The sequence below is a fragment of the Bacillus sp. SSR7 genome, from assembly GCF_055902415.1.
Genome location: NZ_JBVVXV010000007.1, coordinates 57672 through 115342 on the forward strand (window position 1 = coordinate 57672; position 57671 = coordinate 115342).

The 57671-nt window shown below is 34.7% G+C and carries 51 protein-coding genes and 8 pseudogenes (2 of these 59 cut by a window edge); 45 read left to right on the plus strand and 14 right to left on the minus strand.

Annotated elements, in window-relative coordinates; all coding sequences use genetic code 11:
* The 9 genes and pseudogenes from AC0NJG_RS14755 to AC0NJG_RS14795 form a co-directional block, all read left to right on the plus strand.
* Positions 1–243, plus strand: the end of a protein-coding gene (locus AC0NJG_RS14755; protein ID WP_088328261.1) for a carbonic anhydrase. Its footprint begins 279 nt before the window's first position; only the last 243 of its 522 coding nucleotides appear in the window; the start codon falls outside the window, past its left edge; it ends in the stop codon at positions 241–243.
* A gap of 308 nt (positions 244–551) precedes the next feature.
* Positions 552–914 (plus strand): annotated as a pseudogene (locus tag AC0NJG_RS14760) (alpha/beta hydrolase); the annotation flags it as partial.
* A gap of 175 nt (positions 915–1089) precedes the next feature.
* Positions 1090–2307, plus strand: coding sequence for an NAD(P)/FAD-dependent oxidoreductase (locus AC0NJG_RS14765; RefSeq protein ID WP_474063184.1), 1218 nt, complete (start codon positions 1090–1092; stop codon positions 2305–2307).
* 215 nt (positions 2308–2522) lie between these two features.
* Complete coding sequence (locus AC0NJG_RS14770) at positions 2523–4046, plus strand: MDR family MFS transporter (RefSeq protein ID WP_474063185.1); 1524 nt, start codon at positions 2523–2525, stop codon at positions 4044–4046.
* 76 nt (positions 4047–4122) lie between these two features.
* Positions 4123–4704 (plus strand): PadR family transcriptional regulator, encoded by a 582-nt coding sequence (locus AC0NJG_RS14775; RefSeq protein ID WP_087953190.1) that lies wholly within the window; start codon positions 4123–4125, stop codon positions 4702–4704.
* Positions 4705–4814: 110 nt separating this feature from the next.
* A complete protein-coding gene (locus tag AC0NJG_RS14780; RefSeq protein WP_087953191.1) occupies positions 4815–6245 on the plus strand; it encodes a cryptochrome/photolyase family protein in 1431 nt (476 codons plus the stop codon).
* A 146-nt stretch (positions 6246–6391) separates the two neighbouring features.
* A complete protein-coding gene (locus AC0NJG_RS14785) occupies positions 6392–6847 on the plus strand; it encodes a TspO/MBR family protein (RefSeq protein WP_140421292.1) in 456 nt (151 codons plus the stop codon).
* A gap of 103 nt (positions 6848–6950) precedes the next feature.
* Positions 6951–7661: an alpha/beta hydrolase gene (locus tag AC0NJG_RS14790; protein WP_087997113.1), complete on the plus strand. Its 711-nt coding sequence runs from the start codon at positions 6951–6953 to the stop codon at positions 7659–7661.
* Between the two features lie 177 nt (positions 7662–7838).
* A complete protein-coding gene (locus AC0NJG_RS14795) occupies positions 7839–8276 on the plus strand; it encodes a hypothetical protein (protein WP_087997114.1) in 438 nt (145 codons plus the stop codon).
* A gap of 24 nt (positions 8277–8300) precedes the next feature.
* On the opposite strand, the gene AC0NJG_RS14800 is transcribed toward AC0NJG_RS14795, so the two are convergent.
* Entirely contained in the window at positions 8301–8666 is a 366-nt protein-coding gene (locus tag AC0NJG_RS14800; RefSeq protein ID WP_474063186.1) for a YxeA family protein, read from the minus strand.
* Positions 8667–8968: 302 nt separating this feature from the next.
* Here AC0NJG_RS14800 and AC0NJG_RS14805 point away from each other — a divergent pair, with 302 nt between their 5' ends.
* Both AC0NJG_RS14805 and AC0NJG_RS14810 read left to right on the plus strand, forming a co-directional pair.
* Positions 8969–9184, plus strand: a complete 216-nt coding sequence (locus AC0NJG_RS14805; protein WP_474063187.1) for a hypothetical protein — start codon at positions 8969–8971, stop codon at positions 9182–9184.
* Between the two features lie 13 nt (positions 9185–9197).
* Positions 9198–9299, plus strand: a pseudogene (locus AC0NJG_RS14810) (hydrolase); the annotation flags it as partial.
* A gap of 129 nt (positions 9300–9428) precedes the next feature.
* Here AC0NJG_RS14810 and AC0NJG_RS14815 read toward each other — a convergent pair.
* Positions 9429–9527 (minus strand): acyl dehydratase, encoded by a 99-nt coding sequence (locus AC0NJG_RS14815; RefSeq protein ID WP_254520543.1) that lies wholly within the window; start codon positions 9525–9527, stop codon positions 9429–9431.
* A 139-nt stretch (positions 9528–9666) separates the two neighbouring features.
* Between AC0NJG_RS14815 and AC0NJG_RS14820 the strand changes: the two genes are divergently transcribed.
* From AC0NJG_RS14820 to AC0NJG_RS14845, 6 genes and pseudogenes are all read left to right on the plus strand, one after another.
* A complete protein-coding gene (locus AC0NJG_RS14820) occupies positions 9667–10053 on the plus strand; it encodes a YflT domain-containing protein (protein WP_173601523.1) in 387 nt (128 codons plus the stop codon).
* An 85-nt stretch (positions 10054–10138) separates the two neighbouring features.
* The gene (locus tag AC0NJG_RS14825; protein ID WP_087997119.1) at positions 10139–10540 is read left to right on the plus strand and encodes a peptidase U61; all 402 of its coding nucleotides are present in this window, start codon (positions 10139–10141) and stop codon (positions 10538–10540) included.
* A gap of 35 nt (positions 10541–10575) precedes the next feature.
* Positions 10576–11601 carry a ParM/StbA family protein gene (locus AC0NJG_RS14830; protein ID WP_474063188.1) on the plus strand — a complete coding sequence of 342 codons (1026 nt, stop codon included), beginning with the start codon at positions 10576–10578 and terminating at the stop codon, positions 11599–11601.
* Positions 11602–12026: 425 nt separating this feature from the next.
* Positions 12027–12977, plus strand: coding sequence for a magnesium transporter CorA family protein (locus AC0NJG_RS14835; RefSeq protein ID WP_474063189.1), 951 nt, complete (start codon positions 12027–12029; stop codon positions 12975–12977).
* A 464-nt stretch (positions 12978–13441) separates the two neighbouring features.
* Positions 13442–13813, plus strand: a pseudogene (locus AC0NJG_RS14840) (MarR family transcriptional regulator).
* A gap of 225 nt (positions 13814–14038) precedes the next feature.
* Positions 14039–14917: a LysR family transcriptional regulator gene (locus AC0NJG_RS14845; protein ID WP_087953203.1), complete on the plus strand. Its 879-nt coding sequence runs from the start codon at positions 14039–14041 to the stop codon at positions 14915–14917.
* 428 nt (positions 14918–15345) lie between these two features.
* On the opposite strand, the gene AC0NJG_RS14850 is transcribed toward AC0NJG_RS14845, so the two are convergent.
* The 4 genes from AC0NJG_RS14850 to ycaC all read right to left on the minus strand — a co-directional run bounded on the left by AC0NJG_RS14850 (position 15346) and on the right by ycaC (position 19238).
* Complete coding sequence (locus AC0NJG_RS14850) at positions 15346–17181, minus strand: amidohydrolase (RefSeq protein WP_140421242.1); 1836 nt, start codon at positions 17179–17181, stop codon at positions 15346–15348.
* Between the two features lie 13 nt (positions 17182–17194).
* Entirely contained in the window at positions 17195–17788 is a 594-nt protein-coding gene (locus tag AC0NJG_RS14855) for an antibiotic biosynthesis monooxygenase (RefSeq protein ID WP_087953205.1), read from the minus strand.
* Positions 17785–18429, minus strand: a complete 645-nt coding sequence (locus AC0NJG_RS14860; RefSeq protein ID WP_000067162.1) for a hydrolase — start codon at positions 18427–18429, stop codon at positions 17785–17787. The genes AC0NJG_RS14855 and AC0NJG_RS14860 overlap by 4 nt, the downstream gene beginning before the upstream one ends.
* Before the next feature lie 164 nt (positions 18430–18593).
* Positions 18594–19238, minus strand: a complete 645-nt coding sequence (ycaC, locus tag AC0NJG_RS14865) for an isochorismate family cysteine hydrolase YcaC (protein WP_087953206.1) — start codon at positions 19236–19238, stop codon at positions 18594–18596.
* A 473-nt stretch (positions 19239–19711) separates the two neighbouring features.
* Between ycaC and AC0NJG_RS14870 the strand changes: the two genes are divergently transcribed.
* From AC0NJG_RS14870 to AC0NJG_RS14880, 3 genes and pseudogenes are all read left to right on the plus strand, one after another.
* Positions 19712–20548, plus strand: a complete 837-nt coding sequence (locus tag AC0NJG_RS14870) for an alpha/beta fold hydrolase (RefSeq protein ID WP_087953207.1) — start codon at positions 19712–19714, stop codon at positions 20546–20548.
* 601 nt (positions 20549–21149) lie between these two features.
* The gene (locus tag AC0NJG_RS14875; RefSeq protein WP_087953208.1) at positions 21150–22739 is read left to right on the plus strand and encodes a bifunctional metallophosphatase/5'-nucleotidase; all 1590 of its coding nucleotides are present in this window, start codon (positions 21150–21152) and stop codon (positions 22737–22739) included.
* Positions 22740–22869: 130 nt separating this feature from the next.
* A pseudogene (locus AC0NJG_RS14880) lies at positions 22870–23007 on the plus strand (D-alanyl-D-alanine carboxypeptidase family protein); the annotation flags it as partial.
* 205 nt (positions 23008–23212) lie between these two features.
* On the opposite strand, the gene AC0NJG_RS14885 reads toward AC0NJG_RS14880, so the two are convergent.
* Complete coding sequence (locus tag AC0NJG_RS14885; protein ID WP_071725910.1) at positions 23213–23632, minus strand: DUF1259 domain-containing protein; 420 nt, start codon at positions 23630–23632, stop codon at positions 23213–23215.
* Between the two features lie 827 nt (positions 23633–24459).
* Entirely contained in the window at positions 24460–25086 is a 627-nt protein-coding gene (locus tag AC0NJG_RS14890; protein ID WP_087953209.1) for a chloramphenicol phosphotransferase CPT family protein, read from the minus strand.
* A 506-nt stretch (positions 25087–25592) separates the two neighbouring features.
* Between AC0NJG_RS14890 and AC0NJG_RS14895 the strand changes: the two genes are divergently transcribed.
* Together AC0NJG_RS14895 and AC0NJG_RS14900 are read left to right on the plus strand one after the other, a co-directional pair.
* Positions 25593–26858: a Y-family DNA polymerase gene (locus AC0NJG_RS14895; RefSeq protein ID WP_087997123.1), complete on the plus strand. Its 1266-nt coding sequence runs from the start codon at positions 25593–25595 to the stop codon at positions 26856–26858.
* On the plus strand, positions 26855–27196 hold the full coding sequence (locus AC0NJG_RS14900; protein WP_143881275.1) for a YolD-like family protein: 342 nt from the start codon (positions 26855–26857) through the stop codon (positions 27194–27196). Before AC0NJG_RS14895 ends, AC0NJG_RS14900 begins: the two co-directional genes overlap by 4 nt.
* Positions 27197–27273: 77 nt before the next feature.
* Here the strand turns inward: AC0NJG_RS14900 and AC0NJG_RS14905 are convergent, their stop codons facing one another.
* The gene (locus tag AC0NJG_RS14905) at positions 27274–28407 is read right to left on the minus strand and encodes a zinc-dependent alcohol dehydrogenase (RefSeq protein WP_087997124.1); all 1134 of its coding nucleotides are present in this window, start codon (positions 28405–28407) and stop codon (positions 27274–27276) included.
* 366 nt (positions 28408–28773) lie between these two features.
* Here AC0NJG_RS14905 and sasP point away from each other — a divergent pair, with 366 nt between their 5' ends.
* Both sasP and AC0NJG_RS14915 read left to right on the plus strand, forming a co-directional pair.
* Positions 28774–28986, plus strand: a complete 213-nt coding sequence (gene sasP, locus AC0NJG_RS14910) for a small acid-soluble spore protein, SasP family (RefSeq protein ID WP_000002833.1) — start codon at positions 28774–28776, stop codon at positions 28984–28986.
* A 292-nt stretch (positions 28987–29278) separates the two neighbouring features.
* A complete protein-coding gene (locus AC0NJG_RS14915; protein ID WP_474063190.1) occupies positions 29279–29794 on the plus strand; it encodes a DUF3231 family protein in 516 nt (171 codons plus the stop codon).
* Positions 29795–29829: 35 nt separating this feature from the next.
* Here the strand turns inward: AC0NJG_RS14915 and AC0NJG_RS14920 are convergent, their stop codons facing one another.
* Together AC0NJG_RS14920 and AC0NJG_RS14925 are read right to left on the minus strand one after the other, a co-directional pair.
* Positions 29830–30306, minus strand: a complete 477-nt coding sequence (locus AC0NJG_RS14920) for a YndM family protein (RefSeq protein WP_000680658.1) — start codon at positions 30304–30306, stop codon at positions 29830–29832.
* Between the two features lie 305 nt (positions 30307–30611).
* Positions 30612–31469 (minus strand): MBL fold metallo-hydrolase, encoded by an 858-nt coding sequence (locus AC0NJG_RS14925; RefSeq protein ID WP_087953214.1) that lies wholly within the window; start codon positions 31467–31469, stop codon positions 30612–30614.
* 252 nt (positions 31470–31721) lie between these two features.
* Between AC0NJG_RS14925 and AC0NJG_RS14930 the strand changes: the two are divergent.
* The 3 genes and pseudogenes from AC0NJG_RS14930 (at position 31722) to AC0NJG_RS14940 (ending at position 38364) form a co-directional block, all read left to right on the plus strand.
* Positions 31722–32924 (plus strand): annotated as a pseudogene (locus AC0NJG_RS14930) (macrolide family glycosyltransferase).
* 151 nt (positions 32925–33075) lie between these two features.
* Entirely contained in the window at positions 33076–35682 is a 2607-nt protein-coding gene (ppsA, locus tag AC0NJG_RS14935; RefSeq protein WP_087953216.1) for a phosphoenolpyruvate synthase, read from the plus strand.
* A gap of 294 nt (positions 35683–35976) precedes the next feature.
* Positions 35977–38364 (plus strand): immune inhibitor A domain-containing protein, encoded by a 2388-nt coding sequence (locus tag AC0NJG_RS14940; protein WP_474063191.1) that lies wholly within the window; start codon positions 35977–35979, stop codon positions 38362–38364.
* Positions 38365–38468: 104 nt separating this feature from the next.
* Here AC0NJG_RS14940 and AC0NJG_RS14945 read toward each other — a convergent pair whose 3' ends face one another.
* Positions 38469–39086 (minus strand): TetR/AcrR family transcriptional regulator, encoded by a 618-nt coding sequence (locus tag AC0NJG_RS14945; protein ID WP_071725902.1) that lies wholly within the window; start codon positions 39084–39086, stop codon positions 38469–38471.
* Between the two features lie 171 nt (positions 39087–39257).
* Between AC0NJG_RS14945 and AC0NJG_RS14950 the strand changes: the two are divergent.
* The 5 genes and pseudogenes from AC0NJG_RS14950 (at position 39258) to AC0NJG_RS14970 (ending at position 42538) form a co-directional block, all read left to right on the plus strand.
* Positions 39258–40437: pseudogene (locus tag AC0NJG_RS14950) on the plus strand (YhgE/Pip domain-containing protein).
* 160 nt (positions 40438–40597) lie between these two features.
* Complete coding sequence (locus AC0NJG_RS14955) at positions 40598–41032, plus strand: ferritin-like domain-containing protein (RefSeq protein WP_087953220.1); 435 nt, start codon at positions 40598–40600, stop codon at positions 41030–41032.
* Between the two features lie 131 nt (positions 41033–41163).
* Positions 41164–41629 (plus strand): annotated as a pseudogene (locus AC0NJG_RS14960) (DUF2691 family protein).
* Between the two features lie 26 nt (positions 41630–41655).
* A complete protein-coding gene (locus AC0NJG_RS14965) occupies positions 41656–42174 on the plus strand; it encodes a GNAT family N-acetyltransferase (protein WP_087953221.1) in 519 nt (172 codons plus the stop codon).
* Positions 42175–42538, plus strand: a pseudogene (locus AC0NJG_RS14970) (hypothetical protein).
* A 51-nt stretch (positions 42539–42589) separates the two neighbouring features.
* Here the strand turns inward: AC0NJG_RS14970 and AC0NJG_RS14975 are convergent.
* Entirely contained in the window at positions 42590–44404 is a 1815-nt protein-coding gene (locus AC0NJG_RS14975) for an S-layer homology domain-containing protein (RefSeq protein WP_087953222.1), read from the minus strand.
* Between the two features lie 241 nt (positions 44405–44645).
* On the opposite strand from AC0NJG_RS14975, the gene AC0NJG_RS14980 reads away from it, so the two are divergent.
* From AC0NJG_RS14980 to lepB, 7 genes are all read left to right on the plus strand, one after another.
* A complete protein-coding gene (locus tag AC0NJG_RS14980) occupies positions 44646–45974 on the plus strand; it encodes a YjiH family protein (protein ID WP_087953223.1) in 1329 nt (442 codons plus the stop codon).
* A 733-nt stretch (positions 45975–46707) separates the two neighbouring features.
* Positions 46708–47295: a GNAT family N-acetyltransferase gene (locus tag AC0NJG_RS14985; protein ID WP_087953224.1), complete on the plus strand. Its 588-nt coding sequence runs from the start codon at positions 46708–46710 to the stop codon at positions 47293–47295.
* A gap of 330 nt (positions 47296–47625) precedes the next feature.
* Positions 47626–48258 carry a YdcF family protein gene (locus AC0NJG_RS14990; RefSeq protein WP_000662223.1) on the plus strand — a complete coding sequence of 211 codons (633 nt, stop codon included), beginning with the start codon at positions 47626–47628 and terminating at the stop codon, positions 48256–48258.
* Between the two features lie 152 nt (positions 48259–48410).
* Positions 48411–49559: an acyl-CoA dehydrogenase family protein gene (locus AC0NJG_RS14995; RefSeq protein WP_087953225.1), complete on the plus strand. Its 1149-nt coding sequence runs from the start codon at positions 48411–48413 to the stop codon at positions 49557–49559.
* Positions 49560–49727: 168 nt separating this feature from the next.
* A complete protein-coding gene (gene spoIIP / locus AC0NJG_RS15000) occupies positions 49728–50858 on the plus strand; it encodes a stage II sporulation protein P (RefSeq protein WP_087953226.1) in 1131 nt (376 codons plus the stop codon).
* 194 nt (positions 50859–51052) lie between these two features.
* The gene (locus AC0NJG_RS15005; protein ID WP_087953227.1) at positions 51053–51730 is read left to right on the plus strand and encodes a copper homeostasis protein CutC; all 678 of its coding nucleotides are present in this window, start codon (positions 51053–51055) and stop codon (positions 51728–51730) included.
* A 23-nt stretch (positions 51731–51753) separates the two neighbouring features.
* On the plus strand, positions 51754–52305 hold the full coding sequence (gene lepB / locus AC0NJG_RS15010) for a signal peptidase I (RefSeq protein WP_000662493.1): 552 nt from the start codon (positions 51754–51756) through the stop codon (positions 52303–52305).
* 50 nt (positions 52306–52355) lie between these two features.
* Here the strand turns inward: lepB and AC0NJG_RS15015 are convergent, their stop codons facing one another.
* Positions 52356–52766 (minus strand): hypothetical protein, encoded by a 411-nt coding sequence (locus tag AC0NJG_RS15015; RefSeq protein WP_087953228.1) that lies wholly within the window; start codon positions 52764–52766, stop codon positions 52356–52358.
* A gap of 254 nt (positions 52767–53020) precedes the next feature.
* On the opposite strand from AC0NJG_RS15015, the gene AC0NJG_RS15020 reads away from it, so the two are divergent.
* The 6 genes in view from AC0NJG_RS15020 to AC0NJG_RS15045 are tightly spaced (at most 23 nt apart) and all read left to right on the plus strand, a layout consistent with a single transcriptional unit that may run on beyond the window.
* On the plus strand, positions 53021–53773 hold the full coding sequence (locus AC0NJG_RS15020) for an IclR family transcriptional regulator (RefSeq protein ID WP_000026404.1): 753 nt from the start codon (positions 53021–53023) through the stop codon (positions 53771–53773).
* 14 nt (positions 53774–53787) lie between these two features.
* Positions 53788–54501 carry a 5-oxoprolinase subunit PxpB gene (pxpB, locus tag AC0NJG_RS15025; protein WP_087953229.1) on the plus strand — a complete coding sequence of 238 codons (714 nt, stop codon included), beginning with the start codon at positions 53788–53790 and terminating at the stop codon, positions 54499–54501.
* Entirely contained in the window at positions 54492–55481 is a 990-nt protein-coding gene (locus tag AC0NJG_RS15030) for a 5-oxoprolinase subunit C family protein (RefSeq protein WP_087953230.1), read from the plus strand. Before pxpB ends, AC0NJG_RS15030 begins: the two co-directional genes overlap by 10 nt.
* 18 nt (positions 55482–55499) lie before the next feature.
* Positions 55500–56261 (plus strand): 5-oxoprolinase subunit PxpA, encoded by a 762-nt coding sequence (pxpA, locus tag AC0NJG_RS15035; protein WP_088327552.1) that lies wholly within the window; start codon positions 55500–55502, stop codon positions 56259–56261.
* 23 nt (positions 56262–56284) lie between these two features.
* Positions 56285–56980 carry a DUF969 domain-containing protein gene (locus tag AC0NJG_RS15040; RefSeq protein WP_113742674.1) on the plus strand — a complete coding sequence of 232 codons (696 nt, stop codon included), beginning with the start codon at positions 56285–56287 and terminating at the stop codon, positions 56978–56980.
* 1 nt (position 56981) lies between these two features.
* Positions 56982–57671 carry the 5' portion of a DUF979 domain-containing protein gene (locus AC0NJG_RS15045; RefSeq protein ID WP_001021658.1) on the plus strand. It continues 273 nt past the right edge of the window, so only the first 690 of its 963 coding nucleotides appear in the window; its start codon is at positions 56982–56984; its stop codon lies beyond the right edge, outside the window.

Here is a 57671-nt window from a genome sequence, read left to right on the forward strand (position 1 = left end):
ATAGACTATCTCTTTAAAAATTGCATGCCTGAATTTTCAAGTGGTAGCCTTGAGGAATGGCTAAGTGGAAAAGAAAATGTTAGTGAAAATATTGAGAAGAGTATAGATATGATTCGTCATCATCCATTAGTACCTTCTCATGTTAAAGTTCATGGTTTCATGATTGATAAAACAGGTGGAAAAGAAACGGTTGTTAAAGTTCCTACTAATAAAGTAACGAAACAAATGCATTCTTATGTGTAAGTTATCGATAGATAAGCAACTTTTATTTGGACTTGTGTTCTTTGCAAAGAGCAAAAGAAATCTTCTATAAATGGGGATCTTTTGCTCTTTTTGTTTGAATTTTTAATGTGTTTTATAGGAGATATCTAATATGTACATAATAAAAATATATAACCTTTTGGATAAAATTTTAAGGACGGATTAGCAGGCGGGAAATAAAAATTTATGTTGTGATTTATTTTAAGATTATTATTAAAAAGAATGGAGATTCTTTAATTATGACAATAAAACAGTTAAAACCTAAAATAATATGGAAAAAAAGAATGCTGCTAACTATTCAAACATCTCCAGGTTATGCGAAATTAACCGGAATCGACGCTTAAAGGTATACTGCTATTTTGCGGTCCGTATAATATGCCTGCATTAGCTAAAATGGAAATCGCCTCTATTTATCAACACATTACAAAAGATTATCCACCAACGTTCATTACAGATGGAAATACTGCATCATTTGAAGAGCAAGCTAAAGCATTAGCTTCTACTTTACACATAAAGGAGTACCTGTAGATACACTTTTCTTCGATAAAAATATCTCTGGGAAGTTAGCGCATGAATTTCAATTTAAAATGAACACTCCAGCAGGTCAAGAAGCTTTTAACCAAGTTCTTAAATTTCTAAATGAAAATAAATAATATATATACTATTAACCTTTTATAAGCTTAGTTTAATACCAAATATGAGTGGACAAACATATTGTACTAATAATTTAATGATAGCAAGAATAATTTTGATAAGAAGTATATAGTAAGAATGATTTGGAGATACAGATGGGGATATAACTATTTTATTTAGGACGGTGCACTTTAAATGGATTTACAGACAGGGAAATTATATTGGAACACAACTTTTTCTAATACACCTTCTTACCCTCGGTTGGAAGAAGATATAAAATGTGACGTACTCATAATAGGAGCAGGGAGTTCCGGTGCTCAATCCGCATACTATTTAAGTGAATCAGATTTAAAGATTGTTGTCGTTGATAAAAGAAAGGTAGGACATGGAAGTAACCTTACAAATACAGCACTTATTCAATATTTAGGTGACAAGATGTTTTTTGAACTTGTAAATACATTTGGAGAAGAGTATGCAGTTAAGCATATGAAATTATGTGAACAAGCTATCAATGATATTGAATATGCTGATCAACATTTACCTTATTGCTCTGACTTTAAACGACGTGACAGTTTATATTATGCAAGTTATGAAGAGGATATAAAGAAATTAGAAAAAGAACTGTATTATTTACATAAACATGATTTTAAAGCGACTTGGCTATCAGAGGAACAAATTGGACAGAGATATCCATTTAAAAAACGTGCAGCTATTTATACGTATAACGATGGTGAAATAAACCCTTATAAATTTACACATAGTTTATTAAAACAAGCTTCTAATAAGGGAGTCCACATTTATGAAGATACGGAGATTGTTGGCAAAAAGTTAGCGGAAGAATGTGCTATCTTTTATACAAAGGGGGGCAATTCTATTACTGCCAATAAAGTAATTGTGGCTGCAGGATATGAAGGATTGGAATTTAAAAAGGAAAAGAATGCAACAATGATTAGCTCATATGCAATTGTTACTAATCCTGTGGAAGATTTATCTTCTTGGTATAAACGTACTCTCATTTGGGAAACTGCGAGACCATATATTTATATGAGAACTACTGCAGATAACAGGATTATTATAGGTGGGTTAGATGAAGATACAAACATTGCTCAAGAAAGAGATTCAAAATTAATCCATAAAAAAGAGAAATTAGTGAATGAATTTAATAAGCTCTTTCCAAATATTACGGTTGAACCTGAATTTTATTTAAGTGCTTTTTATGGTGGTACTCATGATGGTTTACCTATAATTGGAATGTATGAAGAGTTTCCAAATTGTCACTTTATCTATGCGTATGGAGATAATGGATTAGTATATAGTATGGCACTTTCTAAAATTGTTCGAGATGTAATTATTAGCGGTTCAAGTCCAGATTTGAATTTATATTTACAAACTAGACCAAAACTAAATGAATAAGCTGCATGTATGCAAAATCAAAGTAGTATAAAGAAGTGATCGTTTTAACGGTTTTAATTATTTTATATAGGAAGCAATTCTACATTTGTAATCTCTCCAATATATTTTGGGGGGATTTATTTTTTTATTGAAAAATAGTCTAATTAAACTATAATGGGTATATAGTTTAATTAGACTATTTATTCTGTTGGGTGTGAAAAAAGGAGGAAAGAGGTATGGTTGCAAAAGAGACCAACTTACGCTTAGTAATAGCTGGTTTAATGCTAGGCATTTTAATGGCTGCAATGGATAATACAATTGTTGCTACTTCAATTGGTACAATTGTCTCAGATTTGGGTGGATTGGATAAATTCGTCTGGGTTACTTCTGCTTATATGGTTGCAGTTATGGCTGGTATGCCTATTTTTGGGAAATTATCTGATATGTATGGTAGAAAGAGGTTCTATATTTTTGGTTTATTAATCTTCTTAATTGGTTCTGCATTATGTGGTACTGCGCAAAGCATTGTTCAGCTAAGTATTTATCGTGCAATTCAAGGTATAGGTGGGGGGGCACTTATGCCAATCGCTTTTACCATTGTATTTGATATTTTTCCTATTGAAAAAAGAGGAAAAATGACAGGATTATTAGGGGCCGTATTTGGTTCTTCAAGTGTATTAGGGCCTTTATTAGGCGCGTATATAACAGAAAATATTAATTGGCATTGGATTTTTTACGTCAATATTCCAATTGGTTTAATGTCATTAATTTTTATTTTAAAAGCTTATAAAGAAAATAATCCACCTACTAAGCAAAATATTGATTGGTGGGGGGCGATAACGCTCGTAATAGCAGTAATTAGCTTAATGTTCGCTTTAGAATTAGGAGGAAAAGAATTTAAGTGGGGTTCGATACAAATCATTGGGTTATTTACATCGTTTATTGTATTTTTTATTGGTTTCCTATTTGTAGAAAGAAAAGTGAAAGATCCGATCATATCATTTTGGATGTTTAAGCGTAAGGAGTTTGCAATATCTCAAATTATTACATTTTTCTATGGAGCAACATTTGTTATTTTAACAGTATTCATTCCTATTTTTGTTCAGGCTGTATATGGTGGAACAGCAACTAATGCTGGATTAATTTTAACACCAATGATGTTAGGTTCTGTCGTAGGTAGTGCCATTGGCGGAATATTTCAAACGAAAATTAGTTACCGCAACTTAATGTTATTATCTGTAATATCCTTTGGGATAGGTATGTATTTATTAGGAACGATGGATCCGCAAACAAGCCGTGCACTTTTAACGATATACATGATTATAACGGGATTTGGGGTTGGATTTTCGTTTTCTTTACTTCCTACAGTTTCTATTCATAATATGGAACCGAGATTCCGTGGTTCAGCTACTTCAACAAATTCATTCTTTCGTTCACTAGGTATGACAATTGGGGTAACGATTTTTGGCTCCATTCAAAATAGTACCTTTACAGCTAACTTAAAGGATGCTTTTAAGGGAATAGAACACGGTTCCAGCATGTTAAATAATCTAGGTGATCCAAGTGCAATATTTCGCTCAGATATAAGGGCTAGTATCCCTACTTTTATTCTTGAAAAAATTATAGCCGCTATGTCATCTTCGATTACTAGTGTATTTCTATTAGCTTTAATTCCAATTATCGTTTCGTTTATGGCAATATTATTTATGGGGAATGTCAAAGCTGGTACAAAGGATAATAAAGTGAATTTGAATTCATAAATTTTATAAAACAAAAAGATTCTTTGCTTATTTTTAGCTTATACTATTGGTATAGGTTATTAAGGAGTGGAGAGTTATGAATACAAAGCTTTTTATGCTGGGTCTTCTTATGGAGAAGAATAGGCATCCGTATGAAGTCCAGCAACTTTTAAAAAATAGTGAAATGAAATATTATATAAAAATTACAAAAGGCTCTTTATATTATACATTTGAGCAACTTGAAAAGAAGGGCTTTATAGAAGTTGTTGATATTATTCGTAATGAACAACGTCCTGAACGGACTATTTACGGTATTACTAAAAGTGGTAAACAAGAATTTGAGCATTTATTATTAGAGCAAATGATAAAGAAAGAGGATATGCATCGTCCTATATATGAAGCGTTACTTTTTGCACAATACGGGGAGGAACAATTAATTCTAGAACAGCTAAAAATTAAAATTTCTCAACTGACGTTATATCTTACTACTCTTCAAAAAGTATATGAAGAGAAGTGTGGAAAAGAGAGTTTAGCTAAGCTATATATATTATCTAGTGTCATTTTACATTTAAGAACAGAGTTAAAGATTTTACAGAGTTTATATAATAACGTAAAAAATGAAAAGATCGATAATATAGGAAATGATGTACTTAGAGAGATAGAAAATCAATGTTTATAATGAAGAAGATTATAAAATAGAAAGAACGATTGTTATAATCATTTAAAAATAACAGAAGTACTTGTTCGAATAAAGAATGAATTGTGCTTTAAGAATGGGAAAGGATAGCCATGCAAAATAAAATTATCGTTATGTTTCAAAAAGATTTTCGTTTATATGATAACCCAGCTCTATTTGAAGCTACTCAGTCTGGTGAGGTTCTTCCAGTATATGTACAAGATGAAGCTTTTTCAATGGGAAGTGCGTCAAAGTGGTGGTTGCACCATGCTGTAATAGATGTAAAGAAGCAACTTGAGGCATTGGGCTCTACTTTAATAATTCGTAAAGGAAGTACGGAGGAAGAAATACTTTCTCTCATAGAACAGTTAGGTATAACGGCTGTATATTGGAATATTTGTTATGATCCGGAGAGATTACAATCTAATCAAAAAATGAAAATGATGTTAGAAGATAAAGGTATTGCATGTAAGGAATTTAATTCGCATTTATTATTAGAGCCTTGGATGATTAAAAAGAAAGATAACACTGAATATAAGGTGTTTACGCCTTTTTATAATGCATTTCAAAAGCAGGTAATATCTAAACCTATTAGTAAAGTGCAGCGTATAAAATGGGGAAGTTCTTTACCAGCAAGTTTATCTGTATCAGAATTACACTTGCTGCCGACTATACCGTGGACATCTCATATGGAATCAATATGGGATCCGACAGAAGAAGGGGCATATAAAACATTCAAGAAATTTTTCTCTAGCAAACTGACCTCTTATAGTGAAGGAAGAGATTTTCCAGATCAAAATGTCCATTCGATGTTGGCACCGTATCTTTCATTTGGTCAAATATCAGTAAAGCTAATATATCATTACTTAATAAATAAAAGTAACGAAAAACAATGTAGTCTTTTTGAACAACAAGTGAATAGTTTTATACGTCAATTAATTTGGCGAGAGTTTTCTTATTACTTGCTATATCATTATCCATTTACAGTATATAAACCTCTTAATAAGAACTTTGAACATTTTCCGTGGGATAATGAAGAGCCGTTTTTAAGGATATGGCAGAAAGGTGAAACGGGGTACCCGTTTATTGATGCAGGAATGCGGGAACTATGGCAAACAGGTTTTATGCATAACCGAGCAAGAATGGCTGTAGCCTCTTTTCTTGTAAAGCATTTGTTAATTCCGTGGCAAGAAGGAGCAAAATGGTTTATGGATACACTATTAGATGCTGATATTGCAAATAATACAATGGGGTGGCAATGGGTTGCTGGAAGTGGGGCAGATGCATCACCGTATTTTCGTATTTTTAACCCGATCACACAAGGTGAAAAGTTCGATAAAGATGGGGAGTATATAAGAAAATGGGTACCAGAATTAAGAGATATGCCTAATAAATATATACATAAACCGTGGGAAGCACCTGAGCATATTTTACAAAAGGCCAATATAAAACTTGGTGATACATATCCTTTTCCGATTGTTGATCATAAGGCAGCACGAGAGAGAGCACTTTGTGCATATAAAAGTATGAAAGAATTTGTATAAAATAAACGAATCAATATGAATTTGAGACGTAAAGGTTATAATGAAAAGCATAAGAATGTCTATTTGCATATTAAAGTTGTATTCATTGAAAGAGCATACGAATCATATAGAGTTTCTAAAACCTTCTATTAAAAAGGAGAATGTTTATGAAAAAATCTAGTATTATAGTATTTTTACTAACATATGGTTTGTTTTATGTTTCTAGTATTGTATTTCCTATTGATCGCACTTGGTACGATGCGCTAGAAAAGCCGTCTTGGACGCCTTCTGGCATGACAATCGGAATGATATGGGCTGTATTATTTGGACTTATTGCATTATCAGTTGCAATTATTTACAACAACTATGGATGTAAGCCAAAAACATTTTGGTTTTTATTCCTTTTAAATTATATATTCAATCAAGCGTTCAGCTATTTTCAATTTAGCCAAAAGAATTTGTTTTTAGCAACAGTAGATTGTTTACTAGTCGCTATTACTACGTTACTTCTCATTATGTTTTCTTCCAATTTATCTAAAGTATCGGCATGGTTGCTAATCCCATATTTTTTATGGACTACATTTGCTACATATTTATCTTGGACCATTTATAGTATGAATTAAAGGCGTAAATGAAAACTTGAGCATAATAAAAATGCTCGAGTTTTTATGCTTATTAATGATAATCTAAAGTATAGAATATATACATCTTAGGGAGGCCATCTTTGTGAAGAAATGGATAAAAATTACGCTGTACTCTTTACTTGGTATTTTACTTATAGGAAGTATTACGTTTTTGACTTGGTCTCAGTTTACTTATAAACCGACGAAAGAGGCTTTGTCGTTAGTGGATGATAAAAAAGATGAAGATTATATAGCTTTTGGAGAGAAGGATGCTAAAATAGGGGTTATTTTTTATCAAGGAGCTAAAGTAGAAGCCGAGGCTTATAGTTACTTAGGGGAAGCACTTGCAAAAGATAGGTATTTTGTAGTAATGCCTAAGTTACCATTAAACTTAGCGATATTTGGAATCAATGAGGTAGACAGTGTAATTGAAAAGTATCCGGAAGTTCAAAAATGGTATGTTGCGGGGCATTCAATGGGCGGAGCTATGGTTTCTAAGTATGCCTCTCAGCATGAAGACAAGGTAGACGGAATCATTTTCTTAGGTTCTTATCCTGCAGATGACTTCTCTACGAAATCAATCCCGATGTTATCAATTTATGGGGAAGTAGATGCATTAGCAACTGTAGAAAAAATAGAGAACAATAAAAAGTTCATGTCAAAGAATACAACTATGCACATGATAAAAGGCGGAAACCATGCTCACTTTGGCATGTACGGTGAGCAAAAAGGTGATAATGCGAGCTTAATTACGCCGAAAGCACAACGAGATGAAACAGTGAAAGTAATGGAAGAATGGTTATTGAAACAATGATAATCAGTTTAATAAATCGATGGTGATTATAAAAAAAGATTCTTACTATGTAAGAGTCTTTTTTTAGTAATTGCTAGCACTTTTGATGTATATCCAGATTTTGAATGGATCAATTCGTATGAAATAACCTTATTTGGGTATAAATATTAAAAAATTGAAGGGGTTTAATATGAAAAAATGATAGCGGTTTTGTTTACTTGTAGCTTTCTTTTACTAGGTGTACAAGGGATGGCAAATGCAGAGGATTCTTTAAAAGAGATTTCCTATATAGAAAACAATGCAAGTAAAATCTTTGAAAATCCAAAAGTTTTTTATAGTAAAATTAAAAATCATACGTATCGTTCTTTCTATGTCCCTTTTCATGAAGCTGAAAATCATATACAGAAAACAGTTCTATATAAAGATTTACAATCGACTATGGAATCCGAAATAGGACCGTGGGTAAGTAAGACAGCGAGTACACAAGAAAATCCTAAAATTAATCCGAATAGACAAATTTACTTAATAGCATCATGGACAGAAACAGAAAAAATTTTCCGAGTAAAATATTTGATCGCTGATGCTGAAACAAAGACCACTCTTTGGACTGGAGAAAGTAAGGGAATGAAAAAATAAGCTGATAAAAAATCAGCTTATTTTTTATTTGTTTACTATCTTCAATTGTCCTCTTACTTTCTCCGGTATGTCCTTTTCAGAGATAACATCGTAAGAATACACATACTTTCCTTTTACTTGAATTTTCAAGTAAGTTTTTCTTATAAAATCATTAGGGGTGTTCGTTCCCACTTTATATTCTTTCTCATTGCTTAATTCATCGACACCTTTTAGTGAGTAAATAGCCCGGCCTTTATAATGATAATCTGGAATGCCATACCCCTGCGCAACGGCGTATACATTTTTTTCTTCAGCAATCGGATTAAATCTGTCTAAATCCCCGCGTAATATGAAAGGAAGTAAGTATATAGGAAGGCCTATTCCTATTATGCAAATTATAAATCTCATCATGGTCATTTCTCCTCTTGTTAAATTACTTATTTTTAAGTATAGGAAAAAATTCTTATGAATTTAGAAGTGAATTTCTTAAGTTTTTCTTAAATAGGTGTTTAAAGGAGAGATAACAGTGTATGGTTATTCTTTCGTGCAAATCGTATTATTTTTTATCCCGCGAAAATGTTTTTTTTCATTAGATAATTACTTTACCAATAATCGAGATGTTTGCGGATACATTTATTTTTGGGATACATAATTATATTTAGAGAATACCCAGTTACAGTATTTGAATTTTTAATAAGAAGGGGTGCGAAGGAATGAACTCACAGAGACAAGGCTATGCAGGCTGGTGGCAAGGCGGACACGGTGGTTGGCCGGGTGGACACGGCGGTTGGCAAGGTGGACACGGCGGTTGGCAAGGTGGACACGGCGGTTGGCAAGGTGGTTGGCCGGGCGGACATGGTGGCTGGCAAGGCGGACATGGTGGCTGGCAAGGTGGACACGGTGGTTGGCAAGGCGGACATGGATATTAAAAAGATACTATAAAATCATTTCTTTACAGAAGGTTATGGAGAAATAAGTAAACCGGATGAATATTATAATTCTGCTAATATCCCTAAGTATGTTATAAATGATATTGCTGCTTAGGTGCAAGAAAGATTGCAATTAAATTAGCAACCATATGTTTTAATAAATACTTTCTTTCTGCGACTAAAATAGAAACATTACTATTAGTTATATATTTTTTAAAAGCACTCTTTGAAAAGGAGTGTTTTTTTATTTTTCTAAATAGAAATTTTCTATAAAATAAGGGGCTTTCCTTTTAAACAAATCGTTATTTGTAACACTGCTATCAAAGGAAAGCGCTCGTGACATCTCTTTAATATTCAAAAACATTAATAATCTATCGTATGAAATTTTTGAAAATTTAGGTTTAACATCTTTAAAATAGGTGTATTACATATTACATAACAACTAAATAAGAAAATAAAAAATCTAAAGGAGGAAAAATACAATGCATAAGAATGAAAGAAAACCGGTGGTTCATGAATATGATAATGAACATGAAGTAGTTATGAAAGTAAAAGAGCTAGAATTACAAGGGATTCACCAAGATGACATTTACGTCTTAACACATGAAAAGCATCTAACAAAAAAGATTGCGGATGATACAAACATAAATACGATTGGAGTAAAAGAACAAGGATTAGGAACAAGTATTATCAACTTTTTCTCCAAAAAAGGGGACGAACTTCGAAATCAAATGGAAGAAATGGGGTTGTCGAAGGAGGAAGCTAACTTATATGAAGAAAAACTAGATCAAGGGAGAATTTTACTCCTAGTAACAGCTGAAGTACCAACGGCGAGTGATAGGCAGCCACAAAACTATCATTCTCTGTAATAGATTGCAACATCTGATAAATAGGTAAGGTAATGATTTTAGGTTGTAGCATGGAAAAAAATAAAAGTAGAGAAGGGTGAGAAAAATGAAACATACAATATTTAAATATGCTGTGATTGGGGTTACGACCGGAATCATGGTCTCCTTATTAAAAAAAGAAAATCGGAAAGCGATACAAACAACAGGAAAAAGCGTAAAAGACAAACTACAAGAAGGGAACATAAAGGAAACATTAGAGAAGGTAACTGAGACAAGTAAACAATTCTCTGTAAATGCAGCTAATGTTGCAAAACAAACATTACCACAACTGCTCACAGCCACACCAGTTGTCATTTCTACCATTAAAGACTTAGCAGAAAACGAAACGAACAAAAAGAAAACAGATGAAACGGATTACGAAATAAATGAAAATAGTAAGGAAATAGACGGGGAAAAAACGAAAAATGAAAAGAAATATGTGAAAGAAGGGAAAGAAGAGAGTGCCTAAATTTAACTCTAAAAATAGAAAGTGAGGAAAAAGGTATGAAATCTCTGTATGCAATTGACGTAGGAATTGGCTTTACTAAGCGGGCATACCGACAGGATGTAGATTCTGAGGTGACGATTAAGAGTGAGGCTTCTACACTAGCCCCTGTACCCAATCATGCTGAAAGTGAAGATTTAACAAAGGTAAGTTTTATAGACTTAGACTTTGCATACTACATGGGAGATGAAGCACATCAATCTGACGCTTCATTTCTTCCTCCATTTGGCGAAGAAATAGAAAATTATTATGAAAGCGAACGATTTAAACAACAAATATTTGGTTGCATTGCAAAGGATTATAAAGAAAATATCGTGTTGCCTTTAGTTGTTACCGGGCTTCCCGTTAGTTGTTTTGGTAGTCAGCATGAGCAATTACAACGTGCACTAAAAAAAGAAACTTCCGTGCAAATTGATGGAAAATTTATTACTATTACGGTGGAAAATGCTTTGATTCTTCAGCAACCTGTCGCTTTACATGCTTATTTCTTAAAAGAGGGAATCATTCAGGAACGAGATCGTATCTTAATTATTGATGGTGGATTTCGTACATTAGAAATGACAGATATGAAACAGAATGTCATTTTAAATCATTATGAGACAGAGCTAGGATGTAGCAAGCCTTTGAAAAATATTAAGAATATCGTGCAGAATCATGCGGGGGAAAGTAATCAATTGCATATTAACGACATGCCAAACATATTAGAAAAAGGATATGGGGGTCGAGAAGAAGATCCTCAAACAAGTCAGGTTGATACTTTGATTCAAAAAGAGTTGGATGCACACTTCCAAGATGTTATGCGTGTATTACAAGAACAATTTAAATTAGAACAGTACGATACTATTATTTGGACAGGAGGAATAGTAGATCTCCACAAAAAACGAATTGAAAAAATACAAGGTGAAATTTCTTCTTTCCGTATGGTAGACGCTTCGAAAGAGGCTGCACTTCATGGATATTATATGATTGGAAGTCAAGTATTTGACGACATAACCAATCAATCTGTATATGAATCTAAATTATAATAACGACCGAAATGGAGTTCGTTGAATAGACGTGCCAAATTATGTAGCTTCTTTTCCACATATAAAAAATGCTTTATAAGAAAAGATAAAAAGTGCTTATATAGAGGAAATGTTTAAAATTGCGAATAAAAATAACTAATATATAGGGGGTCTTCCTTTTAACAGAATAAGACCTCCTATGCCATTTATCCCGCTTTAATGGGCAGTAAGACCCCCACCTCAAAATTCAGCGAAAGCAAAGAATTTAGGTGGGGGTCGGGCTGCCCATAAAAGTCCGATTGGTGAGGGCTGATTAAAGTTTCACTTTATTTTGTAATTTAGTTGATCTAAAAACTTTTCCTCCAAGACATGAATACCTACATACAAATTTCATATTACGGATATGGCTCGATCAAACATAAAACTATTTAGAAAGGAAGAATAATATGGAATGCATAAAAATGACGAAATGGAGTTGGTATCATGTGAAAACTAGTGAGCTTGAAAAACTTTCTTCTATAATTCCTCGTGATGTAACATCTTATTTCTCTCAATTTATAAAGAAAATAAGTTCTCCTTGTGAAAATGGCTTATATGTTTATACGTTATCACCAAGTCAAACTTGTGTATATGGTTCGTTTTTATATGATCAAGATAAAAAGGACGCCAAAATTCAAAACTTTCTTCATTATTTCGTAGCTCATGGAATACTGATAACAGTTCAGGAAAAAGAGGAAGAGGATTTCCAAAAATTAATACATAATTGCCCTATCGGTACAAAAAATTGTAATAGTTCCGCTGAAGGATTATGTGCTATCTTATCAATGTTTATAGCTCACTACTTACGAAAGGTCGACTATTTCGAAAACAATTTTAGGAATGTATTATGGGATTTTTATCATCATAATAACATAGCAGTTTTAGAAAGAATTTATCATATTCGTCATGAACTATTTATGAACACACATGTGTTTCGCTTAATACAAGAAGTGTTACAAGGGCTGAAAGAAGCTTGGTTAGAAAACTTAACAAACACTCTTTGTTATAAACAAACAAACGTAAAATTAGAGCGTGGATTACAACTTGTTAAAGAGTACCAAGAAGAATTAGACACGATGATTCATTTACAAGAAGTTGTTTCTTCTCATCGTGGGAATGAAATTATGAAAGCTCTTACTGTATTAACTGCTGTAAGTACGCCTTTGACGGCCTTAGGAGCATTGTGGGGGATGAATTTTAAATATATGCCTGAACTAGAATGGAAATATAGCTATTTAATTGCTCTCTTATTTATTATTTTCACAACAGGAGGTATGTATATGTATATGCGATTCAAAGGATGGACAGGTGATTTATTACGAGTAAAGAAAAAGAAATCTTTTTTTAAATCCAATTAATCTTGTTTATAAAAAATATGATAGATATTAACCATACATATATGGCTAGTAATATTAATTGAGGTAGTATTATATCCCCATCAAGTTAAAGTTTTGATGCCCCCGTAATGATAAAAATGGTGAGTATTTATATGAAAGATTAGAGCTCTCCTTCTTGTAGGAGAGCTCTAATCTTTTTTAAAAACTATCTTATACATGTGTAGACTCACCGTGTAAAATTTGTCCGGATTCTATTTAGAATATGACAAAAGAGAACTTGCGTTAGAAAACAAGCTCTCTTTAAAAGAAATAACGTAATTGAGATACTTATATAGTAACAATTGTTTTCTTTTAATTCCATATTTCTTATGTTGAGAAATAAATTATAAGTGGCTTGATAAAGCTAAAATGAATGATTGACATAATATTTTGACGATAATATAATGAATCTCGAATTCAAGATAAGTTGTAAAGGATTGGTAATTGTGAGCGTGATTAACGATGAGAGCTTATCTTTAAAGTTATTTGTTATATTATCAAGGGAATTACAGCCAATCACTAAACATATTGAAAAGGATTAAAAAGATTTATGGACTTAATCCAACTGAATTTGCATTGCTTGAGCTACTATACAGTAAAGCTGATTAGCTTATAAAAAAATGGGGGACAAAATATTACTTGCAAGTTTTTGTATCACGTATGCATCAATTACTTCAGAAAGTACTGAATTGGTGATACTAATTTTTCCTCAGCATAAAGAGGGGATGCGGCAAATATTTGGTAGTTTGAACTATATTGAGAAAAAAATGATAATGAAACAGTTGAAAAAGTTAGGATATTACGCACAGAAATTGTAAGGTTTTAGAGGTTATTTCTGTTTAGTAATATCCTAATTAAATATAAATTAAATAAATAGGAGGGAAAATTAATAAATAGTAGTAAATGTATTGTAGTACAAAATAAAGAAATTATGTAATTGCAATTGATATAGTAGGAAAGATAGTTGTTATGCATAACGTATACATATTGTCCTTTTCATTATAAATCTTTCATAAAGCGGAGAGTGGGAGTGGGTATCAAGAATGGAATTACGTCATTTAGAGTATTTTATTCAAGTTTGTAATAATAATAGCTTTACTAAAGCTGCGGAAGTTCTAGGTATTTCACAGCCGACTTTAAGTCAACAAATCCGTGTGTTAGAAGGTGAACTTGATACACCTTTGTTTCATCGAGTTGGAAGAGGTATCAAAATGACAGAAGCGGGTAAGCTGCTATTTGATAAAGGAAAATTTATCATGCAACAATTTGATGACGTTTATAATGAAATTTTTGAATTAAAGGGTGTAAAAAGAGGTGTGATTACTATAGGAGGTTTATTAGAGGATCTCACTTATTTAACACCTTATATTATGAAGTTTCAACATCAGTATCCCAACATCGTTGTAAAAATTATAGAGTCCGAAGTTGCGGTAAATCAAATCGTTGACAAAAATATTGATATAGGCATCACGCGTAGTTCTCAAATTCCAGACACATTAACAAGTACCCTTTTGTATAGCGAAGAGCTCGTCCTTGTCATTCCAAAAAATCATCCTTTGAATGAAACATCGTTTGTTTCTTTTCGAGAATTAGTAGGACTGAGTAGAATAATGGTTGCATGTAGTTGTCGTGAATCTATTAAAATATATTGTGAGAGTTTAGGGTTATCTTTATCTGAAGCAAATATAGAAACAAAATCTTCTATTTCTCTATTGAGCCTTGTATATAATGGACATGGGGTTGCCATAATACCTCTTTCGCTGGTTGACTTCGTTAATAATGATACCTTGAGCATAGTTCGTATTATTGATCCGACACCAAGGCAAGATATTAATCTTATTCATTTTGATGATAAATTTTTAAGTTTTGCAGCACGTATCTTTATGCAGAAGTTAAATGAACCTGAAAAGGTATTAGTATAATAATGATTATAGTGTGAGAATTAAAAATGATACATAATTCTTAGAATAAGACCTAAATTACAGTCAAAGGGCAAGTAGATTTATCCCGCTTTAACAGGCAGTAAGACCTCCACCTCAAAATTCAGCGGAAGCAAAGAAGTTAGTTGGGGGATTAACTGTCCGTAAAAGTCCGATTGGTGAGGGCTGATTAAAGTTTCACTTTATATGTGTGGTGTAGTCGCTTCAAAAGGGAATACCATGGACTTTTATTTAAGGGAAAAGGGCAGACTTTGCAAGGAGAGAAGGCTGTTAAAAACAAGTCAAGTTAATCAATAATTTCTTCGGTCTCATCGCATAGTAATAGATTCTATTAGGGATATACTGCTATTTCTTTCTACATATCCTTATTGTATAAAGAAAACCACCGGCATTATACCGGTGGTTTTGACTTAGAAAGCAAAGCAAGTACAACCAATACCCCATTTAGTTCCATCTGTTCCTATTATGGTATGAGTGTGTTGATGGAGAGGGTTACTACAACTATGTAACTTGTTATCATGGGAATCGTGAGAAAGAATCGTGTGGGCTAGGTTAGCACCACCATAACCATAAACTCCTGTCGGTGACCAATCAGGTGATGCTGGCGGTAATTCAGGTGATAAATTTTTATATTCATCATCGCCATAAACAACCTGTCCACCCATAATGGTGAGTAATGATTCAAGGTCTTTAATTTCTTCTTCTGGCACAGTAAAGTAGTCAGAAGACAATACAGCAATATCAGCAAACTGACCTACTGCAAGAGTTCCCTTTTTACCTTCATCACCAGAGAACCACGCACTTCCTTTTGAATATAATTCCAGGGCTACTTTTCTATCAAGTTTATTTTTTTCATCGTATATGGAAAGCCCACCAATGGTTTTTCCGGCAACCATCCAGTAAAGAGCAACCCAAGGGTTATAGCTGGAAACTCTAGTTGCATCACTACCAGCGCCAACAGGTATACCTAGGTCTAACATACGGTAAATCGGGGGAGTACGCTTTGCAGCTTCTTTTCCGTATAAATCAACAAAGTATTCACCTTGAAAAGCCATGCGGTCTTGGATGGCAATACCGCCATTTAAAGCCTTAACACGTTCCATACTACGATCTGAGATTGTTTCTGCATGGTCAAACCACCATCGTAGACCATTAAAAGGAATTTCTTTGTTAACTTCTTCAAATACATTTAAGAAACGTGTTATTGATTCGTCATAAGTTGCATGTAAACGGAATGGCCAACGGTTTTCTACCAATAGAGAAATTACTTTCTTTAAGTCAGCTTCCATCATCGTAGCTAGTTCGGGCTGTGGCATTTGAAATTTTTCAAAATCAGCTGCAGAGAATACTAACATTTCTCCGGCACCATTCATTTTATACTTATCATTTCCTTGACCTGGAGAAACAATTTTTGTCCATGAAGCAAAGTCTTCATATTCATGATTAGGATTTTGCGTAAATAGATTATAAGCAATACGTAAAGTTAATTGTTCCTTCTCGGCTAAATGTTCAACAACTCTGTAGTCGTCAGGATAATTTTGGAAACCGCCACCTGCGTCAATGGCACTTGTAATACCTAATCGATTTAATTCGCGCATAAAATGGCGAGTTGAGTTAATCTGGTCGTCAAAATTAAGTATGGGAGCTTTACCCAAACTTGAATAAAGAATAGAAGCGTTAGGATTCGCAATTAAAAGGCCCGTTGGATTACCTCGTTTATCTCGCTCAATTAAACAACCTGGAGGGTCTGGAGTATCTTTTGTGTATCCCAGTGCACGAAGCCCTGCACGATTTACAAGTGCTCTATCGTAAAGATGTAGCACAAAGACAGGTGTGTCTTCGGAAACAGCATTAATCTCTTCCAAAGTTGGCATCCGTCTCTCTTTAAATTGAAATTCAGACCAACCTCCAACTACTCTTACCCACTGAGGAGCAGGAGTACGCCTTGCCTGTTCTTTGAGCATTTCAAGAGCAATGGCAATTGAAGGCACACCTTCCCAACGTAATTCCATATTATAATGAAGACCGCCACGAATAACGTGTATATGAGAGTCATTCAGGCCTGGAATAGCTCTTTTTCTTTTAAGGTCTATTTTTTTTGTTTTTTCTGTGGCACTATTAAGAAGCTCATCTCCACCTACTGCAGTTATTAAACCATCAGTTATGGCGATAGCAGATACCTCAGGTTGAGAGGGATCAAGGGTAGTAATTTTTCCGTTATATAAAATCATATCCGGTACATTCATATTCACACCTCGTCTACTTCTTATTATTTTGTAACCATGGATGAAATAATTTACCGAAAATCGGCATAACTACCCATGATAGCAAGGACACTATACATACAGAAACAAAAAAAGCCGACATAATAGGATTCATATGTTTTATAATAGGTCCTATCAATTTAGGAACTAACATGCTAAGAGGCCATACACCCAGAAGGGTAACGATAGACATTTTCCATTTTGGCGGTGGAACTGGTGTTTTCGGAGTAACAAACCAATAAGCCAAACTGCTTTCAGTTTTGTAAGTTGGATTAGTAGCTTGAAATTGTTCTGCTGTTTTTAACAAATCTCGGCGAACATCTGATTCTTGCCAAGCACGTAGATGCTCATACGTATCAAAGCGAAAAATAACAGTATACTCTCTGGATTCGTTATTGGGGACTATTAGGTTTACGCCTAAATGCCCTGGGAATTTAGTAGCGGCAGCTTCGATTTCATGTCTCCATGTTTCAAACTGTTTTTCTTTCCCTTGTTGAATTTCCCATGTAACAATCGTTGTTACTGGATTAGCAGCATCCATCGCGTTCCCTGTATAAGTCTCTTCGACAGCTACTCCTTCTTGTTTCATATTTTCCTGCTTGGAAGCGCGCCATGCACCATAGTATATGCGTATTCTACACCTTGACCATAAGCACCAGTGTGTTCCTTTACAATCTCCATTACAGCATCATAAGTGTCTTTATGTGCCCAGTCACGTTGGTATTCAAGTAAAACTTGAATGGCTGTCACTGGAATTGCACCAGCTTGCTCTACACGACGCATAGCAGCGTTATGTGCTGTCAAACTAGTACCACCTGAAGCATCATCAACTGCATACACCTCATAGCCAGCTTTAATTGCTTCAAGCACAGGGAATGCAAGGCAAACTTCAGTCCAAAGTGCTGCAAATATCAATTTCTTTCTACCTGTTGCTTTAACTGCCTCAACAAATTTTGGATCTTCCCAAGAGTTCATTGAACTGCGTTCTATAATTTCATGGTTTGGGAATATGTCAAGAATTTGTGGCCAAAAATAACCAGAAAAGCTACGTGTCTCAACTGTAGTAAGAATAGTAGGTACGTTAAAAGTTTTTGCTGATTTAGCAAGCAACATAACGTTATTAATCAATGTTTGTCTATCAATGCTTGCAACTCCAAAAGTCATTTGAGGTTGAAAATCAATTAAAATTAATGCACTGTTCTCCGGATTTAACAATTCTAAATTACTCATAATAAAACGCTCCTTTTTAAATTGTTTATTGAAAGTAATGTATCTTCTGTTAATTGAAGCTCTGCTATACTTTTTAATTTAAATTTAGTGCTGATTTAATCAGCACTAAACTTATACTATCTACTTTAAAAACAGTGATTTAAAGCTATTTCCTTGGAATACATTTATGCATTTTGTTTACTAAGATCTCGTTGAGCTCCCATATAGCTTCCAATTATATTTTGATAGCCTGGAAGATTGCTAGCAAGCAAATTGCCAAAACCTTCGACATCGTTGCGCCAATCGCGTTGTAATTCGCAAGCTACGCTAAACCAGTTCATAAGTTGCACACCACTATGTGCCATACGAGTATTTGCAGCATCTGCAACTTGTTTACTGAAAGTTCCTGAAGCATCAGTAACAGCAAATACTTCATATCCAGCTTTTATAGCGGAAAGTGCCGGAAAAGCAACACAAACGTCCGTAACTACGCCCGCGATGATAAGTTGCTTTTTTCCAGTTTCTTCGATTGCTTTTACAAAATCATCATTATCCCATGCGTTAATTTGTCCAGGTCGAGCTATTTTTTGTGCGTGAGGAAAGAGATCAATCAATTCTTGCATTAAAGGTCCGTTAGGTCCATTTTCAAAGCTTGTTGTTAAAATAACTGGTAAATCAAAAAACTTAGCAGTGTGAGCAAGAGCTAAAACATTGTTCTTGAATTCATCAACACCATAGTCACGTACTAGTCCGGACATAAGACCAGTTTGATGATCTACTAAAAGCACGACAGCATCATCTTTGTTAATACGAGAATAGAGATCAGTCATTATGTATTCCTCCTAAAAATTAAGTAATCGAAGAAAATTTAAATAGTCGAATACTATCATAAATTTCTTCGTTTATAACTAAGCTGACCAATAATATTGGTTATAGCAGCATTCACAGAACATGAAGCGCTATACAAATTTATAATATTTGAAAACTGATTCGTTAATCAATTCTAAATTATCTATAATTTGCATAGGTCGTAACTATAGTTGTTTCACTGTAAAATAGATTGATTTTACCTATACATTCTATAGATAGAACGATATTGATAGTCACCTATTTTTGTTATTAGAATTGAACAGGAGGGGTATTCAGCAAATACTTCGTGATGAAAAAGGTAGGAGATGGGGGTCCATAAACAGAAAATGAATTCATCGGAACAGTAGAGTTCACACTATAAATAAGCATAAATAGGTTATGAGATTTATCCGGATTATTGAAGAAAAGGATATATATTAAAGGAGGTAGGACAATGGCAAAAATTACTGTAGGAACCGAAAACCAAGCACCAATTGAGATATATTATGAGGATTATGGTATAGGAAAACCAGTTGTACTTATTCATGGTTGGCCGTTAAGTGGTCGATCTTGGGAATACCAAGTTCCCGCTCTTGTTGAGGCTGGATACAGAGTGATAACATATGATCGTCGAGGTTTTGGAAAATCATCTCAGCCGTGGGAAGGGTATGAATATGATACCTTTACTTCTGATTTACATCAACTATTAGAACAGCTAGAGCTTCAAAATGTCACACTTGTTGGTTTTTCTATGGGTGGAGGCGAAGTAGCCCGGTATATTGGGAAATATGGAACCAATAGAGTAGAGAAGGCTGTATTTGCAGGAGCTGTACCACCATACCTTTACAAGTCAGCAGATCATCCTGAGGGTGTATTAGATGATGTAGCAATTCAAGAATTTGAAAATGGAGTAAAAAGTGATCGCCTAGCATTCCTTGATGAGTTTACGAAAGGATTTTTTGCTGCTGGAGATCGAACTGACTTAGTTAGTGAACCATTTCGACTTTACAATAGGGATATCGCTGCGGGGGCATCACCTAAAGGAACGCTAGATTGTATCGCTGCTTTCAGCAAAACAGACTTCAGAGGCGATTTAGCCAAGATTAATATACCTACCCTTGTTATTCACGGTGATTCAGATGCAACTGTACCATATGAATATAGTGGGAAATTAACACATGAAGCAATTCCTAATTCTAAAGTAGCGTTAATAAAGGGTGGTCCACATGGGCTAAATGCAACACATCCTAAAGAATTTAATGAAGCACTCCTATTATTTTTAAAGGACTGATTACAACTATATAATTGTTAATTGATAAATTATAAACAAGTAAAAATAAAGCTTTATAAAAGATGCTCTTGGATAAATCCAGGAGCATCTTTTTGAATGCAGCGTAGTACACCACTGTAATCAATTTAAAGAATCAAAATCTTCTATAACGAAATTTATGTTCATTTTTAAATGGTGATATTGAGTTAGGTTTATAAATCTCCATTAGTTTCGGATTGAATATGCTTCTTAACAGCTAACATGTATGGATTAGAGTTTTTTAGTCTCTTAGAAGTATTGTTATATTACTATCAAGATAATATTTTGAATAATTCTCAAAACAAAGAAATGTACATGTTCTTGTTTGTGTAGTGAAGTTTCATAAGTTGAGAGAGGGTCTTTATATCCTAATCCAAAAGTGTAGACTACAGCCTACGAATAATCATCTCCTCTTAAAATTGTTGTTTTACATCTTCAAATTTTTGAAGAAGAAGTGTTTTGTTGGGAAATGATAAAATCTTATTAATTTTTATAATTAGTAGAATTTTTATAGAAATAATCCTCTTAATATATTAAAATAACATTGTATTATGTAAGATTTTAATTAGGGGAGAGAAATTTTATGTTGAAAAAAATCATTCCAGTTGCTTTAGCAATAAGTACAGTTACTTTTACTAGTGTATTCGCTGTGCCTTCAGCCCAAGCAAGTACAGAACCAAACCGCTACATAGATGTACAAATGCTCGGTATTAACGATTTTCATGGGCAACTAGACACAGTAAAAAAAATTAACAATAAAGATGCAGGGGGAATCGAGTACTTAGGGGCTTATTTACGTGATCGTGAAAAACAAAATCCGAATACATTAAAAGTACATGCTGGCGATGTTGTTGGAGCAAGTACTCCTGTTTCAGCATTATTACAAGACGAACCTACCATTGAATTTCTAAATGATTTGAAATTTGATGTTGGAACGATAGGAAATCATGAATTTGATGAAGGTGTTGAAGAAATGAACCGCCTTATTTATGGTGGATACCATGAGAAAACAGGGAAATTTAAAGGAGCAAAATTCCCATATGTTGCCGCAAATTTCTATAATAAATCCACTGGTCGTTTATTTTTACCACCATTCACTATAAAAAAGGTACAAGGAGTTCCTGTTGGATTTATCGGAGTCGTAACAACGGATGTGCCTAACCTTGTTATGCCTACTATGCTAAAGAATGTAGAAATTACAGATGAAGTTGAAGCTATTAACAAATCCGTAAAGCAATTAAAAAAACTAGGCGTTAAATCTATCGTTGTTCTTGCACATAACGGGGGGACAACAGATGGGAACGGCGTAACAAATGGTGATATCGTCCGATTAGCAAATGAGACTGATCCAGAAGTCGATGTTATTTTTGGTGGGCATAGCCACACTTATGTAAATGGAACTGTTAATAATAAACTTGTCGTACAAGCAAATTCTTACGGTATGGCTTTTGCTGATGTTGATGTAAAGATTGATCGTAAAACACAAGATATTGTTGAGAAAAAAGCAGAAATTGTTACAACTTACCATGAAGGCATGGAGCCTGATAAAAAAATAAAGAAGAAGATGGAGAAATATCAAGCAAAAATCGCACCTCTTGTTAATGAAGTTGTAGGTAAGTCTATTGCTCCACTAGATCGCAAACTAAATACGGCTGGTGAATCTACTCTTGGAAATTTAGTTGCTGATGCCCAGCGTGCAACAATGCAATCTCAAATTGCACTTATGAATCCTGGTGGTATTCGTAACGACTTAGATGCTGGTGATATTACATGGGGAGAGATATATGGTATTCAACCATTCGGAAATCAATTAATAAAAGTAAAATTAACGGGTCAAGATATTCGTGATATTTTAAATCAACAATGGCAAAAAGACATAACAAGAATGCTTCAAATTTCAGGAATCCAATACACTTGGGATGCAAACAAACCTAATGGAGAAAAAGTAACAAGTATCCGCTTAACAAATGGAGAAGAAATTATTCCTTCTAAAACTTACAGCGTCGTTGCGAACGCATTTCTAGCTTCAGGTGGAGATGGATTTGTATCCTTTAAAAACGGTAAAGATGCTGAAACAGGACCAACTGATTTTGAAGCATTAGTAGATTATATAAAAAAATCAAACGAACCAATTCAGTCTATTATTGATGGAAGAATTCAAAAAATAAATTAGTTTTTTATTAATCTCAAAAACAACTAGATTACCTGTGCGCTATACTTTTTCGTGTGCAGGTAATCTATTTTTTGTGGGTTTGAAATAAAGTCTTACTGTGGACAAGGGGGATACCGTCTAGATGCAGAGTGCAGGGTTTATCATTCGTTATCCAAAGGAAAAGGAAAATATAACTGGTTATGCGTATGAGCCTTAGCATATTCGCTGTGTAGGAGATATTGCAAAAATATATAAGGAAAAACTAACTTTAGAGGAAAATATGAGGTAAGAAAGCCAAAGTGAATTGGAAACCTGTATTTTTGTTTAGGTAATAGTATTTTATAAAATAGTAGGATACTTTAGTTTAATAGATTCAAAAACTACCTATCTAAAAATTTGATAGGCAGTTTTTTTCCTTTGGGCACAAAGTGAAATAATTTTATTATGTTTGTACATGTAGAAAATGTAATGTATAAATATATTCGAAACACTAATCATTGCTCTTCATTATTAGCGATAGGATAGCTACTTAAGGACAAGAAAGAATGGGCTAACTTTTGTGCAAAGTGTAATGGAGGCTCTACCGACTGGATATGAATATACATAATTAAGGGATTCATGTACAGCCAGTGATTATGTAAAGCACTTACAATGATTCCTTGTTGTACAATTGATTTCATAAATGCAGGAATCTCTTCTTGTAGAACAGCAATTTCGCCTAAATTTAATGCATTACCATTTGGATCCAACGATTCAAAACTTACTCCGACGGGCACTACAGAAGTACTTGGTTTTCCTTGAACAAGCACCCTAAAATCGCGGTGAAAAGACACCGAGCAACCACCTTGACTTCTTTTACTTTTCCCTTTAAGTATTGTAGCAAATTGTTCACAAAGGAAATTAAAATTTTGCATAAATTCAATCCCTTTCTCGTACAAATTATGTAATTAGAGGCTCGATTGAGGAGATATAGATAAAGTGAAACTTTAATCAGTGGGGGGGTTGTTCATCCCCCACTAATTATTAGTTGAACTAATCGGGCTTTTACGGGCAGTTGATCCCCCACATAACTTCTTTGCTTCCGCTAAATTTTGAGGTGGGGGTTTTACTGCGCGTTAATGCGGGATAAACAACCTTTCTTCAACATTCAAAAAACAGGCTGTGATTTTAATGTATCCAATGTTTATTTTAAAAGAAATACACGCGATATTACTTGGATATTTAGAATTTCATTGAAGATGATTCGTGTATCAGGGTTAATAAATTTATGATTCATGATAGTCCGTTCGAGATATTGTTATAAAAAATCGATAAAGTATGCAATGATACGCTTTTAGTTTATGTAGGCTAGATAAATATGTGTCTAAATTTGAATGATAAAACTAGAAAACAACGTTGAGAAAATAACCAATATTATTTTATTTTCTATAAACGAGTACTGCTAAATAGTAATCTTTTTCGAAATGAGTGTAAAAAGACAATAAAACTATTAAATTTTAAAGCCTAAAACAAGCATAACCCCGTTCTAAATTTAGGACGGGATTAAAATATAGTTGTTTAATTTTTGATATAAGATACTTCACTGTACTCAAAAATATAACAATAAAGTCGTTTGAAAATCTAAGGTTTCTTCAACAATAGCCCCTCTAATGGAAGATTGATCTACAATATCAGAGTGAAATAATCACCTGATTCATAGAAAAAACGCGGTTTATACTGTAATCCGTACCATAACAAAGCATTAGCCAGTTCCCATGTGTTCAATTAATTGAAATGCTGTCGGAGTTGGACCATTTTCGAGCCTCAAGCGAATTAAATTAGCACAATCTTCAGGGTTTAGTACTGAAGTATCGATTTCTAAGTCATAAATACCGAGCTCATGGACGGACTCTTGCCATAGTTTTACTGGTAATGGGATTGAACCATCTTCTGAGTAACCAACTTTCCATGTCTCTATCCGTCGTTTCATAATAATTTCAATTGGACAATGTACCCCCACAAACATAACTGGCAGTCCCTTTAGTATCCGTGCACATTCGGGCAAAATTCTCCGTGGGACGGAATAATTGTCATGATGACCAACATCAACTACGATGTTTATCCCTAAACGACTGTGTGCAGCAATAGACTCATACATGGCTTTATACATAAGTATAACCAAGGGCTCAATATCGGGTCGCTCGCCACCAGGACGTAACCCAATACCTGGGTGATAGCATTCTGGGGTCATTTGCATGAACCCATCTACTCCTAAGTTCATCCACACACCTTTAAACGTGCTCTGGATTATAGTGGCGATACTAGATTTCCCAGATCTAGGAGTACCGTTCATAATAATAATTTGTCCAGGTTTATCCATTGGTAACATACAGGAATACCCCTTTCATGATTCTACCTTGTAATCGTAACTCCGATTTTCCCTTTAAAAGAATAACTTACAACTTCAAGAATGATCCTCAAGAGTCCTTTCTCATTTCACAATCTGGCCCAATTGTTGAATAACATAATAAAGTCGTTTAAAACAACTTTATTATGTTTTAAACGACTTTATTGTAAATTGAACAACTTTATTATCTCTGTACAATGAGTCTTTCTTATATAAGTATATTACTACTATGAATTAAATACAGGATTTCGTTTGAATACTAAAGAACGGGTTCTAAAATACCGTATCTATTCACGAAGAATCTAGTTGTTTCTTCTTGTATCTATTTACATTTTTCAAGAAAAAATATAGAGGTGAATTCTTTAATTTTTTCTTGAAAAATGTTCATGTGCGGTTATTTTAACCAAAATTTTCATGAAAATACCTTTTAAAAGAACATGAGTTCGTATATAATGAGAACGAACGTTCTTTTGTTAGGAGTGATAACCTTGTATGATTATTCTCTTTTACCGAATCGTATTATTTTATGTGTAGATCTTCGTAGCTTTTATGCAAGCGTATCATGTATTAAAAAAGGACTTGATCCACGATATACAAAATTGGCTGTCGTAGGAGATGTAAACCGCAGTGGATCAATCGTATTAGCAGCAACCCCGCCATTAAAAGCGTTAGGAATTAAGAAGATGGCACGGTTGTACGAAATACCGAAGCGGCCAGATATTATTATTGTGAATCCAATTATGCATACGTATATGAAATGTTCAACTTATATAACAGGCTTAGCTTTACAGTATGTTGCGCCGGAAGATTTTCATCAATATAGTATCGATGAGTTTTTCATGGATATGACTGCAAGTATTCATTTGTTTGCGAGTAATCCGCGCGAGTTTGCATTAAAGTTTAAGAGAGAAATATATGAACGTACGCGAATTGAAAGTACGATTGGTATTGGTCCGAATTTATTATTGAGTAAAGTAGCGATGGATGTGGAAGCGAAAAAGAATAAGGATGGAATAGCGCATTGGACATATGACGATATACCCGAGAAGTTATGGAGTATTAGACCGCTCAGTAAATTTTGGGGTATATCGTATAAAACAGAAATAAAATTAAATCGAAAAGGTATACATACGATCGGGGATTTAGCACAGTACCCATTGAAGTATTTAAAGCAATCCTTTGGTGTAATAGGAGAAGAATTACATTTACATAGTAATGGGATTGATTTTAGCAGAATAGCAGAGAAATATGTTCCAGCGACAACATCTATAGCAAAAAGCCAAATATTATTTCGTGATTATTCCATAGAAGAATTCATCGTTATTTTATTAGAGCATGTAGAAGAAGTTTGTTATAGGTTGAGACGAGAAAAGAAATACGCGCAAACGATTCATTTTTCAGTCGGATATAGTAAGGAATATGGAGGAGGAATAAAAAAAGCACATACGTTAAACAGAGCAACAAATTTAACGATGGATATTTATAATGCTTGTACCTATTTTTTATACGAGAGACATGCAGGAGAACCGATTCGATCAATAAGTGTTTCGCTAACTAATTTAATAAATGAAGGAGAAGAACAAATTTCGCTTTTCGATAACATTATACAGAGGGAAAAAGAAATGCGATTAACGAAGGTTATGGACGAAATTCGAACACGATTTGGTAAGAACAGTATTTTACGTGGGATTTCCTACACAAGCGTCGCAACAGCAAGATATAGAAACACATTATTAGGGGGACATAAATCGTGATGAATGCGAATATGCCAAAAGGAAGAGGGATGGTGAAGTGGCAACCGTTTGCTAGTATGCCAGAGCAGTTCGTTTGTATTAAAGAAATGATACAGGAGCAAACAAAAATCCCGCGTCCAATCTTAACGCAAGATGCAAAAGAAAGGATTGAAAATAAGCTGTTAATTTCATATTTAGGTGAGGAAGAGGTTTTACTTACATATTATAAAGATGGCTATTTATATAAAAATTACATAACAGTAGATGATATAACTCCGTTAAAAGAAACGATTACTTGTACCGATGCTTTTCATAATCAAAGAATTTTTAAGTTTGGGGATGTAATGGAAGTGGATTAGAGTATCTTTCTATGCAGTAGGTTATTTTTAGCAGTCTACTGCATAGAAAAATCAAAGATCCAGCCACATACCAATTTTCAAGGTTTCAAAATGACTTTTATACAATCGTCTTCACGATTATTAAAAATTTGATAACCGTAGCTCGCTTCTTCAAGAGGAATTTTGTGTGTAATAATCTCCTTTGGATCGAATTCTTTGTTTGTTATTTTTTTAAATAGTTCTGGCATAAAATGAATGACAGGTGCTTGTCCCATTTTCAGATTAATATTTCTAACCCAAAATGCCCCGAGTGGAAAGGCATTATAATTACCGCCATAAACACCAGTCATTTGAACCGTTCCGTATTTTCTTACGGCTTTCGTAGCAATTTGAATAGGGCCGAGAGTTCCGCCTTGTAATTTCAATTTTTGTTCCAGAAATTCTAGAGGCGATTTTTTCCCATCCATCCCCACGCAATCAATGACTACATCCGCACCGCCATGTGTGATTTCTTTTAAATGTTCTCCCATATCAGGAAATTTTGTGAACTCAAATACCTCAACATTGTTAATCTTTTTTGCATAATTTATTCGATAATCTAAGTAATCGACTGCAATTACACGTTTAGCACCTTGCATCCAAGCGAATTTTTGTGTCATTAATCCAACAGGTCCACAACCAAGGACGATAACAGTATCGCCTCGCTTAACGCCTGCGTTTATTACACTCCAATAGGCTGTTGGCAAAACATCAGATAAAAAGAGTAGAGATTCATCTTCCAGTTCGCATGATTCTGGTATAACAAATGGAGTGAAATTTCCAAAAGGAACTTTTAAATATTCTGCTTGTCCACCAGGATGGTTACCAAATTTCTCTGTGTAACCAAAATATCCACCAGAATCATAATGAGGATTGGAGTTATCACATTGACTTTCCATTTCATGTTGGCAATAGAAACAATGTCCACAAGCAACGTTAAAGGGGATCACAACACGATCTCCTTTTTTTACTTTAGTAACATCTGGACCAACTTCTTCAACAATTCCCATTGGCTCATGACCAATAATGTACCCTGGAGGTAAAGGCATGTTACCTTGATATAAATGTAAATCAGAACCGCAAATAGCAGTTGAAGTAATTCTTACAATAATATCATCTTTTTTCTCTAACTTTGCATCATCCACCTGTTTAACTTGTACTTGGTTTGGACCTTGATAGGTTACAGCTTTCATCTCGTATCTCCTTAGGAATCATTTTTCAAAATTTATCCCGCATTAACGGGCAGTAAGACCCCCACCTCAAAATTCAGCGGAAGCAAAGAAGTTAGGTGGGGGGCGGGCTGCCCGTAAAAGCCCGATTGGTGAGGGCTGATTAAAGTTTCACTTTATATGTATCTCTTGGCAAAACAGAAATCTTTATTAAAGAGGAATCTATACATAGTGTTGTTATGACAGTATGTTATAGCAACTCTTCTTTCTTATGTCTTCTGCACTATTTTAAGAAGAAATTCAATATTTATTCATAAACTAATTACCATAAAAAGGATAATTATTATTTCATAATCTGTAGCATATTAAAAACATCGGAGGTGAAATAATATGGCAAACAATAATAGTGGAAATCGTAATGAATTGTTAGTTCGAGGTGCTGAACAGGCTCTTGATCAAATGAAATATGAAATTGCACAAGAGTTTGGTGTACAACTTGGTGCAGATACAACAGCTCGTTCAAACGGATCTGTTGGTGGTGAAATTACAAAACGTTTAGTAGCAATGGCTGAACAACAACTTGGTGGTAGAGCTAATCGCTAAGAGAATTAGTGTAAAATGTGGCAGATATGTAAATCAATTTCTTTTGTATATGTATAAAAATAAAACCCTTATATTAAACGGATTCTCACTCAAAGATTATTGATAATCTTCTCTCATAATCTTTGAGTATTTAATTTGTAAACTACTTTCCTAAACAATAAACACACAGTGTTGGAAAGGTGTTTTCATGCATAGTAGAAAATCTTTTGCAGGAAAAAACATACTTAAACATTTGATTTCAATATTGAAATCAATATTCATTATGATATTTTCGAAAGGGAGGAATTTAAAAATGGGTATATTAAGTGGAAATCCTCAAAATGAACCGTTACATTACGGAGAAGTATTTGATATTTGGAGTTATCTTCTTGCTGCACAGGGTGCGGTTGCAAGCCATCAAGTATTTATGAATCACACAGGTGATGAAGATTTGAAGAAGTTTTTAGAAGGCTTAATTGAAAATGATATGAATTCAGAAATAGAAGAGTTAAAAACTCTTTTAAAGGTGAATGGCGTAGCTTTACCGCCTGCTCCTCCAGAACGACCAGTAGCATCTATTGAAGACATTCCTCCAGGAGCGCGTATTAATGATGTGGAAATTGCAGCAGCTGTTGCTGCAGGGCTAGCAGCTGGTCTTGTGACATGTAGTCAAGTAATGGGAAAATGCCTTCGAGAAGATGTAGGAATGCTATTTGGACAATTTCATATGAAAAAAGCGCAAGCAGGTGTAACGTTGCTGCGTTTAAGTAAGAAAAAAGGATGGGTAGTACCACCTCCGTTACATGTGAAAAACTCTGATCAAGCTTAATAAACAAAAATAAAAAAGTGGCATTGGCCACTTTTTTATTTTTTAGATGTATCCTCAAGCTTGGATTTATTTATTGTAGAAGAATCTATATATTCATCTGACATTTCCATAGCATAGTTATCATGCTGAATATGATTATGATTTCTTAATGTATTCTCGTTACGCAGTACTAACCTCTTCATATAAATGTGGAAGAAAATTTCTGTTCCACCAATAATTAAAGCAGCTATAAATGAAGAAAGTCCAATATTACGAGTAGCATCTAAATTAGTAAACAAGGATGTTAGTAACCAAATTCCAAAGAAACTTAAGCCGACATCTGCTATTGTAGCAATCATATTTCCGTATTTAGGTAAAATGAAGAGATCCCCGATTAAATAGGCAGCTCCTGTAAGAAAAAGAGAAATTAGTAATACTCTAGGAATTGAAATGCCTTTAAAGATACTAAGTATGATTAGTAATACTGCAGTTATCGCTGTGTATTTAATTAATAAAGCAACAATATGTTTCATCCTTTTCCTCCATTGTTTAAACGTATATGGAATAAAATATTTCATTAAAAACGGGTTATGCTTTTATATAGCGTAACCCGTTTTAATCACTCTTTAATGGGAAGAGGTACAAGCTGGGTAAGAAGCAGGCTTATACTATGGATAGTATTTGCGGAATATCGAGTTTTATTCACAAAGGGTAGGTCTATCCTTATAATAGAGATGTTGCCTAAGTACAGTGTTTTTTACTAAACTTAATAATTTTTTCTATTTTGATTTTGAAGTATATTTTAATTATTTAATATTAGAACCAAAGTTTTTTTTGCTTAATGTGCCTTTTTATCTACATATTTTCCGTAATCAGGTACAGCAATTTTATCAAATTCTTGAACGAGTGTGTTGAGGCTTGTTGATAGCAATTCACCTGACATTGGTATCCCATGTCCAGTAATAGCGACTAGAGGCTTTAATTTCTCTAGCTTAATAACTGACTCTTTAGCGGCTTTCCAGTCTGTTGTTAAATAGCGAGGTGGTCCGCTTATCTCCTGTTCCTGAGTAATTACTTTATATAAATATTCCTGTTTCACTGTAACAAAAGCGTCCCCAGCAATTAAAGTTCGGTCTTTTTCTCGGAATAATGAAATATGCCCTGGAGTATGTCCTGGTGTATGAACCCATCTAAACTCTGGCATATGAGGAACGGTTCCATCTGCAGGTAATACTTTTACGCTATTTTCTAAATCAATCGGTTTGTTAGGGAACAGAGGCGACATTTTCGCTACCATACCACCTTCAACTGTTGGATCTGGTTCAGGATAGCTTTGTTGTCCAGTCAGGAAAGGTATTTCCATTGGATGTGCATAGACTGGAACATCCCAATACTTGATGAGTTCAATTATTCCCCCAACATGATCAAAATGCCCATGAGTTAAAATAATTGCTTTTGGGCGACTATTTGTACCAAATCGCTTCTCAGTGACAGAGATAATTTCATTTGCACATTTAGGCATTCCAGCATCAACTAAAACAAAATCATTGGTATGCGGATGTCCAACAAAACAAATGTTGACGATTTGAATCGTGTAACAAAATAAATCAGGCAATACTTCGAGGCCATGACCACTTTCAATTGAAGTTGCTGGAATAAACTTATAATCACTTCCGTAATTCATTTCATTGTCCACTTTTTCTCCTCCTTAACTTATTCCAATATGACATTATAGTTCCCTAATTTTGAAAATCCATTTTGGGGGATGGCGTTTTATCCCGCTTTAATGGGCAGTAAGACCCCCACTGATTAAAGTTTCACTTTACAGTATACTGACTTTGTTTCTTACTCGTTTATTACATTTACTATCACAAGTGCCCTTATTAAAATGAGGAGAGAAATGTACTTGATTATAGGAAGTTTTTAATTTAAGAGGAGGAACTATCATATGGCAACGGTACTAATGTTTAATTTTCCAGGGGAAGGACATGTGAACCCAACTCTTGCACTTATTGAAGAATTAGTAAAAAGAGGGGAAGAGGTTGTTTATTATTGTGTAGAGGAGTATAAGGAGAAAATTGAAAAAACAGGAGCTTTGTTTCGTCCATATGAAAATTTTTTAGCAAAAGTATACATGTTGAAAAGGATGAATGGAGAAATAGATCCCTCTGAACTATTATTACATATGGTAAAATCTATGGATAAAATAATAAAGATTGTTATAAAAGAGTAGAAAGAAGAAAAGTATGATTACGTAATATATGATAACAATTTTGCAGTAGGATGGATCATAGCTGAAGCATTACACTTACCTAAAATCTCTTCATGTACAACATTTGCAGTTACGAAAAAGTTATTTAACGCATTGATGAACAATCATAATGAAGGAGACAAAAAATCACCTCTTTATCAAGAAGTTACGCATATTTTAGAAGAGTGGCAAAAGGTATATGGCTTTTCTATGAATGAAAAGAAAAACGTAATGACTTGTGCTGGAAATATTACTATCGTATATACGTCTGAATTTTTCCAACCTGATGTGGAGGAATTGGATGATTCTTATATCTTTGTTGGACCCTCTATTACATCACGGAAAGATATGCAAGAAATTACTTTTAAACAGAAGGAAGAAGAGAAACTCATTTATATTTCTATGGGAACTGTATTTAATCAACAGGTGGATTTTTATTACATATGTTTTGAAGCATTTAAAAATTTTCCTGCTAACATCATATTGTCCGTAGGAAAACATATTGACATCAACCAATTGAAAAATATCCCATCTAATTTCAAAGTTTATAATTATGTGCCTCAGTTAGAGGTATTGAAACAGGCTAATCTTTTTATTACACATGGGGGAATGAATAGTTCTAGTGAAAGCTTATATTTTGGTGTTCCTATGATCGTTATCCCAGTTATGGGAGATTAACCGATAGTGGCCCAAAGAATAGAAGATTTAAAAGCTGGCATACAATTAAATCTAAAAAATCTTACTCCAATGACATTACATAATGCAGTAATGGAAGTATTATCGAATGATGTATACTTAGAAAATAGTCATAAAATCAAATGTACTTTAAAAAATGCTGGTGGATATATTAAAGCCGCTGAAACAATAGAACTATTTAAGTTGAAGACGGGTATTAAATAAGATGCCCCAGTTGCCAAACACAGCAGCTGGGGCATCTTATTATTTCTTCCTAACTTAATTATACCACGTAAATAAAGTTCAAAATAGACTGTTTCTTCTCATTTACTCCTGCTACAATCAAGAACACATGCAAAGTAAGGAGAGATGTCATATGAGTTCTTTCGTTCTCGATTTTCAGGAAATAGAAAAGGTGCAGCTTTCACTCGTCGGTGGAAAAGGTTTCAATTTAGGTGCGTTATCCAACATTCAAGGAATACAAGTGCCAGAAGGATTTTGTGTTACAACGGTAGGATATGAAAAAGCCATCGAGCAAAATGAAGAGCTTCAAACTTTATTGCAGCAGCTAACCAAGTTGAAAAAGGAAGAGCGAGCTCAAATTGGTGAAATAAGTACGAAGATTAGAGAAGTTATTATGGCAGTAGAAATCCCTTCTGATGTAGTGGAAGCGGTAACTCATTATCTCTCACGTTTTGGAAATGAATATGCGTATGCCGTGCGTTCTAGTGCTACGGCTGAAGATTTACCGTATGCCTCATTTGCTGGTCAACAAGATACGTATTTAAATGTTATCGGAGAAAACGCAATTTTACAGCATGTAAGAAAGTGCTGGGCTTCTTTATTTACAGAGCGAGCAGTTATGTACCGCATGCAAAATGGTTTTGAACATAATCAAGTTTCTATATGTGTGGTCGTTCAAAAAATGGTTTTCCCTGAGGCTTCGGGCATTTTATTTACGGCTGATCCGGTTACTTCTAACCGAAAGGTGCTATCAATTGATGCAAGTTTTGGACTTGGTGAGGCGTTAGTATCAGGACTGGTTTCTGCCGATAATTATAAAGTAAAAGAAGGCGAAATTACTGAAGCGATGATAGCGACTAAAAAAGTAGCTATTTATGCTGTAAAAGAGGGCGGAACAGAGACGAAACAGATTAATCCGGCACAGCAAAAGCTTCAAACATTGTCTGAACAACAAATTTTACAACTAGCAAGTATCGGAAGGCAGATTGAAGCTTATTTTGGCTGTCCGCAAGATATTGAATGGTGTTTAGTTGATGATACATTTTATATTGTCCAAAGTCGTCCCATTACGACGTTATATCCAATCCCTGAAGAAAATGATGGGGAAAATCATGTATATATATCAGTTGGTCACCAACAAATGATGACCGATGCGATGAAACCACTAGGGTTATCTTTTTTCCTGTTAACGACTAATGCCCCTATGCGTAAAGCGGGAGGAAGGCTATTTGTGGATGCTACACAAAGATTGGCTTCACCTGCTAGCAGGGATTACCTAATAAATACGTTAGGAAAATCAGATCCGCTTATAAGAGATGCATTAACGACTGTAGTCGAGCGAGATAATTTTATTACATTGTTACCAGATGAAGAAACGGAAAAGAGTGCTAGTAAAAGTAAGCCACCAGTAAGTTCGCAACCAGAAATTGAAAGTGATCCAGCAATCGTTACGGAATTAATACAGAATAGTGAAGCATCACTTGAAGAGTTAAAACAAAATATGCAACTGAAATCAGGAGTGGACATACTTGATTTTATTTTGGAAGATATCCAGCAATTAAAGAAAGTATTGTTTAATCCGCAAAGTATAGCAGTTATTATGGCAGGTATGAATGCTTCAACATGGATCAATGAAAAAATGGAGCAATGGCTGGGCGAAAAGAATGCAGCGGACACCCTTTCTCAATCGGTGCAAAATAATATTACGTCGGAAATGGGTTTAGCATTAATGGAAGTTGCTGATGTGATTCGGCCGTACGAAGAAGTTATTGCGTATTTACAACATGTAGAAAATGATAGCTTTTTAGATGAATTCGTTCAGTTTAAAGGCGGGGAAAAAGCTCGAGAGGCAATAGATGCTTTTCTAAATAAATACGGAATGAGATGTAGTGGCGAAATCGACATTACGAAAACGCGCTGGAGTGAGAAGCCAACAACCATTATCCCGATGATTTTAAATAATATAAGAGATTTTGAATATGGTGCAAGTAAACGGAAATTTGAAGAAGGACTGCAAGAAGCTTTGAAAAAAGAAGAAGAGTTAGTAGATCGATTGCAGCAATTGCCGGATGGAAAACAAAAAGTAGAAGAAACGAAGCGAATGATTCGCAATATCCGTAATTTTATCGGCTATCGTGAATATCCAAAATACGGTATGATTAATCGTTATTTCATATATAAGCAAGCGTTACTGAAAGAAGCTGAGCAACTTGTGCAGAGCGGTGTCATTCATGAAGTTGATGATATATACTATCTAACTTTTGAAGAGCTTCACGAAGTTGTTCGCACGAAGAAACTAAATTATGAGCTTATTCATAAACAAAAAAATGATTATAAATTATACGAAAAACTAACGCCTCCTCGTATAATGACGTCTGATGGAGAAATCATTACAGGTAAATATAAACGAGAAAACCTCCCAGCTGACGCGATTGCAGGTCTGCCTGTTTCTTCTGGATTAGTTGAGGGGAGAGCTCGCGTTATTTTAAACATGGAAGATGCGAATTTAGAAGAGGGAGATATATTAGTTACAGCTTTTACTGACCCTGGCTGGACACCATTATTTGTATCTATAAAAGGATTAGTTACTGAAGTCGGCGGACTTATGACGCACGGAGCAGTGATTGCACGTGAATATGGATTACCAGCAGTTGTTGGGGTAGAAAACGCTACGAAATTAATAAAAGATGGGCAACGGATACGGGTACATGGAACAGAAGGGTATATTGAAGTGTTGTAGTTGTATTTTAGATAAATAAAGAAATCGTCCACTAAATATAGTGGACGATTTCTTTATGATTTTAATTGAAACGGAAGACCGAAATAAAAAGGAGCATATGATATACAGAGATTTTAATAGTTTTATCAACTTTCATCAATATTTCCTGAAACATTGATGAATCAGAATGTATGTTCATCTAAAATAAAGGATTTTTTCAAAAATATTACAAATAAAGATAATATATTGTTAATTATCTGAATTTTCTATAATATATAAACGTTGTATCGTATTTAATATTGGGGAGGAATAGGGATGAAGAAAAAGCCTTTTAAAGTGCTGTCTACGTTTGCGGCGGCAGCTGTGCTTAGTTGCACATTTGGGTATGGGGGGCAATCTGCTTATGCGGCAACGCCGTCTAATGCAGGAACTTTAAGTCCAATTGATGAAAATTTAATTCAAGAGGAGCGTTTAGCAGATGCGCTCAAGAAACGCGGTGTAATTAGTGAATCTACGTCGAAAGAAGACACATTAAAAGCTGTTGAAAAATACGTAGAGAAGAAAAAAGGTGAAAATGCTGGAAAAGAACCAGCAGCGGGGGATAGTGTTACGAGAGATGCTGCTGACTTTTTGAAAAAAGTTAAAGATGCAAAAGCAGATGAGAAAGAAAAAGCAGATCAACCTGCTAGTGGCCCGGTAGTTGGACAGGAGCCGGTTAAAGGGGGATTAAACGGCAAAGTACCGACTACTTCAGCGAAGCAAAAACAATATAACGGTGATGTTCGTAAAGATAAAGTTCTTGTATTGCTAGTAGAGTTTGCTGACTTTAAGCATAACAATATTGATCAAGTACCAGGTTATATGTATTCAAATGATTTTAATCCAGAACATTATCAAAAAATGTTATTTGGTAATGAGCCATTTACACTCTTTGATGGTTCAAAAGTACCAACATTTAAACAATATTATGAAGAGCAATCTGGTGGTAGTTATACAGTAGATGGGACAGTAACAAAGTGGTTGACAGTTCCTGGTAATGCGGCGGATTATGGCGCAGATGCAGGAGATGGCGGTCATGATAATATGGGACCAAAAGGACCGCGTGATTTTGTAAAAGAGGCATTAAATGCGGCTGTAGAAAGTGGTATTGATTTATCTGAATTTGACGAATACGATCAATATGACAATAATGGTGATGGCAATAAAAATGAACCAGATGGTCTAATTGATCACTTAATGGTCATTCACGCTGGAGTTGGGCAAGATGGAGGCGGTGGTAGACTAGGTGATGATGCCATTTGGTCACATCGTTGGCACCTTGGAACACCATATCCAATTGAAGGAACAAAAGCAAAAGTTGATAACTGGGGCGGTAAAATGGCAGCATACGACTACACAATTGAGCCAGAAGACGGAGCAGTTGGTGTATTCGCACATGAATTTGGTCATGATTTAGGTCTTCCAGATGAGTATGATACGAAGTACACAGGAGCAGGTGAGCCAATTAACTCTTGGTCTGTTATGAGTGGCGGTAGCTGGGCTGGTAAAATTGCAGGAACAACGCCACCGAGTTTTTCTCCGCAAAACAAAGAGTTCTTTCAAAAGAACATAGGTGGAAACTGGGCCAATATTGTAGAGGTTGACTATAATAAATTAAATCGCGGTATCGGTTATGCGACGTATTTAGATCAAAGTGTAACGAAATCAAATCGTCCTGGTCTGATTCGTGTTAACTTACCAGATAAAGAGGTAAAAGGTATTCAGCCTGCATTCGGTAAGAAGTACTACTATAGTACAAAAGGTGATAATCTTCATACAACATTAGAAACGCCAGTATTTGATTTAACAAATGCAACAAATGCGAAGTTTGATTACAAATCAATGTATGAAATTGAAACGGATTATGATTTTCTTGAAGTACATGCAGTGAAAGAAGATGGTACGAAAACGTTAGTGGATCGAATTGGTGAAAAGAATGTAAAAAATGGTTTAGACACAACAGATGGTAAATGGGTAGATAAGTCTTATGACTTAAGCAAATTCAAAGGTCAAAAAGTAAAACTAGTATTCGAATACATTACAGATGGTGGTTTAGCGCCGACTGGTTTTACTTTTGATAATGCTACATTAACCGTAGATGGAAATGTTGTGTTCTCTGATGATGCAGAAGGTGAAACGAAATTCAAATTAAATGGTTTCGTTGTAGCAGACGGTTTTGATAAGAAGAAGCATAACTACTATTTAGAGTGGAGAAACTATGCTGGTGCTGATCAAGCGTTAAAATATAGCAGTGGTGTACCGTATAATACAGGTCTTCTTGTATGGTATGCAGACTCTAGCTTTACAGATAATTGGGTTGGTTTGCATCCAGGTGAAGGTTTCTTAGGAGTTGTTGACTCTCACCCAGAGGCAATTGTTGGAACGCTAAACGGAAAACCAACTGTTAAAAATAGTACACGATTCCAAATCGCAGATGCTGCGTTCTCATTTAATCAAACGCCAGCATGGAAAGTTGTATCTCCAATACGCGGAACATATGATTACAAAGGATTACCAGGTGTAACGAAGTTTGATGATTCTAAATTGTATATAAATGATTTAATCCCAGATGCAGGACGTAAATTACCGGAATTTGGATTGAAATTTGAAGTGGTTGGACAAGCAGATGATAACTCTGCAGGTGCAGTTCGTTTATATCGTTAATAATGTAGAAGCTGTTGAAGGGAAGTCCCTTCAACAGCTTTTTTTTACAGCAACATAAATTTCAAGTTATTAATAAAATAATAGAAATTACTAAGCGAGCGGGCTTATTTCTTTAAACCAGCTGCATAAAAAGGTCCATGAACGGCAATTGTTGATAAAATACGAGCAATTTCCTCTGGTGTTTCTTTTTGGCCACTATTTAACCATTGCTGGATGACACCAATATGAGCGGATGCCATATAAGAAGTTAAGTATTGGCTTGGAACAAGTAAATTTTCCTTATTAATGAGAGCACCATTCGTATCTTCAAATAGTGTTTTCCACATGAAATCTTTCAGTTTTGTTTGGAAAGATAAGTCTCCTTTCGGGCTAAGTACAGCTTTCATAAAATCACTATTTTCATTTAAAAATTCAAGAATAGAAGTGATAAGTATAAAGGGCATTGTTGGAGAAGGGTTAGATCCAAGGTCAGCAATCACTTCCGGGAATTTCTGTTTGGCAATTTTAGAAAACTCGTACATAATGTCTTCTTGGCATTTCGTCATTAAATCAAATTTATCTTGATAGTGCGCATAGAAAGTACCGCGATTGATGTTTGCTTTCGTTGTAATATCTTTCACTGTAATGGCGTCAAAACCTTTTTCCTCAATTAATTCCACCAATGCATTTCGTATGGCAGTTTTCGTACGAACGACGCGTAAATCTAAATTACTATCACGCAAAGTATGTCCCTCCTAAATTTTAGCCAACACATTTTAAGGATGTGTCTTATAACCGACACATTCACGATTTTTGATTATTGTATACGGTTCAACTCGAACATATAATTCAAAATACAAATAATAAACACGTTGTTGGTTATTATAAATCAAATGATGGGAGGAGAAAAGAAAATGTTTAAAAATAAACTTTTATTATTATCACCAGTTATTGTACTACTTGTTGTGTTTATTTTTTCATTAACATTATTTCCAACCGTTCAACCTCATTTACAATTTGCCAATCGCAATTGTAAATGAGGATCAAGGAGTAGAAATTCCGAATCAACCGAAAATGAACATGGGGCAAACGATTGTTGATAATATGAAAAAGACATCAAAATCAGAGAAAGAACCCGCGGTAAAGTGGGTAGAAGTGAAAAATAAGGAAGCCGTACAAAAAGGTTTAAATAATCAAGAGTATTACGCAGCATTGGTCATTCCGAAAGAATTTAGTACAAAGCAGGCATCACTACGAACACCACAGCCATCTTCGCCACAGGTAGAAATATTTATCAATCAAGGGATGAATACAGCGGCATCAACTATGGCAGGACAAATATTAAATAGTGTAGTTGATAATATGAACAACAATGTTCGTATACAACTATTAGAAGGATGGAAAGCAAAAGGGGCTACATTAACAGCAGATCAAGTTTCAAATGTAGTAACACCGATTACTAAGAAAGTAACAAACGTAAATGAAGTCGGCAAAAATAGTGCAAACGGTAACTCACCAATTTCATTATTCCAGCCGTTATGGATCGCAAGTTTAGCGAGTGCAGCGCTTATCTTTATCGCGATAAGTAAAATGCCAATTCATACAAGAAAAGAAAACTTTGTATTAAAACTAAATCAAATCGTAACAGGCGCAATTGCCGCACTTGTTATTGGGTTCGGTCTTACGTGGATTGCGGATAGCATGGTAGGACTGAATATTTCAAATTTCACCGATACGGCCTTATTTTTATCCATTACATCGTTTAGTTTCTTCTTAATGATATCGGCCGTACTTTCATTAATTGGATTAAAGGGAATCGGTTTATTCGCACTCTTACTATTCTTCAGTGCACCGTTATTATCATTAGCACCTGAAATGCTGTCTCCATTTTATCAAGATTGGGTTTATTCATGGTTACCAATGCGATTTATGATTGAAGGACTTAGAGAAATATTCTTTTTCGGAAAAGGATTAAGCTGGAGTACACCCCTTACTGTGCTCGTTTGTATTGGTGCGGTAAGTATATTTATTATGTTAGCGACTGCTTTCAAACGTAGTGCAATAAAGGAACATAAAATAGAATTAAACGCTTAGAAAAAAGAACGTTTCACTCGTAGTGAAGCGTTCTTTTTGTGGTGAAATGATTATTAGTCTATAGGGAAATGAAGAGTTCGTATTTGCGGTTTATTTTGTATACATGCTCCTACTATTTCAAATTGCATAAAGTGTTATGTGAAACAATGGAGGGGATAAGATGTATAGTTCGAATTATTATGATTCGTATAGGCAAAATGATAAGTTGATTCGTGATATTGAGAAAGCAATTAACGGAGAGTTTAGTGCTATAAATTGTTATGCGAAATTAGCCAACATGGCTCCCAATGCGGCGGAACGAAATCAAATTCTTGAAATTCGTAACGATGAGATAAAGCATTTTCATCAGTTTGTACAGATTTATACAAATTTAACTGGTCAGCAGCCAAAACCAAAAATTACAGAAGAATGTCCGAATACGTACTTACAAGGATTAGAATTCGCCATACAAGATGAGCAGAAGACAGTGGATTTTTACTTAGAAATTGCAGATGAGACATCGGATGCACATTTGAAAGAGTTACTGCGTAGAATAGCTGCCGATGAACAAAATCATGCGGTGTGGTTTTTATATTATTTTGTGAAGACGAAGTGAATGCTTAAGGAATTAAAACCGTTTCACTAGTAGTGGGACGGTTTTTGTGATGAAATACTTATATATAGTAGCTGAATTTCGTATATAATGTATGAAACAAAAATGGAAACAAATATGTTAGGAGTAAACATATGAAAAGAGGAATCTTTGTAGAAATTCCAAATGAATATAATAATTTACTTTGGAAAGTATTAAAGCCAATTCATATTCCTTCATATGATTGGTGGGTAGGGAGTGAGTGAGGAGTCATACTTAGTAGCACGTGGTGGATTGGATGAAGCGTTATTTCCAGAAGAACCAAGTGTAATGGAAGGATCGGATTTGAACAGGTTATTTAAAGACAACGTATATTATCTTATTTTTGCAGATTTAAAAGCATATCCCAAAGGAGAAATAGTACTAGATATTGAAACATATGAAGAGTTTATGGAAAGTAAGTGTGAGATAGTCGTATTAGTAGCAGATGGCGATTACATACAAATTTATGCGAAAGATCAAAAAGTGATTGAATTGATGTATGAAAATGCACTCAATCAAGGTTTTTATGTTGAATATGTTACAGACGAAAATGATGGTAGAACACGTTTGTCAGTATAGTAGTAAATTGAAAGGGGAACGGCAGTATGGAGAGAAACACCATAACGAAAGAATACACAATTCGAACCGCTACTGAAGAGGAAAGCGATAACATTATCACTCTATTAAAAGAGGTAGCGCAGTGGCTACAACATAAAGAAGTAGATCAGTGGCAGTATCTGTTAGGCGGAGAGGCTACGGCTGAAATACTAGAAGGTATAAGAGAGAAATATACATATGTAGTTACGAAAGAAGATGAAATTATCGGTACAGTTACAGTATCTCCTAAACAAAATGAATGGGATGAATATATTTTTGGTAAAGAAGAAGTTTCAAATTCATTATATATTCATAGATTTGCGGTGAACCGGAAGTATAAGGGGAACGAAATCGGAGAATGGATGTTACGGTGGATAGAAGAGAATGTACAACATGACAAAGAGTTTTTAAAACTAGATTGTGTAGGGCATAATCGCATATTGAATGATTTTTATAAGAGAAATGGTTTTGAATATGTTGGCAGTACAGATGGACTTAGTAAGTTTCAAAAGAAAAGGGGAGAGTAAATGAATCAAATTGATACTGGTTTAGTTAAAAGATTAATAGGGGGAACAGTTTCCTGAATGGACACATTTAGAGGTGAAACCTGTAAAGTTTAGTGGGCATGATAACAGAACATTTCACTTAGGGGATGAGATGAGTGTAAGATTGCCAAGTGATGCAGCGATGTCATGGACGTTTTTTGATAAAAGTAGTAGAAAGATATGTAAAGAAGTACTACAAATAGATGAAGAAACGTGGAATAGAGCGAGAGGATGGGCACTTTGGAAGGTGTTAATTACATATGATGCGAATAAGAGTAGTAATAAGATAGTGGCAGAAGAATCGTATCGTGTCATTCAAGTAATTGTGGATGATTATGGACAGTAATAGAAAAAGCCTATTTTGAATCATACGATCAAAATAGGCTTTTTTATATGATTAATCGATACTTAAAGCTTTTTTACCCATTTGATTATAACTGTGCTCAAATCGGGATTTTACCATTGGCTGGTCTTTTTTACCGTCTAATGGGTCATTATAATAAATGTTACGATCATCTACACCAGTTATGATAATAGTATGTGCATTTCTGTATCCATTTACGGTTTTTCCTTGAGGTGTTTTCCAAGTTTGTTCTAGTTGTGGAGCAGTTATTTTGTTTCCTACCCACGCTACAACTGGTTTACCATTACGTACATAGCTTTCTAATACAGAGAAATCCTGTCCTGTTAAATCTGTACCTCTTGCATGTTTATCAAGTAATTGTTTCAATGGTGCCGGGTTAATAGAGTAACCCAATCTTTTTCCTGTTACGTCACCAACGAATCCGATGTCTGGATCACCCCAAACTGTAATTTTTCCGCCTTCTTCCATCTGATATCTCGTTGTATCAAATGGCATTTGATTAGCAAAGTCTACTTTATTTAATGAACGTCCTGTATAGTATTCTAAAAGCATTTGTAGTGAAACAACTGCACTTCCTTTTTGTAGTTCGGGCAATTGATTAATGGCAGGAACATTTAAGAGGAGCTTTGGACGTAAGAGATAAGACATGTTTATCCATTTTGGTCCTTTATCTGTACGAATTTGTACCCATCCGTCATCTCCCATAGCTAATTCTTCGATGCCGCCTTGTGGAGCATACTTTCCAGATATTTTAGAAGAAAAATTAGGGCTATCGTAAGCGAAAAATGTTCGTGGTATGTATGTTAGTTCTTTTCCTTCACCCTCTTTTAAATATGGATTCATCCATTGAAGCCCTTCACTAGTGCGAATTTTTAACCAGATGCTATTTTCTTCAACAACTGTTACAGTTTGAGGGGGATATTTACCAACCACGTATCCTGTTCTTGACGGTCTATCAAAGGTAACAAAGTTTTTATCAATGTATACTTGTTTCTCTTTTAATGGTGTCCACTTTAACCCATGATCCGTCGCAATTTTGATCCAGCCGTTTTCAGATTCATCGAATACAGTAACGGTTTGTGGTGCATATTCAGCAAGTATACCTGAATGAAGAGAGGTTTCAGGATAAATAAAATAATGTTGTTTCATAGTAACTTGCTTTAATTTAATTTCTTTATCTTTCGATTGGTCTGTGCGAGCAACTAAACTTGCAGCTTCTGCACGGGTAATCGTGTTATCTGGATACCAATGACTACCACCATAGCCCAGTGAAATACCAAGAGCAACAAGAAGATTAGCCGATTTTTCACTCCAATGTCCTTTTAAATCTCGGAATACAGTAGGTAGTTTTTCAGTGGCTTTTTTGTCTAAGTTATATGCATGAACAAGCATAGAGGCCATAGCAGCTCTTGTTAGCTTTCCAGAAGGTTCGAAATTTCCATTACCGACGCCTTTAATAATCCCAGCTTTTTCAACTGCAGCAATATAAGGAGTAGCCCAATGTTCTTGAGAATCTTTAAATGATGGCTTTGCTGAAGCGTCTATTTGTAAGTTTAATATTTTTGCCATGATAATTGCGGCTGAAGCTCTATCAATTTCAAGATTAGGTCCAAATGTACCGTCTGGTAAGCCAGATAAGACTTTTTTCTTTACTAAATAATCAACGGACGGCTTTGCCCAGCCAATAACATCAGGAAATTGATAGTAGTAATCGTCTTCGTCTTCGTAATTCTCCAATTGCGCATTATTTTTTTGTGTTACAGTTTCACTCACAGCGAAAGAACTAGATGGAGCGATGATAGCACCAAATAGCAACGCACTTGCCATAGTTATTTTTATTGTTTTCAAATTTCCATTCTCCTTCTATTTTTATGTGGGATAATTTAAAGAGTAAATTGAAAAAAGAAATAATTTAGTTACAAAATGTATGTTTGAAATGAGCATATGTAACATGTATGAAAGATATTATATGATAATTTTTGGTGACTGACAATAAAAATGTAAGATTATTGCTTGTGTAATTTTCAAATGAAAAGAAGGGATTTAATATAATTATACAGAATATTTAGATAATAGGAGGTGTCGAATTTTGAGTGAAATTGAATTAAAAAGGAATGTAATTAAGACAGGGAGTGAGAAGAGCATCATTTTTCGGTTTATACTTGCTAGTCTCGTTGGGGTGTTTATGTTTTTCGTACCGGTTACGATAAACGATGCTTCTTCCATAATGATTGATCATATCGTGTCGTGGATTAGAGCTTCGGTTCCAAGCGTAGTACCTTATTACGCACTACTCGTTATGATAGTGGGTGCGATTTATCCGTTTTATACGAAGAAATGGAAGGCATCTATTGTAGATATTTGTTTTTCGATTTTAAAAGTAGTTGGCGTCGTTTTCGGTGTATTATATTGTTTGAAAGTAGGGCCAGCTTGGTTCTTTGCACCAGATGTAGGGCCGTTTTTGTATGAGAAACTAGTCATATCGGTGAGTTTACTCGTTCCGATTGGTTCGGCTTTTTTAGCATTATTAGTTGGATATGGATTGCTTGAATTTATCGGTACGTTTTGCCGTCCAATTATGAGACCGTTATGGAAAACACCAGGACGATCAGCAATTGATGCGGTTGCTTCCTTTGTGGGGAGTTATTCTTTGGCTTTATTAATTACGAATCGCGTGTATAAAGAAGGAAAGTATACGACAAAAGAAGCAGCTATTATCGCTACAGGCTTTTCTACAGTATCCGCAACATTTATGATCATCATCGCAAAAACATTAGACATTATGCATGTATGGAATGTTTATTTTTGGACGACTCTCGTTGTAACATTCATCGTAACTGCTATCACCGTAAGACTCCCGCCCCTTAGTAGAAAACCAGATACATATGTAACGGAAGAAGGGTTCCCAGAGCCTGTTTATAAAGAGAGAATGTTAGAACGCGCTTGGGAAGATGCATTAGAAGTATCAAAAACTGCACCGAGCGTTATGAAAAATATCGCAGTGAACTTAAAAGACGGTTTTATTATGACAATGGGAATTTTACCATCTATTATGTCTGTAGGGTTAATTGGTATCGTCTTAGCGAAGTTCACACCAATATTTGATTGGGTCAGCTATATTTTTTATCCTTTTACATGGGCTTTACAACTGCCAGAAGCAGACTTAGCTGCTAAAGCGGCATCCGTCGGTATTGCAGAAATGTTTTTACCGTCATTATTAGTAGCAAGCGCACCACTTGTGACAAAGTTTGTCATTGCGGTCGTTTCGGTATCATCTATATTGTTTTTCTCAGCTTCCATCCCTTGTATTTTATCGACAGATATTCCGTTAAAAGTATCAGAACTTATTATTCTGTACGTACAAAGAACGATATTAACATTGCTTATCATTACGCCGATTGCTTATTTGTTGCTTTAAAAAGAAAAATATTGTCAAAGTCATTTTAAATTTATAAAGATAGAGTAACGACAAGGGGAAAGGTATAAAAAGTAGAATTAAAAATATTAGTAGTATACATGTGGTAACTGTTACTTTAAAGTTTTAAAAAGATACAACTAAACAAAAGAATCCTTCTGTAAAAGAAAGGATTCTTTTGTTTGTTATTTTTATTTGTTGTTCGTATATGAGGTAATACTTCTTAAGAAAATTCCTAACCCTGCAAAAAAGAATCCTAAACATAATAAGCTGCCTGGCGTTCCCCAAGTGATTTGATCTAGCATTTTTATATCCTCCCATTTACCCCATATTAATTAACTGTAAAACTTTCACCGATTAAAGTTCCACTGTATTATTATATAGTATTTTTTGGTTATCATCCATATTTATCCATGCTATCAAACTGAAAAAGTGATCTATAAATGAAAAACAATAATCTATTTGTAGAAAAAAGAGCGTTTTTGCTGTGCAAATTTTTAAAGAACGCACATTAGACCAGTAGAAAAAGAAAAATTTCAAATGAAACGAAACCAATATAAATGTAGCTTGATACAATGAGATGTAAACGGTATTTGTTAGAGATTTTTGGTTGATTATGATGTGAGAAGTTATTAATAATTGAATGTAAGTGAATTTTAAAATAGGTTTTAATATCTTTATATCTATATAATGAAGTTTTTTTTGTGTGATATAGTAAGAAAAAGGGGGCTTACAAATGGAAATCATTCACGAAAGAGTAAAGTTACGGTTAATGGATAGTGATGATGTCGAAACTTTGTTTTCGATTGTAGAAGGAAATCGGGAAATTTGGGCGTATTTAATCTCTAAAATGGATAGTGTGCAAGATATGCAGCAATATGTTCAAAAAGCGATACAGGGTTATGGAAAAGGTACGCAAATACCTTTCGTTGTAGTGGATCAACAGACGAATACGATTGTAGGGAGTACACGTCTATATAATATTTCAGTGGAAGATAAAACAGTCGAGTTAGGACAAACGTGGTATCATCCAAGTGTGCAACGTACGAGTATAAATACAGAGTGTAAGTATATGCTTCTCCAGTATGCTTTTGAAAAATTGCATATGCTGAGGGTGCAAATTAAGACGGATGCAAGAAATGAAAAAGCACAACGAGCAATTGAAAGGTTAGGAGCCGTAAAAGAGGGCGTGCTTAGAAATGAAAGAAAATTACCGAATGGACATGTGAGAGATGCGGTTGTGTATAGTATTATCGCAAGCGAATGGCCAGTTGTGAAAGCTCGTCTATTAGAAAAATTAGAATTGTATAAAGAAAAGCTATAATTCGTGTTTTGAAAGGTATATTGTTTGTAATACATAAAAAATATACCTTTTTTCTTACAAAATGCTACTTTATTTTAATTCCTTTTGTTTCATCGTTCCCTTCTGAGAAAAAATTCGTTACAATGTAGTTGTATGGTAATAAACTTATGAATTTAAAACATGTAATGAAAACCGCAAATGAAAATGAATTGATAATCCTCAATTTTAAATGAAAACCCTTTTATACATAAATAACAAGTAAAGTTCCTTCTTTTAAATAAACTCAAACAAAACGATTTGATATAAATGTTTTTTTATAGAAGTATGGATGATGTACGGAGGCAATTACAAATGAAAGAAAATAAGAAGAGTAAGAAAAGACGAATCTTTCAAGTATTTTTACTAATGATTTGTTCTGCTATTTTATATGTAAGTTATGCAGCTTACGATATTTGGAGTTATCGTTTTAAAACAGATGATAGCGTGAAAACGGATGCTGGTATCGTACTAGGAGCAGCTTCTTGGAACGGAAAACCATCTCCTGTATTTAAAGAAAGAATTAATCATGCGATTTCCTTATATAAGAACGGAAATATTAAAAAGATTATTTTTACAGGTGGTACAAAGTTCGAGGCAGAGCTTGAGGAAGCGCGTACTGCAAGAGTATATGCAATGAAACAAGGTGTAAAAGAGGAAGATATTTTAATTGAAACAAAATCCCTTTTCACTGAAGAAAATTTAAAGAATGCGAAGGAAGTTGGAATAGAGAACGGAATACGCACATACACGATTGTAAGTGATCCACTTCATATGAAACGAGCAATGAGAATCGCAAAACATATTAATATTGAAGCATATGCTTCACCAACGCCGACATCAGCATATAAAACGTTAGATACAGAAATACCATTCTTCTTTAAAGAATTATTCTCGTATATTGGATATGTAACCTCGTTGCCACTAAAGGCATTGAAGGGGGACTAATAAGAAAAGAACCTATCCTAAAATAGGAACTTTTCTTATTAGTCAAAAACATTGTATTTTTATCGGAATAGTGAAACAATAGAGAGGTAGCTTCATATAATCATAATGACAAAATGAACGGTTTATGAATCGAGCATAAAGGAGATTATAGTATGGCACTCTCATTTGTTGAAACAGAAAAACAATCTTTCATTATTGAACAAATAAATAAATTGATTCCGAATTTCATGGAAAGGGAGCATCGACTAAGTGAATTAGGATCATTTCCGTATGAAAATATAAATGATTTGAAAGATATCGGGTATACGAAATTAACGTTACCGAAGGAATTTGGTGGTAGTGCGATTTCTTTATATGACTTCGTTTTATTTCAAGAAAAAATCGCGGAAGGTTGCGGAGCTACTGCATTATCGATTGGCTGGCATCTTGGTATTGTGAAAGAGCTAGGGGAAAATCGCTCTTGGAATGATGAGATGTTCAAATGGTTTTGCGAAGAAGTGCGTAATGGTGCGCTCTTTAACAGGGCAGCAACAGAACCGAAAACAGGGAGTCCGACGCGTGGCGGTAAACCAGAAACAATAGCGGTTCAACAAGGCGAGAAGTGGGTTATAAATGGAAGGAAAACTTTTACAACAATGGCACCAGTACTTGATTATTTTATTATTTCAGCGAGTATGGAAGGCCAAGAAGAAGTTGGTGAGTTTGTCATTCCAAGAAATACACTCGGTGTATCCATTGAAGAAACGTGGGATAGCGTTGCAATGCGAGGGACTGCTAGTCACGACCTTGTCTTACAAAATGTAGAGTTAGACAACCGCTTTTTTACGGATGTAAAAGGCGGGAAAGTGAAACAAAAGGGTATTGGCTGGTTGCTACATATACCAGCATGTTATTTAGGAATTGCACAATCAGCAAGAAATTATGCAGTTCAGTTTGCGGGATCATACAAACCAAATAGTTTAAACCATTCTATTAGTTTATTACCGAATGTTAGAAGATTAGTTGGAGAATTAGAACTCGAGCTTATGCAAGCTCGCGTCTTTTTATATCAAATTGCGAAAAAATACGATGAGGCAGAAGATAAACTATCACTGCAAGCCGAATTAGCGGCAGTGAAATACGCCGTAACAAATGCGGCAATATCCATAGTGGATAAATCAATGCGCATCGTAGGAGCAAAAAGTTTATCAGAAAAAAATCCGCTTCACCGTTACTATTTAAACGTTAGAGCAGGACTACACAATCCGCCGATGGATGATGCAACACTATCTATGTTGGCGGATGCGGCGTTTCGGTCGTAGTTAAAAATATATTAGTCAAGATTTAGAAGATCCTATTGCAGGATCTTCTTTTTTATAATTGATAGATTTCATATTACTATTTTCAAATTTGAGGTAGTTCTATTAAATTAGTAATCATATTCATTGAAAATTATGCGTAAGAATATAGTAAATGAAGGGAGATATAAAATGAATAAAGTGAAACTAAAAGTATTTAATATAAAGTATGTAATGATATGTATTTTATTCACGATTATATGTATTCTCACTTCATTCTTCATTTCTAGTAATTCAAACGTATTTAAATCGTATTATATTAATCAATTATTAGGAACGAATTCTACTAAAGGTCTTATGTATATGATAGGAAGTGAAAATCGTTATTTTGCAGAAGAATTTCATAAAGAAAAAGGACGAGCGTCTTTGGAATCTTTTTTACTTTCACTTTCTACAAACATTAATGTAAATGACCTCCGCAGTTTATTAACGCGAGAACTTCCAAATATGAATCAATTTTATTCCGAAATATTAATTGCAGGGGAAGGAACAGATTATACGAACATTCCTGAAGAATCAAGCATTCCTTTAGAGAATATTAAAGATAAAGGTACTGCTGTTAAACACCCAAAGAGTGAGAAAGAGAACAACTCAAATACACAAAATAACGGTGAAAATAAAGTTTTTATTTATCATACACATAGTTGGGAGTCGTTTATTCCTCTCATTCCAGGGGCTACTATACCTGATGATGCCTCTAGTACAAATAATGAAGTGAACATTACGTTTGTTGGAAATTATTTAAAACAAAAGTTAGAAGAAAAAGGAATAGGCGTTTCACATGATACGACGAATATGAGAGATTTTCTACGAAATAAAAATTTAAACTGGGCCCAATCTTATAAAGGGTCTCGTCAAATATTACAAGATAAATTAGCACAAGATAAAAATATTATGTTTCCCATTGATCTTCATAGGGATGATGCACGAAAAAATATTACGAAGAAAACGATTAATGGAAAGGATTATGCTCGGCTTTATTTTATTTTAGGACGAGAAAATCCTAACTATGAAAAAAATAAAAAAATAGTAACGGCAATAAATTCATATTTAGATGAGAAGTATTACGGTTTAAGCCGAGGGATTTTTATTAAAGATCGTAAAAGCGGGAATGGAGTATATAATCAAGATCTTTCTCCAAATGCTCTACTTATTGAAATGGGAGGGGTAGATAATACACCAGAAGAACTGTATGCTTCCGTTGACGCATTAGTAGAAGCATTTAGCCACTATTATAATGAAGTAGTTAAGAAAAATAACTAAAATAAAAAAGGAGTGACACCTATTCAGAGTTTCTAGGGGGTTACTCCTTTTTGTAAAATATAAAATCACCAATAGATGTTAGTAGTTAAAAAATCTTTCTTTTCATTCTTCTTTTTATCGTTTTATAGGAGAATACTATGCTTCTTATTTCACCTACTGTATAATAAGAAAAAAGCACGAAAAGAGGTCATCTCATGCTAGAGGTTATTGCAACATGTTTAGAAGATGTGAAACGAATTGAACGAGCTGGTGGGAAGCGAATTGAATTAATTACATCTTATACAGAAGGCGGTTTAACGCCGAGTTATGCATTAATTAAAAAAGCGGTAGAAACAGTACATATACCGATTCACGTTATGATTCGTCCGCATGCGAAGTCTTTTACATATACGGAAGAAGAAATTGAAATGATGAAGGAAGATATTGTAGTTGCTCAGAAATTAGGAGTAGCTGGTGTTGTATTAGGTGTATTAAATGAACGAAATGAAGTGGATGAAAAGAAACTAGCGGATTTATTATCTGTGGTAGACGGGATAAATGTTACATATCACCGTGCAATAGACGACACAGAAAATCCAGTAGAAGCGATGAGAACTTTAAAGAAGTTTCATAAAGTGACTCACGTCTTAACTTCAGGTGGACAAGGAAATATAGTAGAGAATATTCCGGTGCTTACAGAAATGCAAAAGGTAAGTGATGGTCAAATTCAACTTGTTGTTGGAGCTGGCGTGACGAAAGAAAATATAAGGAGATTGCTAGATGAAACTGGAATTTCGCAAGCTCATGTCGGTACAGCGGTAAGAGAAGGAAAATCATGTTTTGCTGACATTGATCTTAATTTAGTACAAGAATTAGTTCGAATCATAAAATAAATGCGTAAGAAAGAGGAGAAACGATGAAGGAAAATACGAAGAAAGAATTATTCTCATGGGCGAAAACGATAGGATTTACCCTTGTATTAATCGCAATTATTCGCGGTGTTTTATTTACACCGTCATTAGTACAAGGCGAATCGATGATGCCCACTTTAGAAAATAACGAACGAGTTCTCGTGAATAAGATTGGTTATAGTATAAGTGGATTAGAACGCTTTGATATTATCGTCTTCCACGGAAAAGAAGGATATGATTTAGTAAAACGAGTAATTGGTTTACCAGGCGATACAGTTGAGTATAAAAATGATGTGTTATATGTAAACGGAAAAGCGATGGAAGAACCATATTTAAAAGAGTTTAAAGAAAAAGCAGCAGGCCGTGTATTAACTCCAGACTTTACGTTAGAACAAATCACAGGAAAAACGAAAGTGCCAGAAGGTCAAGTGTTTGTTTTAGGGGATAATCGTGAAGTTTCTAAAGATGGTCGTATGTTTGGATTTATTTCAGAAGATGAAATTGTCGGAAAAGGACAAGCTGTTTTCTGGCCGTTGAAACAAGTAAGAGCGTTATAAAGAAAGAAGTATGGGAGAAATATTCTTCCATACTTTTTTTATTGGGATTTTTAATTTAATGGTTTTGTAGAAACATGTACTTTGGAAAGTGAACCGTCTCTATTTCTAAAAAAAATTTTATATTTACCTTCAGGAAGCCAATCACTCCAATTTATACTAAATTCACTTATCGCTCGTTCCTCTGGTTGTAAAGCTCCGTCAATCATCCAAGCACCTTTAGCATTATATAAGGTATAACTAAAAGGAGAATCACCTGTATTTTGTACAAGAACGCTTAAGTTATCTCCACTAAAATAGTTGAAATTATAAGTAGTTGATCCGAAAAATGCAACGCCTTCGTTAGTTATGGCATGTTGTTCAATTTGAGAGTCTAGCTTCGTATCTTCATTTGTCGCAAACGTCACATGATAACTTAAACAAAAAGGTAGTATTATGGCAGGAATCACTAGCAACTTTTTCAAAAGAAACACTCCTTATATTTTATTTTGCATATATCATAATAAAATAAATATTTTAAAATGATAATATCCTGATGTAAAAATTTACAAATATACGTAATGATTTACGCTTAATTTAACTTACTGACAAAACATAAAGGTAAAGCAGCTGAAAAATATATTGATAGAATTGAAAGAATATTTTATAATTTTAAATTATATGTTTGTTTCGAAAAACGGAATTTAAGTTCCGAAATTCGGAATAAGAGGGAGATAGAATGAGTATAAATAAAACGGCAGTTAAGACAATGGATATTTTACAGTTGTTTTATGAGCATGAAGAGCTAAGTTTAACAGAAATGGTTCAGCTTACAAGTATGCCGAAAACATCAGTTTATCGTTTAATTGGCTCGTTAGAAGAAATGGAGTTTTTACAAAAAAATGAAAAGGGGAAATATCGTCTAGGAGTCGTTTTTTTACGGTTCGGTCAACTTGTTTCACAAAGACTATCCGTAAGAAATATTGCGATTCCATATATGAAAGAGCTTAGAGATAGTTTAGGGCAGGCAGTTAATTTAATTATTCAAGATGGTAATGACGCGATTTATGTGGAAAAGATGGAAGGCGTTCAGCCTGTACGTGTGTATACGGCGGTTGGAAGACGAGCGCCACTTTATGCCGGTGCATGTCCGAGAATTTTACTATCGTATTTTTCTGAGGAAGAGAAACAGAAATACATAGAGGAAACGGATTTAAAACAATTTGCAGATGGAACAATCGTAGATAAGAAACAATTGTTAGAAGTGTTACAAATGGCGAAAAAGGAAGGACATACCATTAGTTATTCGGAGTTAGAAAATCATACAGCAGCTATAGCAGTGCCCATTTTCGCAAGCGACGGAACGGTTGTAGCAGGCATTAGTATTTCGGGATTAGCAATTGAGTACAGCGAAAGTAACATTCCATATTTTATCGCGAAGGTAAAAGAGACAGCGAATCGCATTTCGAAAGAACTCGGCTTTTTGGCATAGAAAGAGGGAGTAGGATGAAATTTTCTGCGTTAGGGGATCAAGCAATTATTGTTACATTTGGTGAAGGAATTGGAATGGATACTTATGAAAAAGTGCAGCGATTATTTCAAGCGCTGCAGCAACATCCGTTTGTAGGGATGGTTGAATGTGTTCCGTCGTTTACTTCATTAGCTGTTTACTACAATTTGTATGAAGTATGGAAGGAAAATGATAGAAAGATAAGACCGTATGATTACGTATGCCAATATATAACTGGAATGTTCGATACGTATAAGGAAGAGCTGAAACGAGATGTGAAACATATTTCTATACCCGTTTGTTACGGGGGAGAATATGGACCTGATTTAGAAGAGGTGGCACATTATCACGGTTTACAAGTAGAAGATGTCATTCGCATACATAGTGAAACAACGTATTTTGTGTATATGTTAGGTTTTACACCAGGATTCTCGTATTTAGGAGGACTATCAAAAGAACTAGAAACACCTAGAAAAGAAACACCGCGGTTACAAATCTCTCCTGGTTCGGTAGGAATCGGCGGAAATCAAACAGGTATTTATCCACTTGAAACACCGGGTGGATGGAATATTATTGGACGAACACCAATCTCCTTATTTAATCCGGAAGAAAAAACACCAACCTATATTCAAAGTGGTATGTATTTACGATTTATCCCAATAACGAAGGAAGAGTACGCATCACTTGAGGGGGCTAAAGAATGGATGTAGAAGTTTTGCATGCGGGAATGTTTACAACAGTCCAAGATTTAGGACGGTCTCATTACCAACAATACGGCGTACCTGTTGGCGGGGCTATGGATCAAAGTGCACTTCGGATGATCAATATGTTAGTTGGTAATGAAGAAAATGAAGCGGCACTCGAAATGACGATTATGGGACCTAAATTGTTAATAAAGAAAACGACGTTACTCGCGATTGGCGGTGCGGATATGGAACCGTTATTGAATGGGGAGCGTATACCATTATGGCGTCCCATTTTAGTGGAAGAAGGTAGCATGCTTTGCTTTGGAAAAGTGAATAGTGGTTGCAGAGCGTATGTGACTTTTGCAGGTGGTATACATATTGATTGTACGATGGGAAGCAAAAGTACTTACATACGTGCTGCGATTGGTGGTATCGAAGGAAGGATGCTGAAAAAAGGAGATTATTTTCAAATTGGTGAACGATCAGAAATGGCAAATTGTTTCATTCAAGACTTACAAAAGGATGAGCGCATAAAAACAAAATGGGCAATTAGTAGCAGCGTACGACCAAAATATAAGAAAAATCCTAAACTTCGCGTCATAACTGATTTTGAATATGATCAATTTACAGAAGAAAGCAAAAAGGCATTTTTTACGAAAGAGTATAAAGTATCTAATTACGCTGATCGTATGGGTTATAGGGTTGAAGGAGAAATTTTAAATAGAGCCGTTGAAAAAGAGATTTTATCGAGCCCTGTTACATTTGGAACCATTCAAGTTCCTAATGGTGGACAGCCGATTATATTAATGTCAGATAGGCAAACGACAGGTGGCTATCCGAGAATGGGAAATATCATTTCAGTAGATTTACCTCTTCTTGCCCAGCTAAAACCTGGGGACTATGTTTCTTTTGAGAAAATTACGCTTGAAGAAGCGGAACAATTGTACATAGAACAAGAAGTAAATATGAATCTATTAAAGAAATTCATTGTTTTACGAAGCTGAAATTAGGAGGGGAACAGTGTGACTACAATTGATTTAAACTGTGATTTAGGAGAAAGTTTTGGCGCTTATAAAATGGGGAATGATGATAAAATTCTTCCGTTCGTATCCTCTATAAATGTTGCTTGCGGTTTTCATGCAGGTGATCCGTCCGTTATGCGTCAAACAGTTGAAAAGGCAATGCAGCATAACGTAGCGATAGGGGCACACCCAGGTTTTCCAGACTTAATTGGATTTGGTAGAAGGAACATGAACGTTTCAGTAAGTGAAGTATACGATTATGTTTTATATCAAATTGGCGCATTAGACGCATTTGTGAAAGCGGCAGGCGGGAAAATGCTTCATGTGAAACCACACGGTGCTCTATATAATATGGCGGCAACTAATCCGGAAATTGCAGATGCAATCGCAAAGGCAATGTATCATATGAATCCAAATCTATTACTTTACGGATTAGCAAATAGCGAGGCGTTTATACAGGCTGCGGAAAAATACAATATAACTCTTGTACAAGAAGCTTTTGCAGATCGTACGTATAAGCAAGATGGAACATTAACGAGTCGTACGGAAGAAAATGCGCTTATAAAAAATGAAGAAGAAGCGATAAAGCAAGTGCTTCAAATGGTGAAAGAAGGCTATGTAAATTCGGTGAATGGAGAGAAAGTAGCCGTTCAGGCGCAGACGATTTGTTTACACGGTGATGGAGAAAAAGCAGTACAATTTGCGGGAGTAATATACAGAACATTCGAACATAATGGTATTGCTATTTGTGCACCGGAATAAAAAAATGAGGGGAAGTGTTGGAATTGGTGAAATTAATTGGGATATTATTAGTTGCAGTAGGCTTTTTATTTAGATTAAATACACTGTTAGTCGTTATGGTTGCAGGTATTGTTACGGGGATGGTTTCAGGATTAAGTTTTTATGATGTGATCAGCATGTTCGGTAAATTTTTCATAGAAAATAGATATATGTCTATGCCTATCATACTAACTTTACCGGTAATCGGAATTTTAGAGCGTTACGGTTTGAAAGAAAGAGCAGAAGCGCTTATAACGAAATCAAAAGGCGCAACAACTGGAAGAGTATTAATGTCATATTTTACGATAAGAGAATCATCAGCAGCACTAGGTCTTAATATTGGTGGTCATGCACAAACGGTAAGGCCGCTCGTTGCACCGATGGCAGAAGGGGCTGCACAAGGTAAATACGGTAAGCTACCTGAAAAGTTAAGAGAAAAAATTAAAGCAAATGCAGCGGCTGCGGAAAATACAGCTTGGTTTTTCGGAGAAGATATTTTTATCGCAACTGGTGCTATTTTATTAATGAAAGGGTTCTTCGATTCAGTAGGTATGCATGTCGGTGTATGGGATATGGCGCTTTGGGGTATTCCAACTGCAATATCTGCACTTATTGTAAGCTGGATCAGATTTAGAAGGTTTGATAAATATATAGCAAAAACGATGGAAGCAAAAGAAAAAGAAGAGAAGGAGGCAATATAACATGAACATCATCACAATGGATACAATCTATTACGTATTAGGTATAATTGTTGCCTTTATCGCTGTTCGTATTGCGTTTGATCGTGAGCATCCAAACCGATTTGGTTCTAGTTTATTTTGGGCGTTGTTTGCAGTTACATTTTTATTTGGAAATGTAATCCCTTCGTTTTACGTTGGTTGTATTGTACTCGCTATGGTTGTGTTAGCTTCACTAAATAAAGTAACAAAATCAGAGGAGAAAGAAGTTCCAGTACAAGAACGTGTAAAACATGCGGAGAAATTAAAAAATAAAATCTTTATGCCTGCACTATTAATTCCTATTTTTACAATTATCGGTACGTTAACGTTAGGAAAAATAAAATGGGGAAATGTTTCCCTTGTTGATCCAGATAAAGTAACATTAGTTGCATTGGCACTAGGAGCATTACTTGCATTCGTTGCGGCAATGCGAATTACAAAATCAAAAATAACAACGCCTGTACAAGAAGGAAGCAGACTATTGCAAGCTGTCGGTTGGGCTGTTATTTTACCACAAATGTTAGCAGCTCTTGGCGGTATTTTCGCGAAGTCTGGCGTTGGACAAGTCGTTTCAGATCTAGTTGGACAAGTATTACCGACAGAGTATCCGTTCGTTGCTGTTATGGCGTACTGTTTAGGAATGATGCTCTTCACAGTCGTAATGGGAAATGCT

What these genes read in the sequence shown, in the direction of transcription:
- AC0NJG_RS14770 (WP_474063185.1), top strand. Translation starts at nt 2,523, where the DNA reads ATGGTTGCAAAAGAGACCAACTTACGCTTAGTAATAGCTGGTTTAATG.
- AC0NJG_RS14815 (WP_254520543.1), bottom strand. Translation starts at nt 9,527, where the DNA reads ATGTCACGAGCGCTTTCCTTTGATAGCAGTGTTACAAATAACGATTTG.
- AC0NJG_RS14795 (WP_087997114.1), top strand. Translation starts at nt 7,839, where the DNA reads ATGATAGCGGTTTTGTTTACTTGTAGCTTTCTTTTACTAGGTGTACAA.
- AC0NJG_RS14870 (WP_087953207.1), top strand. Translation starts at nt 19,712, where the DNA reads ATGGCAAAAATTACTGTAGGAACCGAAAACCAAGCACCAATTGAGATA.
- pxpB (WP_087953229.1), top strand. Translation starts at nt 53,788, where the DNA reads ATGAAATTTTCTGCGTTAGGGGATCAAGCAATTATTGTTACATTTGGT.
- AC0NJG_RS14830 (WP_474063188.1), top strand. Translation starts at nt 10,576, where the DNA reads ATGAAATCTCTGTATGCAATTGACGTAGGAATTGGCTTTACTAAGCGG.
- AC0NJG_RS14805 (WP_474063187.1), top strand. Translation starts at nt 8,969, where the DNA reads ATGAACTCACAGAGACAAGGCTATGCAGGCTGGTGGCAAGGCGGACAC.
- AC0NJG_RS14820 (WP_173601523.1), top strand. Translation starts at nt 9,667, where the DNA reads ATGCATAAGAATGAAAGAAAACCGGTGGTTCATGAATATGATAATGAA.
- AC0NJG_RS14775 (WP_087953190.1), top strand. Translation starts at nt 4,123, where the DNA reads ATGAATACAAAGCTTTTTATGCTGGGTCTTCTTATGGAGAAGAATAGG.
- lepB (WP_000662493.1), top strand. Translation starts at nt 51,754, where the DNA reads ATGAAGGAAAATACGAAGAAAGAATTATTCTCATGGGCGAAAACGATA.
- AC0NJG_RS14835 (WP_474063189.1), top strand. Translation starts at nt 12,027, where the DNA reads ATGGAATGCATAAAAATGACGAAATGGAGTTGGTATCATGTGAAAACT.
- AC0NJG_RS14855 (WP_087953205.1), bottom strand. Translation starts at nt 17,788, where the DNA reads ATGAAACAAGAAGGAGTAGCTGTCGAAGAGACTTATACAGGGAACGCG.
- AC0NJG_RS14850 (WP_140421242.1), bottom strand. Translation starts at nt 17,181, where the DNA reads ATGAATGTACCGGATATGATTTTATATAACGGAAAAATTACTACCCTT.
- AC0NJG_RS14800 (WP_474063186.1), bottom strand. Translation starts at nt 8,666, where the DNA reads ATGATGAGATTTATAATTTGCATAATAGGAATAGGCCTTCCTATATAC.
- AC0NJG_RS14955 (WP_087953220.1), top strand. Translation starts at nt 40,598, where the DNA reads ATGTATAGTTCGAATTATTATGATTCGTATAGGCAAAATGATAAGTTG.
- AC0NJG_RS14860 (WP_000067162.1), bottom strand. Translation starts at nt 18,429, where the DNA reads ATGAGTAATTTAGAATTGTTAAATCCGGAGAACAGTGCATTAATTTTA.
- AC0NJG_RS14780 (WP_087953191.1), top strand. Translation starts at nt 4,815, where the DNA reads ATGCAAAATAAAATTATCGTTATGTTTCAAAAAGATTTTCGTTTATAT.
- AC0NJG_RS14940 (WP_474063191.1), top strand. Translation starts at nt 35,977, where the DNA reads ATGAAGAAAAAGCCTTTTAAAGTGCTGTCTACGTTTGCGGCGGCAGCT.
- AC0NJG_RS14845 (WP_087953203.1), top strand. Translation starts at nt 14,039, where the DNA reads ATGGAATTACGTCATTTAGAGTATTTTATTCAAGTTTGTAATAATAAT.
- spoIIP (WP_087953226.1), top strand. Translation starts at nt 49,728, where the DNA reads ATGAATAAAGTGAAACTAAAAGTATTTAATATAAAGTATGTAATGATA.
- AC0NJG_RS14825 (WP_087997119.1), top strand. Translation starts at nt 10,139, where the DNA reads ATGAAACATACAATATTTAAATATGCTGTGATTGGGGTTACGACCGGA.
- AC0NJG_RS14995 (WP_087953225.1), top strand. Translation starts at nt 48,411, where the DNA reads ATGGCACTCTCATTTGTTGAAACAGAAAAACAATCTTTCATTATTGAA.
- AC0NJG_RS14985 (WP_087953224.1), top strand. Translation starts at nt 46,708, where the DNA reads ATGGAAATCATTCACGAAAGAGTAAAGTTACGGTTAATGGATAGTGAT.
- AC0NJG_RS14890 (WP_087953209.1), bottom strand. Translation starts at nt 25,086, where the DNA reads ATGTTACCAATGGATAAACCTGGACAAATTATTATTATGAACGGTACT.
- AC0NJG_RS14765 (WP_474063184.1), top strand. Translation starts at nt 1,090, where the DNA reads ATGGATTTACAGACAGGGAAATTATATTGGAACACAACTTTTTCTAAT.
- AC0NJG_RS14965 (WP_087953221.1), top strand. Translation starts at nt 41,656, where the DNA reads ATGGAGAGAAACACCATAACGAAAGAATACACAATTCGAACCGCTACT.
- sasP (WP_000002833.1), top strand. Translation starts at nt 28,774, where the DNA reads ATGGCAAACAATAATAGTGGAAATCGTAATGAATTGTTAGTTCGAGGT.
- AC0NJG_RS14885 (WP_071725910.1), bottom strand. Translation starts at nt 23,632, where the DNA reads ATGCAAAATTTTAATTTCCTTTGTGAACAATTTGCTACAATACTTAAA.
- AC0NJG_RS15020 (WP_000026404.1), top strand. Translation starts at nt 53,021, where the DNA reads ATGAGTATAAATAAAACGGCAGTTAAGACAATGGATATTTTACAGTTG.
- AC0NJG_RS15005 (WP_087953227.1), top strand. Translation starts at nt 51,053, where the DNA reads ATGCTAGAGGTTATTGCAACATGTTTAGAAGATGTGAAACGAATTGAA.
- AC0NJG_RS14990 (WP_000662223.1), top strand. Translation starts at nt 47,626, where the DNA reads ATGAAAGAAAATAAGAAGAGTAAGAAAAGACGAATCTTTCAAGTATTT.
- AC0NJG_RS14785 (WP_140421292.1), top strand. Translation starts at nt 6,392, where the DNA reads ATGAAAAAATCTAGTATTATAGTATTTTTACTAACATATGGTTTGTTT.
- AC0NJG_RS15030 (WP_087953230.1), top strand. Translation starts at nt 54,492, where the DNA reads ATGGATGTAGAAGTTTTGCATGCGGGAATGTTTACAACAGTCCAAGAT.
- AC0NJG_RS14915 (WP_474063190.1), top strand. Translation starts at nt 29,279, where the DNA reads ATGGGTATATTAAGTGGAAATCCTCAAAATGAACCGTTACATTACGGA.
- AC0NJG_RS14875 (WP_087953208.1), top strand. Translation starts at nt 21,150, where the DNA reads ATGTTGAAAAAAATCATTCCAGTTGCTTTAGCAATAAGTACAGTTACT.
- AC0NJG_RS14920 (WP_000680658.1), bottom strand. Translation starts at nt 30,306, where the DNA reads ATGAAACATATTGTTGCTTTATTAATTAAATACACAGCGATAACTGCA.
- ycaC (WP_087953206.1), bottom strand. Translation starts at nt 19,238, where the DNA reads ATGACTGATCTCTATTCTCGTATTAACAAAGATGATGCTGTCGTGCTT.
- AC0NJG_RS14905 (WP_087997124.1), bottom strand. Translation starts at nt 28,407, where the DNA reads ATGAAAGCTGTAACCTATCAAGGTCCAAACCAAGTACAAGTTAAACAG.
- ppsA (WP_087953216.1), top strand. Translation starts at nt 33,076, where the DNA reads ATGAGTTCTTTCGTTCTCGATTTTCAGGAAATAGAAAAGGTGCAGCTT.